This window comes from Methylobacterium isbiliense (assembly GCF_022179325.1).
GTDB classification, from domain to species: domain Bacteria; phylum Pseudomonadota; class Alphaproteobacteria; order Rhizobiales; family Beijerinckiaceae; genus Methylobacterium; species Methylobacterium isbiliense.
In genome coordinates, this window is the sequence record NZ_BPQQ01000048.1 from 1 (window position 1) to 54,895 (window position 54,895).

The 54,895-nt window shown below is 70.6% G+C and carries 54 protein-coding genes; 23 read left to right on the forward strand and 31 right to left on the reverse strand.

Going from position 1 to position 54,895, the window contains the following annotated elements; all coding sequences use genetic code 11:
* Nucleotides 1-79: 79 nt before the first annotated feature.
* Entirely contained in the window at nt 80-292 is a 213-nt protein-coding gene (locus MFF61_RS20380) for a hypothetical protein (protein WP_238237518.1), read from the reverse strand.
* A 290-nt stretch (nt 293-582) separates the two neighbouring features.
* Between MFF61_RS20380 and MFF61_RS20385 the strand changes: the two genes are divergently transcribed.
* The 5 genes from MFF61_RS20385 (at nt 583) to MFF61_RS20405 (ending at nt 6,514) form a co-directional block, all read left to right on the forward strand.
* A complete protein-coding gene (locus tag MFF61_RS20385; RefSeq protein WP_238237521.1) occupies nt 583-2,013 on the forward strand; it encodes a homospermidine synthase in 1,431 nt (476 codons plus the stop codon).
* 203 nt (nt 2,014-2,216) lie between these two features.
* On the forward strand, nt 2,217-2,783 hold the full coding sequence (locus MFF61_RS20390; RefSeq protein WP_238237522.1) for a Uma2 family endonuclease: 567 nt from the start codon (nt 2,217-2,219) through the stop codon (nt 2,781-2,783).
* Nucleotides 2,784-2,798: 15 nt separating this feature from the next.
* A complete protein-coding gene (locus MFF61_RS20395; RefSeq protein WP_238237524.1) occupies nt 2,799-3,140 on the forward strand; it encodes a hypothetical protein in 342 nt (113 codons plus the stop codon).
* Nucleotides 3,141-3,152: 12 nt separating this feature from the next.
* Nucleotides 3,153-4,544, forward strand: coding sequence for an amidase (locus MFF61_RS20400; protein ID WP_238237526.1), 1,392 nt, complete (start codon nt 3,153-3,155; stop codon nt 4,542-4,544).
* Between the two features lie 41 nt (nt 4,545-4,585).
* The gene (locus MFF61_RS20405; protein ID WP_238237528.1) at nt 4,586-6,514 is read left to right on the forward strand and encodes an SDR family NAD(P)-dependent oxidoreductase; all 1,929 of its coding nucleotides are present in this window, start codon (nt 4,586-4,588) and stop codon (nt 6,512-6,514) included.
* Here the strand turns inward: MFF61_RS20405 and MFF61_RS20410 are convergent.
* On the reverse strand, nt 6,471-7,433 hold the full coding sequence (locus MFF61_RS20410) for an alpha/beta hydrolase (protein ID WP_238237529.1): 963 nt from the start codon (nt 7,431-7,433) through the stop codon (nt 6,471-6,473). The two genes, MFF61_RS20405 and MFF61_RS20410, sit on opposite strands and share 44 nt — an antisense overlap.
* A 239-nt stretch (nt 7,434-7,672) precedes the next feature.
* On the opposite strand from MFF61_RS20410, the gene MFF61_RS20415 reads away from it, so the two are divergent.
* Together MFF61_RS20415 and MFF61_RS20420 are read left to right on the forward strand one after the other, a co-directional pair.
* Nucleotides 7,673-8,125 carry a cupin domain-containing protein gene (locus tag MFF61_RS20415; protein WP_238237534.1) on the forward strand — a complete coding sequence of 151 codons (453 nt, stop codon included), beginning with the start codon at nt 7,673-7,675 and terminating at the stop codon, nt 8,123-8,125.
* Nucleotides 8,126-8,168: 43 nt separating this feature from the next.
* On the forward strand, nt 8,169-9,020 hold the full coding sequence (locus MFF61_RS20420) for a branched-chain amino acid aminotransferase (protein ID WP_238237536.1): 852 nt from the start codon (nt 8,169-8,171) through the stop codon (nt 9,018-9,020).
* 60 nt (nt 9,021-9,080) lie between these two features.
* Here MFF61_RS20420 and MFF61_RS20425 read toward each other — a convergent pair whose 3' ends face one another.
* The gene (locus tag MFF61_RS20425; protein WP_238237539.1) at nt 9,081-10,163 is read right to left on the reverse strand and encodes an ABC transporter substrate-binding protein; all 1,083 of its coding nucleotides are present in this window, start codon (nt 10,161-10,163) and stop codon (nt 9,081-9,083) included.
* A 395-nt stretch (nt 10,164-10,558) separates the two neighbouring features.
* On the opposite strand from MFF61_RS20425, the gene MFF61_RS20430 reads away from it, so the two are divergent.
* Nucleotides 10,559-10,729, forward strand: coding sequence for a hypothetical protein (locus MFF61_RS20430; RefSeq protein WP_238237541.1), 171 nt, complete (start codon nt 10,559-10,561; stop codon nt 10,727-10,729).
* Nucleotides 10,730-10,809: 80 nt separating this feature from the next.
* Here the strand turns inward: MFF61_RS20430 and MFF61_RS20435 are convergent, their stop codons facing one another.
* Nucleotides 10,810-11,856: a DUF2332 domain-containing protein gene (locus MFF61_RS20435; protein WP_238237549.1), complete on the reverse strand. Its 1,047-nt coding sequence runs from the start codon at nt 11,854-11,856 to the stop codon at nt 10,810-10,812.
* A 177-nt stretch (nt 11,857-12,033) separates the two neighbouring features.
* Between MFF61_RS20435 and MFF61_RS20440 the strand changes: the two genes are divergently transcribed.
* Entirely contained in the window at nt 12,034-12,891 is an 858-nt protein-coding gene (locus MFF61_RS20440) for a GNAT family N-acetyltransferase (RefSeq protein ID WP_238237550.1), read from the forward strand.
* Between the two features lie 179 nt (nt 12,892-13,070).
* Nucleotides 13,071-14,447, forward strand: a complete 1,377-nt coding sequence (locus tag MFF61_RS20445; RefSeq protein ID WP_238237551.1) for an adenylate/guanylate cyclase domain-containing protein — start codon at nt 13,071-13,073, stop codon at nt 14,445-14,447.
* 27 nt (nt 14,448-14,474) lie between these two features.
* On the opposite strand, the gene MFF61_RS20450 is transcribed toward MFF61_RS20445, so the two are convergent.
* Nucleotides 14,475-14,726, reverse strand: coding sequence for a hypothetical protein (locus tag MFF61_RS20450; RefSeq protein ID WP_238237552.1), 252 nt, complete (start codon nt 14,724-14,726; stop codon nt 14,475-14,477).
* A gap of 212 nt (nt 14,727-14,938) precedes the next feature.
* On the opposite strand from MFF61_RS20450, the gene MFF61_RS20455 reads away from it, so the two are divergent.
* The gene (locus MFF61_RS20455; protein WP_238237558.1) at nt 14,939-15,715 is read left to right on the forward strand and encodes an SDR family NAD(P)-dependent oxidoreductase; all 777 of its coding nucleotides are present in this window, start codon (nt 14,939-14,941) and stop codon (nt 15,713-15,715) included.
* Nucleotides 15,716-15,751: 36 nt separating this feature from the next.
* On the opposite strand, the gene MFF61_RS20460 is transcribed toward MFF61_RS20455, so the two are convergent.
* From MFF61_RS20460 to MFF61_RS20475, 4 genes are all read right to left on the reverse strand, one after another.
* The gene (locus MFF61_RS20460; RefSeq protein ID WP_238237560.1) at nt 15,752-16,258 is read right to left on the reverse strand and encodes a PRC-barrel domain-containing protein; all 507 of its coding nucleotides are present in this window, start codon (nt 16,256-16,258) and stop codon (nt 15,752-15,754) included.
* A gap of 117 nt (nt 16,259-16,375) precedes the next feature.
* A complete protein-coding gene (locus MFF61_RS20465; RefSeq protein WP_238237567.1) occupies nt 16,376-17,380 on the reverse strand; it encodes an Hsp33 family molecular chaperone in 1,005 nt (334 codons plus the stop codon).
* Between the two features lie 207 nt (nt 17,381-17,587).
* Nucleotides 17,588-18,532 (reverse strand): ornithine carbamoyltransferase, encoded by a 945-nt coding sequence (argF, locus tag MFF61_RS20470; RefSeq protein ID WP_238237568.1) that lies wholly within the window; start codon nt 18,530-18,532, stop codon nt 17,588-17,590.
* Nucleotides 18,532-19,725, reverse strand: a complete 1,194-nt coding sequence (locus MFF61_RS20475; protein WP_238237571.1) for an aspartate aminotransferase family protein — start codon at nt 19,723-19,725, stop codon at nt 18,532-18,534. Before MFF61_RS20475 ends, argF begins: the two co-directional genes overlap by 1 nt.
* A gap of 230 nt (nt 19,726-19,955) precedes the next feature.
* Between MFF61_RS20475 and MFF61_RS20480 the strand changes: the two genes are divergently transcribed.
* Together MFF61_RS20480 and MFF61_RS20485 are read left to right on the forward strand one after the other, a co-directional pair.
* The gene (locus tag MFF61_RS20480) at nt 19,956-20,429 is read left to right on the forward strand and encodes a RidA family protein (RefSeq protein ID WP_238237573.1); all 474 of its coding nucleotides are present in this window, start codon (nt 19,956-19,958) and stop codon (nt 20,427-20,429) included.
* Nucleotides 20,426-21,196 (forward strand): glycerophosphodiester phosphodiesterase family protein, encoded by a 771-nt coding sequence (locus MFF61_RS20485; RefSeq protein ID WP_373324774.1) that lies wholly within the window; start codon nt 20,426-20,428, stop codon nt 21,194-21,196. Before MFF61_RS20480 ends, MFF61_RS20485 begins: the two co-directional genes overlap by 4 nt.
* A 49-nt stretch (nt 21,197-21,245) precedes the next feature.
* On the opposite strand, the gene MFF61_RS20490 is transcribed toward MFF61_RS20485, so the two are convergent.
* Complete coding sequence (locus MFF61_RS20490; protein WP_238237580.1) at nt 21,246-22,025, reverse strand: DUF1499 domain-containing protein; 780 nt, start codon at nt 22,023-22,025, stop codon at nt 21,246-21,248.
* Nucleotides 22,026-22,169: 144 nt separating this feature from the next.
* Complete coding sequence (locus tag MFF61_RS20495; RefSeq protein WP_238237583.1) at nt 22,170-23,798, reverse strand: long-chain-fatty-acid--CoA ligase; 1,629 nt, start codon at nt 23,796-23,798, stop codon at nt 22,170-22,172.
* A 351-nt stretch (nt 23,799-24,149) separates the two neighbouring features.
* Here MFF61_RS20495 and MFF61_RS20500 point away from each other — a divergent pair, with 351 nt between their 5' ends.
* Nucleotides 24,150-25,148: a PAS domain-containing protein gene (locus MFF61_RS20500; RefSeq protein ID WP_238237587.1), complete on the forward strand. Its 999-nt coding sequence runs from the start codon at nt 24,150-24,152 to the stop codon at nt 25,146-25,148.
* 6 nt (nt 25,149-25,154) lie between these two features.
* Here the strand turns inward: MFF61_RS20500 and MFF61_RS20505 are convergent, their stop codons facing one another.
* Both MFF61_RS20505 and MFF61_RS20510 read right to left on the reverse strand, forming a co-directional pair.
* Nucleotides 25,155-25,637 carry a DUF3429 domain-containing protein gene (locus MFF61_RS20505; RefSeq protein WP_238237590.1) on the reverse strand — a complete coding sequence of 161 codons (483 nt, stop codon included), beginning with the start codon at nt 25,635-25,637 and terminating at the stop codon, nt 25,155-25,157.
* Nucleotides 25,634-26,218 (reverse strand): TspO/MBR family protein, encoded by a 585-nt coding sequence (locus MFF61_RS20510; protein ID WP_238237593.1) that lies wholly within the window; start codon nt 26,216-26,218, stop codon nt 25,634-25,636. Before MFF61_RS20510 ends, MFF61_RS20505 begins: the two co-directional genes overlap by 4 nt.
* Nucleotides 26,219-26,626: 408 nt before the next feature.
* Between MFF61_RS20510 and MFF61_RS20515 the strand changes: the two genes are divergently transcribed.
* The gene (locus tag MFF61_RS20515) at nt 26,627-27,265 is read left to right on the forward strand and encodes a LysE family transporter (protein ID WP_238237596.1); all 639 of its coding nucleotides are present in this window, start codon (nt 26,627-26,629) and stop codon (nt 27,263-27,265) included.
* Here the strand turns inward: MFF61_RS20515 and MFF61_RS20520 are convergent.
* Entirely contained in the window at nt 27,247-28,560 is a 1,314-nt protein-coding gene (locus tag MFF61_RS20520) for a serine hydrolase domain-containing protein (RefSeq protein WP_238237597.1), read from the reverse strand. The two genes, MFF61_RS20515 and MFF61_RS20520, sit on opposite strands and share 19 nt — an antisense overlap.
* Before the next feature lie 165 nt (nt 28,561-28,725).
* On the opposite strand from MFF61_RS20520, the gene MFF61_RS20525 reads away from it, so the two are divergent.
* Nucleotides 28,726-29,835 carry an NHL repeat-containing protein gene (locus MFF61_RS20525; RefSeq protein ID WP_238237598.1) on the forward strand — a complete coding sequence of 370 codons (1,110 nt, stop codon included), beginning with the start codon at nt 28,726-28,728 and terminating at the stop codon, nt 29,833-29,835.
* Nucleotides 29,836-29,901: 66 nt separating this feature from the next.
* Here MFF61_RS20525 and MFF61_RS20530 read toward each other — a convergent pair whose 3' ends face one another.
* Nucleotides 29,902-31,023: an FUSC family protein gene (locus tag MFF61_RS20530; RefSeq protein WP_238237599.1), complete on the reverse strand. Its 1,122-nt coding sequence runs from the start codon at nt 31,021-31,023 to the stop codon at nt 29,902-29,904.
* 159 nt (nt 31,024-31,182) lie between these two features.
* Here MFF61_RS20530 and MFF61_RS20535 point away from each other — a divergent pair, with 159 nt between their 5' ends.
* Nucleotides 31,183-31,959 (forward strand): transporter substrate-binding domain-containing protein, encoded by a 777-nt coding sequence (locus tag MFF61_RS20535; RefSeq protein ID WP_238237600.1) that lies wholly within the window; start codon nt 31,183-31,185, stop codon nt 31,957-31,959.
* An 85-nt stretch (nt 31,960-32,044) separates the two neighbouring features.
* On the opposite strand, the gene MFF61_RS20540 is transcribed toward MFF61_RS20535, so the two are convergent.
* The 12 genes from MFF61_RS20540 to MFF61_RS20595 all read right to left on the reverse strand — a co-directional run bounded on the left by MFF61_RS20540 (nt 32,045) and on the right by MFF61_RS20595 (nt 44,961).
* The gene (locus MFF61_RS20540) at nt 32,045-32,371 is read right to left on the reverse strand and encodes a cytochrome C oxidase subunit IV family protein (protein ID WP_238237601.1); all 327 of its coding nucleotides are present in this window, start codon (nt 32,369-32,371) and stop codon (nt 32,045-32,047) included.
* A 9-nt stretch (nt 32,372-32,380) separates the two neighbouring features.
* Nucleotides 32,381-33,103, reverse strand: a complete 723-nt coding sequence (locus MFF61_RS20545; RefSeq protein ID WP_238237602.1) for a heme-copper oxidase subunit III family protein — start codon at nt 33,101-33,103, stop codon at nt 32,381-32,383.
* Between the two features lie 18 nt (nt 33,104-33,121).
* The gene (locus MFF61_RS20550) at nt 33,122-33,802 is read right to left on the reverse strand and encodes a cytochrome c oxidase subunit 3 family protein (RefSeq protein ID WP_238237603.1); all 681 of its coding nucleotides are present in this window, start codon (nt 33,800-33,802) and stop codon (nt 33,122-33,124) included.
* On the reverse strand, nt 33,799-35,565 hold the full coding sequence (ctaD, locus tag MFF61_RS20555; RefSeq protein ID WP_238237604.1) for a cytochrome c oxidase subunit I: 1,767 nt from the start codon (nt 35,563-35,565) through the stop codon (nt 33,799-33,801). The genes MFF61_RS20550 and ctaD overlap by 4 nt, the downstream gene beginning before the upstream one ends.
* Before the next feature lie 16 nt (nt 35,566-35,581).
* Nucleotides 35,582-36,403: a cytochrome c oxidase subunit II gene (locus MFF61_RS20560; protein ID WP_238237605.1), complete on the reverse strand. Its 822-nt coding sequence runs from the start codon at nt 36,401-36,403 to the stop codon at nt 35,582-35,584.
* A gap of 57 nt (nt 36,404-36,460) precedes the next feature.
* Nucleotides 36,461-37,252, reverse strand: a complete 792-nt coding sequence (locus tag MFF61_RS20565) for a DUF2189 domain-containing protein (RefSeq protein ID WP_238237606.1) — start codon at nt 37,250-37,252, stop codon at nt 36,461-36,463.
* A 249-nt stretch (nt 37,253-37,501) separates the two neighbouring features.
* On the reverse strand, nt 37,502-38,776 hold the full coding sequence (locus MFF61_RS20570; protein ID WP_238237608.1) for a type 2 periplasmic-binding domain-containing protein: 1,275 nt from the start codon (nt 38,774-38,776) through the stop codon (nt 37,502-37,504).
* A 31-nt stretch (nt 38,777-38,807) separates the two neighbouring features.
* Nucleotides 38,808-39,032 carry a hypothetical protein gene (locus MFF61_RS20575; protein ID WP_238237609.1) on the reverse strand — a complete coding sequence of 75 codons (225 nt, stop codon included), beginning with the start codon at nt 39,030-39,032 and terminating at the stop codon, nt 38,808-38,810.
* 27 nt (nt 39,033-39,059) lie between these two features.
* A complete protein-coding gene (locus MFF61_RS20580; protein WP_238237611.1) occupies nt 39,060-39,698 on the reverse strand; it encodes a hypothetical protein in 639 nt (212 codons plus the stop codon).
* A gap of 18 nt (nt 39,699-39,716) precedes the next feature.
* Nucleotides 39,717-40,577: a DUF2092 domain-containing protein gene (locus MFF61_RS20585; RefSeq protein ID WP_238237613.1), complete on the reverse strand. Its 861-nt coding sequence runs from the start codon at nt 40,575-40,577 to the stop codon at nt 39,717-39,719.
* 45 nt (nt 40,578-40,622) lie between these two features.
* A complete protein-coding gene (locus MFF61_RS20590) occupies nt 40,623-43,781 on the reverse strand; it encodes an efflux RND transporter permease subunit (RefSeq protein WP_238237614.1) in 3,159 nt (1,052 codons plus the stop codon).
* Between the two features lie 7 nt (nt 43,782-43,788).
* Nucleotides 43,789-44,961 (reverse strand): efflux RND transporter periplasmic adaptor subunit, encoded by a 1,173-nt coding sequence (locus MFF61_RS20595; protein WP_238237615.1) that lies wholly within the window; start codon nt 44,959-44,961, stop codon nt 43,789-43,791.
* A 289-nt stretch (nt 44,962-45,250) separates the two neighbouring features.
* Between MFF61_RS20595 and MFF61_RS20600 the strand changes: the two genes are divergently transcribed.
* Nucleotides 45,251-45,478 (forward strand): hypothetical protein, encoded by a 228-nt coding sequence (locus MFF61_RS20600; protein ID WP_238237616.1) that lies wholly within the window; start codon nt 45,251-45,253, stop codon nt 45,476-45,478.
* A gap of 170 nt (nt 45,479-45,648) precedes the next feature.
* Here MFF61_RS20600 and MFF61_RS20605 read toward each other — a convergent pair whose 3' ends face one another.
* Nucleotides 45,649-45,909, reverse strand: coding sequence for a hypothetical protein (locus MFF61_RS20605; RefSeq protein ID WP_238237617.1), 261 nt, complete (start codon nt 45,907-45,909; stop codon nt 45,649-45,651).
* Nucleotides 45,910-46,268: 359 nt separating this feature from the next.
* Entirely contained in the window at nt 46,269-47,243 is a 975-nt protein-coding gene (locus MFF61_RS20610) for an aldo/keto reductase (RefSeq protein WP_238237618.1), read from the reverse strand.
* 358 nt (nt 47,244-47,601) lie between these two features.
* On the opposite strand from MFF61_RS20610, the gene MFF61_RS20615 reads away from it, so the two are divergent.
* The 5 genes from MFF61_RS20615 (at nt 47,602) to MFF61_RS20635 (ending at nt 53,248) form a co-directional block, all read left to right on the forward strand.
* Complete coding sequence (locus MFF61_RS20615) at nt 47,602-48,798, forward strand: tyrosine-type recombinase/integrase (protein WP_238237619.1); 1,197 nt, start codon at nt 47,602-47,604, stop codon at nt 48,796-48,798.
* 7 nt (nt 48,799-48,805) lie between these two features.
* On the forward strand, nt 48,806-49,342 hold the full coding sequence (locus MFF61_RS20620) for a hypothetical protein (protein ID WP_238237620.1): 537 nt from the start codon (nt 48,806-48,808) through the stop codon (nt 49,340-49,342).
* Between the two features lie 568 nt (nt 49,343-49,910).
* Complete coding sequence (locus MFF61_RS33890) at nt 49,911-50,126, forward strand: helix-turn-helix domain-containing protein (RefSeq protein WP_283206019.1); 216 nt, start codon at nt 49,911-49,913, stop codon at nt 50,124-50,126.
* A gap of 778 nt (nt 50,127-50,904) precedes the next feature.
* Entirely contained in the window at nt 50,905-51,714 is an 810-nt protein-coding gene (locus tag MFF61_RS20630; RefSeq protein ID WP_238237621.1) for a bifunctional DNA primase/polymerase, read from the forward strand.
* A 1-nt stretch (nt 51,715) separates the two neighbouring features.
* On the forward strand, nt 51,716-53,248 hold the full coding sequence (locus MFF61_RS20635; protein ID WP_238237622.1) for a YfjI family protein: 1,533 nt from the start codon (nt 51,716-51,718) through the stop codon (nt 53,246-53,248).
* 254 nt (nt 53,249-53,502) lie between these two features.
* On the opposite strand, the gene MFF61_RS33895 is transcribed toward MFF61_RS20635, so the two are convergent.
* Nucleotides 53,503-53,772 carry an HGGxSTG domain-containing protein gene (locus MFF61_RS33895; RefSeq protein WP_283206020.1) on the reverse strand — a complete coding sequence of 90 codons (270 nt, stop codon included), beginning with the start codon at nt 53,770-53,772 and terminating at the stop codon, nt 53,503-53,505.
* Between the two features lie 10 nt (nt 53,773-53,782).
* On the reverse strand, nt 53,783-54,400 hold the full coding sequence (locus tag MFF61_RS20640) for a hypothetical protein (RefSeq protein WP_238237623.1): 618 nt from the start codon (nt 54,398-54,400) through the stop codon (nt 53,783-53,785).
* Between the last annotated feature and the right edge of the window lie 495 nt (nt 54,401-54,895).

Consider the following 54,895-nt stretch of genomic DNA (forward strand, 5'->3'; position numbering starts at 1 on the left):
CCCGCGGCGGCTTTTCTGTTGAGCAAATCGGGGCTGGCCCGGGGAGCGGGCGACACCGCCTCCGGGCGCCGGGCGTGGCTCAGCAGAAGTAGTTGCCGATCTGCCGCTCGAGGTCGTCGGTGATGCGCCCGCCGCGGGCCTCGATGAAGGCTGCGATCTGGGCGTCCCGGCGGCGCTGGCGCTCGGCATGGACGGCCTGGGCGATCCGCCCGACGAGGGCGAGGAAGCCGGGCTCGTCGCGGGAGGGCGCGGACGACAGGCTGGAGAGGGAGTGGCTGAGAACCGCGAGCATGATGATCTCCTGTGAGAACTGCGCGCGGGCGTTTCTTCCTTCGGGTGTCGGCTTCTGCGTCACCGACTGTGTTGCAATGCAATATGGAGGTTGTTGCGGCGCGCTCAAGCGCGGCGGCTGCAGCTGCGCCATGCGGCCAAGGCATGGCGGCGGCAGGTGAATCTTTGCTGATTCTTTACCTCGGCGCCGGGTTGACCCGCTGGGGCGGAGCGGCCAATCAGCCCGTCGCCGGCCCGTCACCGACATCGGCTAACGACGCGCACCCGAAACGCTACTGGAAGGCTTCCGCCATGACCGACTGGCCCGTCCACGGCCACATCAGCGGCCCCATCGTGATGATCGGCTTCGGTTCGATCGGCCGGGGCACCCTGCCCCTGATCGAGCGCCACTTCACCTACGACAAGGCCCGGTTCACCGTGATCGAGCCCTCGGACGCCCACAAGGCGCTGGCCGACCGGCACGGCCTGCGCTTCGAGCAGGTGGCGCTCACCCGCGACAATTACCGCGAGGTGCTCACCCCCCTCCTCACCGAGGGCGGCGGCCAGGGCTTTTGCGTCAACCTGTCGGTGGACACCTCCTCGCGCCACATCATGGAGCTCTGCCGCGAGATCGGGGCGCTCTACATTGACACGGTCGCCGAGCCGTGGCCGGGCTTCTACTTCGACAAGAACGCGGGTCCGGGCGACCGCACCAACTACGCGCTGCGCGAGCAGATCCTCGACGCCCGCCGCCGCAGCCCGGGCGGCACCACGGCGGTGTCCTGCTGCGGCGCCAATCCCGGCATGGTGTCGTGGTTCGTCAAGCAGGCGCTCCTCAACGTGGCGGGCGACCTCGGCCTGACCGACCCGGAGCCGACGACCCGCGAGGAGTGGGCCGCGCTGATGCGCAAGGCCGGCGTCAAGGGCATCCACATCGCCGAGCGCGACACCCAGCGCGCCAAGTCCGAGAAGCCGATGGGCGTGTTCGTGAACACGTGGTCGGTGGAGGGCTTCGTCTCCGAGGGCAACCAGCCGGCCGAGCTCGGCTGGGGCACGCACGAGACCTGGATGCCGGAGAACGCCCGCACCCATCCGGGGGATGCGCCCGCGATCTACCTGCTCCAGCCCGGCGCCGACACCCGCGTGCGCTCGTGGACGCCGACCGCCCAGGCGCAGTTCGGCTTCCTCGTCACCCATAACGAGGCGATCTCGATCGCCGACTACTACTCGGTGCGCGAGGGCGGCAAGGCGGTCTACCGGCCGACCTGCCACTACGCCTACCACCCCTGCAACGAGGCGGTGCTGTCGCTGCACGAGATGTTCGGGCAGGCCGGGCGCGTGCAGGAGAAGCACCACATCCTCGACGAGAACGAGATCGTCGACGGCATCGACGAACTCGGCGTGCTGCTCTACGGCCACGGCAAGAACGCCTACTGGTACGGCTCGCAGCTCTCCATCGAGGAGACCCGCCGCATCGCGCCCTACCAGAACGCCACCGGCCTTCAGGTGACCTCGGCGGTGCTCGCCGGCATGGTCTGGGCGCTGGAGAACCCGGAGGCCGGCATCGTCGAGGCGGACGAGGTCGATTTCCGCCGCTGCCTGGAGGTCCAGCTGCCGTATCTCGGCCCGGTGGTGGGGGTCTACACCGACTGGACGCCGCTCGCCGACCGTCCGGGGCTCTTCCCCGAGGACATCGACACCAGCGATCCCTGGCAGTTCCGCAACGTGCTGGTGCGCGTCTGAGCCGCCGCCGCATCGGTCCGGCCGCGTCGGCGGCCGGGCCGATGCGGACGCGACGACACGGGGCGGACGCGCGCGGCGCGTCCGCCGCTCACGGTGCGCGCCGTGGGCACCATGCCTCCTCTTCGTGCAGCCCGGGCGGGGCCCGGCGGACTGTCGCGCCCGCGCGCCCGGTGCTAGCATCGCGGCACCGGACAGGAGCTGCGATGACCCTCGCGCTGCGCCGCGAGCCGCGCCTGCGGTTCGCCGACTTCCTCGCCATGATCCGCGCCCGCCCGGACGACGAGCGCTGGGAACTCCTCGACGGAGAACCGGTCCTGATGGCGCCGCAGAGCGAGCGCCACCAGCAGATCGTGATGAACCTCGGCCGCAACCTCGCGGAACTCGCCGACCGGGTCGGCTGCCGCGCCCTGCCGGGGCTCGGGCTGCGCAACGAGTTCGTGGACGATGATGCGCCGTTCCCCGACATCGTGGTCCGCTGCGGCCCGCTCCTGCCGGACGGCTACGCCCGCGACCCGATCCTGGTGGCGGAAGTCCTCTCGCCCTCGACCATGCACAACGACCGCGGGCGCAAGGCCGCCTTCTACCAGTCGCTCCAGACCCTGCGCGCCTTCCTGATCGTCTACCAGGACGAGCCGCGGGTGGAGGTCTGGCAGCGGGGCAACGGACCCGACTGGAGCGTGCGGGCGCTCGGGCGCGACGACACCCTCCCCCTGCCCGACCTCGCCGGCAGCGTGCCGGTGGCCGCCCTCTACGCCGGCATCCCTCTCTGAGCCCCAGGTCCGCCCTTGCCCCACTTCGACGAGTTCTACGCCAACAAGCTGCGCGGCACCCTCGGCGTCACCGATGCCGAATCGGTGCTCGACCTGCGCGGCACCGCCCGGCCCAAGGCGGAAGCCTCGCTCACCGACATGCTGGAGCGCAGCCGCTTCGCCAAGGGCAAGACCGTGGCGGTGCGCCTCGACGGCCCGGCGCCCGGCGGCGGCGAGACGCTGTTCCAGCCGGTCGGCCGCCTGCTCCTGGAGGCCAAGCGCCGCGGCTGGGTCGACCGGCTCCAGACGCTGCCGGCCCAGGACGGGCTCGGCTTCTACGTGGCGCTCGCGGGCAAGCCGGCGCGCGAGGGCGGCTGAGAGGGACGCGCGATGACCGAGTCCCCGGCCGACCTCAGCGCCGCCGACCTCCTCTGCGCCTACGCCGAGGGGGCGCTCTCCCCCGTCGAGGTGCTCGACGCGGTGATCGCCCGGGCCGACGCGCGCGAGCCGGCCCTCCGCGCCCTCTACGCGCCGGATCCCGACGGCGCCCGGGCCGCCGCCCGCGCCTCCGAGGCGCGCTGGCGGCGCGGCGAGGCGCTGCCCCTCGACGGCGTGCCGGCCACCGTGAAGGAGAACATCGCCACGGCGGGCGTGCCGATGCCGCTCGGCACGGCGGCGCGGCGCGACGCCCCGCCGGCCGCGGCGGACGCCCCCTCGGCGGCGCGCCTGCGCGAGGCGGGCGCCGTCATCTTCGGGCGCACCACCATGCCGGATTACGGCATGCTCTCCTCGGGCCTCTCCAGCTTCCACCCGCTCGCGCGCAACCCCTGGGACCTGTCGCGGACGCCCGGCGGCTCCTCGGCGGGCGCGGGCGCCGCGGCGGCGGCGGGCTACGGCCCGCTCCATCTCGGCACCGACATCGGCGGCTCGGTGCGGCTGCCCGCCGGCTGGTGCGGCATCGTCGGGCTCAAGCCCAGCAACGGCCGGGTGCCGGTCGATCCGCCCTATTACGGGCGCTGCGCCGGGCCGATGACCCGCACGGTGACGGATGCGGCGCTCGCCATGCGCGAACTCAGCCGGCCGGATGCGCGCGACGGCACCGCCCTGCCCCCGCAGGCGATCGACTGGCTCGCCCTCGACGGCCTCGACCCGAAGGGCCTGCGGCTCGGGCTGATGCTGGAGGCGGGGGTCGGCCTGCCGCTCGATCCCGCGGTGCGCGACGTGGTGGAGGACGCGGCCCGCCGGCTCGCGGCCGCCGGCGCCGTGATCGAACCGGTGGCGCCCATCCTCACCCGCGAGATGCTCGACGGGCTCGACACGTTCTGGCGCCAGCGCGCGTGGTCGGAGATCGGCGCGCTCTCCCCGGAGCGGCAGGCTTCGGTGCTGCCCTACATCCGGGCCTGGGCCGAGACGGCGCGGTCCCTGAGCGGCGCCGCGGTCTTCGCCGGGATGAGCCAGATGGCGCGGATGCGCGACGCCGCGCTCGCCGCGACGCGGCCCTTCGACTTCCTGATCGGCCCGGTCGCCCCGGTGCCGGCCTTCCCGGCCGAGCTGCCCTCCCCGACCAACGACCCGCGGCGCCCGTTCGAGCACATCGGCTACACGGTGGCCTTCAACATGTCGGAGCAGCCGGCGGTTTCGGTCCCGGCCGGCTTCACGCCGGAGGGGCTGCCGGTCGGCCTCCAGATCGTCGGCCACCGCTTCGACGATCGCGGCGTGCTGCGCCTCGCCCGCCTCGTGGAGAAGATCCGCCCGGCCCTGGCGCCCTACCCGGTGCGTTGACACCACCGGAGCCGCGGCCGATACCCCGGGCCGGCTCCACGATGCGCAGACCCACCCTCAAGACCGCCGCGATCATCGCCCACGACCTCGTGGCGACGGCGCTCGCCGTCCTCCTCACCTTCCGGATCCGCTTCGACGGCGCGCTGCTCGACGAGCGGGTGGCGCACCTGCCGGTGCTGCTGCCGCCCTTCCTGGTCTTCGCCGGGCTGGTCTACGGCGGGTTCGGCCTCTATCGCTCGAAGTGGCGCTTCGCCTCGCTGCCGGACCTCGCCTCCATCGTGCGCGCGGTCGCGGTGCTGACGCTGGCGCTGCTCGTCATCGACTACGTGCTGGTCTCGCCGGTCCTGTTCGGCATCTACTTCTTCGGCAAGGTGGCGATCGGCCTCTACTTCGTGCTGCAGGTCTTCCTGCTCGGCGGCCCGCGCCTCGCCTTCCGCTACCTGAAGTACAGCCGCTCGCGCCAGAGCCTCGCCCGCACCGCCACCACGCCGACGCTGCTGCTCGGGCGCGGGCACGACATCGAGGTGGTGCTGCGCGCGATCGAGTCCGGCACGGTCCGCAAGCTCAGGCCCGAGGGCATCCTCTCGCCGCGCGCCGAGGAGCAGGGCCAGACCATGCGCGGCGTGCCGGTGCTCGGGGGATTCGCCGATCTCGAACAGGCGGTGGCGGATCTGGGCGCCCGCGGCGTGCCGGTGCGCCGCCTCGTCGCCACGCCGAGCGCGCTGGCGCCCGAATCCCATCCCGACGACCTGATCGCGCGCGCCCGCCGCCTCGGCCTGCCGCTCGCCCGCGTCACCACGCTGGGCGAGGGCATGCGCGACGCGGAGCTGGCGCCGCTGGAGATCGAGGACCTGCTGCTGCGCCCTACGGTCGCCATCGACCGGCCGCGGCTGGAACGCTTCCTCACCGGCCAGCGGGTCGTGGTGACGGGCGGGGGCGGCTCGATCGGCTCGGAGATCTGCGCCCGCGCGGTCGCCTTCGGCGCCTCGTCGCTGCTGGTGATCGAGAATTCGGAGCCGGCGCTGCACGGCATCCTGACGCGGCCGGCGCTCGCCGAGAGCGAGGCGGAGGTGACGGGCGTGCTGGCCGACATCCGCGACCGCGAGCGGCTCTTCGCGGTCCTGCGCGACTTCCGCCCCGACGCGGTCTTCCACGCCGCGGCCCTCAAGCAGGTGCCCTACCTCGAACGCGACTGGGCGGAGGGCATCAAGACCAACGTCTTCGGCTCGGTGAACGTGGCGGATGCGGCGCTGGCGGCGGGGGCGCGCGCGCTGGTGATGATCTCCACCGACAAGGCGATCGAGCCGGTCTCGCAGCTCGGCGTCACCAAGCGCTTCGCCGAGATGTACGCCCAGGCCCTCGACGCCGCGGGCGGCCCCGCGCGGCTCGTGGCGGTGCGCTTCGGCAACGTGCTGGGCTCGGTCGGCTCGGTGGTGCCGGTGTTCAAGGCGCAGATCGCCCGGGGCGGCCCCGTCACGGTCACGCATCCCGACATGGTGCGCTACTTCATGACCGTGCGCGAGGCCTGCGACCTCGTGCTCACCGCCGCCGCGCATGCCGACCGCGAGGGCCGCGACCCCGCGGCGGGCGACCAGCGCGCCGCCGTCTACGTGCTCAAGATGGGCCAGCCGGTGCGCATCCGCGACCTCGCCGAGCGGATGATCCGGCTGGCCGGCTTCGAGCCGGGCGAGGATATCGAGATCGCCGTCACGGGCGCCCGCCCGGGCGAGCGCCTGAACGAGATCCTGTTTGCCCGCGACGAGCCGATGGTGAACCTCGCGGGCATCGACGGCGTGATGGCGGCCAAGCCGGTCTTCGCCGACCGGGCGCAGCTGGAGCGCTGGCTCGCGCGCCTGCGCCACGCCGTGGCGACCGACGACCGCGCCGCCGCCGACGCGGTGTTCGGCGAGGCGGTGCCCGACTTCCTCAGGCGGCCGGGGGCGCCGCGGGCTCTGGCCGCGCAGGGGTAGCGGGGGCCGCATCCAGCGCCTCCCGCAGCTCCGCCCCGATCCCCCGCAGCGCCTCGCGCGCGTACGGGATCAGACCCCCCATGCCGTAGAAGTGGTGGATCATGCCCGGATGGCAGGTGTGGCGCACGGGCACGCCCTCGGCCGCGAGCCGCGCCGCGAAGGCGGCGCCGTCGTCCCGCACCATGTCGTAGGCGGCGGTGTGGATCAGGGTCGGCGGCAGGCCCGCCAGGGACGGCGCGCGCAGCGGCGAGAGGCGCGGATCGGCCGGGTCGGCGCGCCCGGCGTAATGCGCGATGTCGCGCGCGAGGGTGGCGCGGTCGAGCCCGTAGCCGGTGGCGAGGGTGCGGTGGGATTCCCCCTCGCCCGCCGCGTCGAGGACCGGGCAGAGGAGGAGCTGCGCCGCCACCGCGAGGCGCCCCCGCGCCCACAGGCACAGGCCCGCCGCGAGGTTCGCGCCCGCGGAATCACCCCCCACTGCGAGGCGCCCGGGAGCCAGCCCGAGGGCGGCCGCCTCGCCGGCGACCCAGGCGAGCGCGGCCCGCGCATCCTCCACCGCCGCCGGGAAGGGGTGCTCGGGCGCGAGCCGGTAGGTTGCCGCCACCACGGTGCAGCCGCTCGCCGCGGCGAGCGCCCGATAGATGCCGTCATGTGCGGCGAGGCCGCCCCCGACGAAGCCGCCGCCGTGAAAGTAGAGGAGGCAAGCCCCGTCCGCCCGGCCGAGCGGCCGGTAGAGCCGGGCCGGCAGCAGGCCGGCCGCTCCCGGGAGCGCCAGGGGCTCGACCGCCGCCACCGGCACCGGCGGTCCCGTGAGGCGGCCGAGCCCCTCCAGGCCCGCCCGGCGGCTCTCCAGCGTCGGCGGTCCCTCCGCCAGGATCGCGGCCATCTGGAGGTAGCGGCGGACCTGCGGGTCGAGCGGCATGGGGCGTCCGTAGCGGGAAGTCAGCAATCCGGCCCCTGAACATCCCGGACCGCGTGCTGCATCAGCCCTTAAATTGATTGCGAAAGCCTGATGAGATGCGCGCGCCTTCGGGCATCGGATTCAACTTGCGTCAACCCGTGCCTGATAGGGAGGCTGTCTTGGGAGAACCGTCCCGGTTGCCCGGATGGGCCGCTGACACGAGGACGGATCCGGTTTCGTACAGTCGAGGAGTTCCCGCCGTGTCCCTGCCGCCGATCGTCTTCTGCCCCACCGACGTCCCGCTCAAGGCGGCGCCGATCAACCCGCACTGGGTGCGGGTCGGCAACCCGGAGGCCCGCAACGTCGTGCTGTCGCGCAGTGCCGACGGCACCGCCAGCACGATCCTGTGGGACTGCTCGGCGGGCGAGTTCGTCTGGCACTACGACATCGACGAGACGATCTACTTCCTCGAAGGATCGGCGGTCATCGGCGACGCCGGCACCCCGCCGCGGCGCTTCGCGGCCGGCGACGTGCTGTTCTTGCCCAAGGGGTCGGTGGCCAACTGGCACGTGGAGAGCTACGTCAAGAAGGTGGCGTTCTGCCGCCGGGTGCAGCCGAAGGTGATCGGCCAGGCCCTGCGCGCGGCGTCCTTCGCCAAGCGGCTCCTCACCGGGCGCGGTGCGGCCGCGCCCGCGATGTCGCTCGGCGGCTGACCAGACCGGCACGGGAGGCCGGGGCGAGAGGGGCGAGACGGCGATGAGCGAGTCGACCTGGACCTTCTTCGAGGGTGCGTGGCATCCGGGCAACGTGCGGATGATGGGGCCGCGCACGCACGGCGCGTGGCTCGGCTCCACCGTGTTCGACGGGGCGCGGGCCTTCGAGGGCGTGACGCCCGACCTCGACCTCCACCTCGCCCGGGTGAACCGCTCGGCCGTGGCCCTCGGCCTCAAGGCCGTGGTCGAGGCTGCCACCTGGCGCGAGCTCGTGCACGAGGGCCTGCGCCGCTTCGCCCCCGATGCCGCCCTCTACATCCGGCCGATGTACTGGGCCGAGAGCGGCTATGCGGGCGGGGTGCGCTTCGACCCCGACTCCACCAACTGGTGCCTCTGCCTCTACGAGGCGCCGATGCCGGTGCCGGGCCGGCTCTCCATCACGCTCTCGCCCTACCGGCGGCCCACCGCCGAGACGGCGCCCGTCGAGGCCAAGGCCGGCTGCCTTTACCCCAACGGCGCGCGGGCGCTGGCCGAGGCGCAGGAGCGCGGCTTCGGCAACTGCCTCGTGCGCGACGCCCTCGGCAACATCGCCGAACTGGCCAACGCCAACGTCTTCATGGCCCGCGACGGCGTGGTCTGCACCCCGGCCCCGAACGGCACGTTCCTGGCCGGCGTCACCCGCGCGCGGGTGATCGACCTGTTGCGCCACGCGGGCGTCGCGGTGCTGGAGACAACCCTGACCTACGCGGATTTCGCGGCGGCCGACGAGATCTTCTCCGCCGGCAACTACGCGAAGGTGATGCCCGTCACCGCCATCGACGGCCGCGCCCTGGAGCCGGGGCCGTTCTACCAGCAGGCGCGCGACCTCTACTGGGCCTACGCGCACGGGCGCTGAGAGCCCCGCCGGCCGGAATCTCCCCGCCGCGTCGGCGCGGGGGCTTGCGGGACCCGGCCGCTACTCGATGATCTCGTCGGCACGCACGAGGAAGGTCGACGGAATGTCGAGCCCGAGCGCCCTGGCGGTCCTGAGGTTGAGCACGAGTTCGAACGTGGCGGGCTGCTGGACGGGCATGCCGGCCGGTTTCGCGCCCCTGAGAATCTGGCCGGCATAGACGCCGACGATCCGGAAATGCTCGGCGAAGTCCGATCCGTACGACAGAAGGCCGCCGGCGACGACGAACTCGCGGCGGAAGTACAATGTCGGGCTGGAATGCTCGTGCTCCAATCCGACCAGATGGGGAGCCTGCAGGAAAAAGTATGGATCAGGCGCGACGATGACCGCATCGATGTCCTTCCGCTTGAGGCCGGCGTAGATCTCGCCGATCTCTCGGGAGTCGCTGGCATTGAGGATGTGGACCTGTTGTCCGGTCTTTTGCGCCGCCTCCTGGATGCCGGCGGCCTCCCGAATGGTGGCGGGATTGAGAGGATTGACGAGAAGCCCGATGCGGGAGGCTTTCGGCAGAAGGTCCTGGAGCAGTTCCAGGCGCTTCGATGCGGTCTCGACGAACGAGGCGGTGATGCCGGTCAGGTTGCCGCCCGGCCGCTGAAGGCTGGCGACGAGCCCGACCTTCACCGGATCGTCCGCGGTCGTGAACACGATCGGCACCGTCGAGGTCGCGGCCTTCGCCGCCTGGGCCGCCGGCGTTCCGCCGGTGGCGACCAGAACCGACACCGGCTTGCGGACGAGATCAACCGCCAGGCTGTGCAGCAGGGTGTAGTCTCCGTTCGCCCAGCGATAATCGATGACGACGTTCCCGCCGTCGCTGAAGCCCGCCGTGGCCAAGCCCCGCTTGAACGAGCCGATCAGGCTGGCGTCCGCACCGGGCGATCGGCTGCTGAGGAAGCCGATGATCGGCAGCGCCGGCTGCTGAGCCTCGGAAGCGAGCGGACCGATCGCAACCGCACCGGCCAAGCCGGACACGAAGGATCGCCGCCTCATCCGGATCATCTGCGACCCCATGCGGTGAGTGAACGGCCCATCCGTTGCGCTCGCCGACCAGTCTACGCCAAGTCGAGCGCCACATGAGAGCGTCGGCATGCGACCGCTCATCAGGCCCGTGCCGGCTGCGGTGACCCTGACGCCTGAACGGGTCGGCCGGCCGCGGCCGGCCGCGTCGTGATCCGAAATGGCGCTGGCGGCGGGGTCCGGTACGGCCCGGGATGCCGCGTGCACTGCAGCATCTCGGGCCGCGTCCCGGCCGCGACGGCGGCTGTTCGGCCGCAAAGCTTCACCTGCGGCACGGGCGCCGGCCATGCGTGTCAGCCGCGTCTGAAGGGCCCGTTGATGCAGTATCTTGCAGGGGGCGAGCCAATCACGCACTCTCGATCCATGCGCCGATTGCATGACGGGCTTGTGGAATGTGGTATACCAAGAAGCGTGGTGCGGTGCGATATACGGCTCATCGCAATCGCACACACCACGGGATGCCCACCATGACGATCGCTCTCTTCCTCGCCGGTCTCGCTGCCGTCGCCGTCGGTCCGGCTCTCGCCCTCCTCACCGACCGCCTGGGCCTCGAGGCGTCGGCCGAGAACAACGCCGTGGCCGGCATGTTCGTGGCCCTCAACGACAACGCGCAGGTCGCGCGCCGCAACGCCGCCTGATCCCGCCCGCGCCGCATCCTCCGCCCGGTCTCGCCCCGCCCTGCTCCGCACGGGCGGGTTTTCATTGTGCGGCTTGCGCCTCACCGGGATCCCGGCAGGCCCTCCCACCGCACCCATTGGCCGTGCGGATGGGCGGTGGCGAGCCGGTGCGTCCGCCCGCCCGGCCACAGCGTGAGGCGTAAGCCGGCGGGACCGCCCTCGAACTCGTAGGCGAGCCACGCGAGCGGGGTGTCGGCCGTCGCGCGGGCTCCCGCCTCGCTCAGGAGAGCCGCCACCTGCGCCCGCCCCTGGACCGGCAGGTACTGCAGCGCGATCGAGTGCTGCACCACCCGGGCTTGGCCCGCCTGCGGCGGCGCGGCGAGGCGCTCGGCGAGCCACGCCACGGCGTCACCGCGATCGAGGGGCGGCGGATCGGCGGCGGCGAGCGCCAGGGCGGCTTCGAGCCGGGCGAGCCGGGCGCGCTGGTCGGGCCAGACATAGGCGGTCAGGCGCTCGCGATGCTGCGCGTCGGTCACGTCGAGCGGGTTGAGGTCGACGCCCCGGCGTGCGGCGATCCGCACCGACGCCTCCGGCGGCGGGGGGCCGGTCCAGTCGGGCGCGAGGTGCAGCCCCGCACCGGGCCGGCCGGCGGCCCTGCCGCCGAGCTCGTACGCGTAGGCATCGAGGACGAGGTTGAGGCCCGCGCTCGCCCCGATCTCCCACAGCACGATCGGCTTCGATCCGGTCATCGCCGCCACCGCCATCAACCCCGGCATCAGCACACCCGAGCGCGCGACCTCATTGGTCTGCGGCGCCGAATCGAGCCAGGGATCGAGGTCGGCGGCCGTCGCGAAGGCGCGCGCGAGCGCCTCCCACAGGGCCGCCGGGTCGGGCGCGGCCGGCGGGTAGAGGGCGGCGAGGTCGGGCAGCCGGCCGCGGCGCACGAGGGCGTGCAGGCCGCCCGCGAGGCGCAGCGGCAGGGCGTCCGCCTCCGGATCGCCGGGCCAGCCGAGGATCCGGCGCCCGAGCGCCGTGTCCCCGGTCAGCCGCGCGGCGACGAGGCGCAGCAGCATGGCCGTGAAGGGCGAGCCGAGCCGCTCGCAATGGCCCGCCTGTACCGCGAAGGAGTGCCGAACCCGCTCCGTCATCGCCTCGCTCCGGTTCTGCGCCGACGGCCGCGCGTCGCGCGGTCGGGGCCGTCCGGCGCTTCCCTTCTAGCCATCGTCCGGCGTCCAAGGCCACGGCGTCCAAGGCCACCGCGTCCTTGCCTCGCGCGATCACCGGCTTATCCTCCGGCCGGATCGAAGGAGACGGAGAGGTCGCCCATGCCATCCGGTGCCTCCGCCGAGCTGACGGTCCGCGTCATGACGGACCGTGACCTGCACCTCGCGATCGGGTGGGCCGCGGCGGAGGGCTGGAACCCCGGCCTCAGCGATGCGGCCTGCTTCCAGGCCAGCGACCCGGCGGGTTTCCTGGTCGGCTGCCTCGGCGGCGAGCCGGTCGCCTCGATCTCGGTGGTGCGCTATGCCGCCAGCTTCGGGTTCCTCGGCTTCTACATCGTGCGGCCGGATCGGCGCGGCCGCGGGTTCGGCCGCCGTCTCTGGCAGGCCGGCCTGGACCACCTGACGGGGTGCGTGGTCGGCCTCGACGGCGTCGTGGCCCAGCAGGACAATTACGCCCGATCCGGGTTCGTGCCGGCCCATCGCAATGTGCGCTACGGGGGAAGCCCGCAGGTCGAGGCCCCCGCCGACCCGCGTCTGACGGCGGTGGGCCCAGACCTCCTCGACGCCGTTCTGGCCTATGACCGGCCGTTCTTTCCCGCGCCGCGCGAGGCCTTCCTGCGCTGCTGGCTCCAACCCGATGCGCGTGCCGCCCTCGCCTACGTCGAGGACGGGGCCGTGAAGGGCTACGGCGTCATCCGGGCCTGCCGGACCGGCCACAAGATCGGTCCGCTCTTCGCCGACGGCGCGCGCGAGGCCGGCGCGCTGTTCCGGGCGCTCGCCGCCAGGGCCGGCGGCGCGCCCGTCTTCCTCGACGTGCCCGAGCCGAATGCGTCCGCTGTGCGGATGGCCTCGTCCTACGGTCTCTCGCCGGTGTTCGAGACGGCGCGGATGTATCGCGGCGGGCGGCCCGACCTGCCCCTCGCGGCGATCTACGGGATCACCAGCTTCGAGCTGGGCTAGAGCAAGAACAAATCGCGTTGCACTCCTTCTTCAGGTCTTCGCTTTTGACGGATTGTCTGCGACGAACCGGCATCCGCTTCGTCGGAAAATTTTCTCGTGCTCCTGGCCGCGCCGGTGCGGCCATGCTGTAATCCGGCAGCGGCGTGCCCTGTGCCGGGCCGAGGAAGGAGGAGGCCGTCGTGCGGGACGTTCTGCGCGCGAAGGGTCCGCCCCGGGACGCACAGCCCTTCATCAGCATCCCGGCCCGCCCGCTGGAGGGCGACCTCGTCGCCTCGCTCATGCGCCGCCATGAGGTCGCGGCGGAGCGGCTGATCGGGTGGCTGCGCGTGGCGATCGGGCTCGGCGTCTTCGTGACGGTGATCGTGGCCGATCGCGTCCTGCACCGGCTGACGGGCGTGTCGCTCGACCTGTTCGAGCGCAATGCCTGGATCGCGTCTCTCGGATTCCTGGCCGTCGGCGCCGCCAGCATCGCGGTGGCGGAGCCGCAGCGCTGGCGGCACGGCTTCGCCTACCTCTTCATGGTGCTGGATGTCGGGCTCGTGCTCGTCATCGCGTGGCTCGCCCTCGTCGAGCGCGGACTGCCCGGCAATGCCCTGCCTTCGGCCCCGATCGTCTGGGCGGCGCCCCTCGTGCTCGCGGTCGGCGCCCTGCGCTACGACGTCGTGGTTCAGCTCACGGCGATCGCCCTGCTGGCGCTCGGCCTCGTCGGCATCGCCATCGGCCTCGACCATCGCCTGGTCCTGGATCCCGCCGCCGCGGAAGGAGGGCCGTGGCGCCAGCTCTTCTCGATGCCGATCAACGTGCTGCGGCTGGAGATGGTCCTCCTGGCCGGGGCGGCCACGGCCTTCGGCATCGTCCGCTCGCGCCGCCTGCTGGCCTCCGCGGTCAAGGATGCGGTCGGGCGCGCCAGCCTCGCGCGGTTTCTCCCGGCCGAGATCGCCCCCCGGGTGGCGTCGGGCGACGCCGCGCTGCGCCGCGGGCGCCGCCAGCGGGCCGTCATCGTCTTCGTCGACATCCGCGACTCGACCGGCATGGCCGAGGGCATGGATCCCGAGCGCCTGTCGCAGTTCTTCACCGCCTTCCGCACCCGGATCCTCGCCTGCGTGCGCCGGCACCGCGGCTTCGTCGACAAGTTCATCGGCGACGGCGCGCTGGTCCTGTTCGGCGTGCCGGACGAGGGCGGCGACGATGCCGCCCGCGCGCTCGCCTTCGCGCACGATCTCGTCGGCATCGTCGAGGCCTGGAACGCCACGCGCGAACTGCCGCAGGCCGTGCGGATCGGGGTCGGCATCCATGCCGGCGAGGTGTTCTGCGGCATCGTCGGCGACGACGAGCGGATGGAGTTCACGGTGCTGGGCGATGCGGTGAACGTCGCCTCGCGGCTCGAACAGGCGACGAAGCGCTACGGCGGGATGATCCTGGCCTCCGGGGCGGCGGTCGAGGGCTCGTCGGACCGTGCCGCGTGGCGGCTGGTCGGCCGGGAGCCCCTGGCCGGGCGCAAGGAGCCCATCGCCATCTTCGCCCCGGCGGTCGACGCGGCGCCCGCCGAAGGATGACTGAGCCCTCGCAGCCCGGAGAGGGCCTCACTCCGCCGAGGGCTCCGGCCCGGCCGGACCGGCTTTCGACCGGGCCGGCACCAGCATCCAGACGGACGGGCGCCCGTCGCGCTGACGGCGCGCATTCGCCTGCCGCTCGTCCAGCAGCGTCCGGGCCGCCGCCGGATCGGCCTCGCTCGCGGGTGGGGTCGTCTCGGCGGCTGGCGCGGAACCGGCGGCGATCCCCATGATCGCCAGCACCACCGCGGCGAGGATGGTGCGATGGGGTGATGGGGGCATGCGCTTCTCCGCTCTCTCGCTCTCGGAAGCCCTGGTCGCGGCCTCGCTCCTGTGATGCGCGACGGGAGCGGATCCTTGGGTGCCGTGCCGCACGGCCTCGCGCACGCTCCCGGGTCCGCGATCGGTGGACGGCGGCGGACCGGGGGTGTGGAGTGGCCGGAGCGGCCGGGTTAGCCTCGCCCGGAGTTTGTCCGGTTTCTCGGGATTCGCCCATGCTCCGCGTCGGCCCGCCCTCTCTCTCCCTCGACGGTCTCACCGTCCTGGTGATCGGCGGATCGAGCGGCATCGGCGAGGCGGCCGCCCACGGCTTCGCCCGGGCCGGCGCGCGCGTCGCCATCGCGGCGCGGCGGCAGGCCAAGCTCGATGCGGCGCTGGAGCGGTTGCGCCCCGTCTGTCCCGAGGCCCGGGCCTATGCGGCGGACGTGACGGAGCCGGGCGCCGTGGCGGCGCTCGCCGACCGCGTCCTGGCGGATCTCGGGCCCCTCGATGTGCTGATGACCTGCCAGGGCATGACGATCATCAAGCCGGCGCTCGATTTCTCGCCCGACGAGTTCGCGCAGGTGATCGCCACGAACCTCACCAGCGTCTTCCACGCCTGCCAGGCCTTCGGCCGGGCGATGGTGGCGCGCGGCAGCGGCGCCATCATCACGGTCGCCTCGCTCGCCGCGCATCGCGGCTGGCCGAGCGCCTGCCCGTACGCGGTGGCCAAGCACGGCGTGGTCGGGCTCACCACCTCGCTCGCCGCCGAATGGGCCGCCCACGGCGTGCGGGTCAACGCGATCTCGCCCGGTTTCTTCATGACGGAGCTCAACCGCGAGACGATGCCCCAGGCGCGCAAGGACGCGGCGCTCGCCCGCAGCCCCGCCGGCCGCTTCGGCGACCTGCAGGAGCTGGTCGGCGCCGCGCTCTACCTCGCGTCCCCGGCGGCGAGCTTCACCACCGGGGCCGTGCTGGCCGTGGACGGCGGCTACCTCGCGGGCGGCATCTGACGGTCCGCCCTCACCCGCGGCGGCCCGCCCTCCCGGTCACGGTTTGGCCGTGCTGCCGGTCCGGTCGGGCTGCGGCTGGCCGAGATAGATGTATTCGGGTGCGGCGCGCAGCTGGTCCCGGTCGGTCTGGATCACCGCCTTGACGGTCTTGTCGTCGACCCGCGTGATCGTCACCGCCTCGCGGGCGATCGAGACGTACTTGGTGCCGATGCCGAGGAAGCCGCCGACGCCAACCACGTAGGATTTCACGCTGAACTGCGGATCGAGCACGAGGTCGGCCACCGTGCCGATGGTCTCGTTGGCGCCGTTCTGGATCGAGAGCCCGATGAGCTTGGAGGTCACCATCTCGTCGGGCTGCTGGGCCACGAAGGTCGGCCGCAGGCTGTTGTCGAGGGTCGCGGGGGCGGCGGGAACCGGCGCCGGCGCGGCGGTCTCCTGGCTCGGGTTCATCTGGCTCGGGTTCGTCTGACCCGGATTCGTCTGGGCGTGAGCCGAGAGGGCGCCCGCCACGACGAACGCGGCGGCGAGGGAGAAGCGGGGCATCGAGGGCTCCGGAGTGAACGGAAGCGCCGCCGTCCGGCGGCGATCGCCCTAACAAGGAGCGATCTTCCCCAAAGTTCCTCCCGGTTTCCCGGAAGCGACGGCCCGTCGGCGCGCGCCTCAGTGGCGCGCGCCGCCCGCCAGTTCCGCCTCCACCTCCGCCGGGTCGAGGTCGTAGTGGCGCGAGCAGAACTCGCAGGTGATGCCGATCCGGCCGTCCTCGCCCACCATGTGGCGGCGGTCGTCGTCGGAGAAGCGGCGGATCATGCCCATCACCCGCTCGCGCGAGCAGCGGCAGGCCTCGTGCACCCCCTGCCCCTCGAACACCCGCACGCCGCGCTCGTGGAAGAGCCGGTAGAGCAGGCGCTCGCTCGACACGGTGGGATCGACGAGCTCGTGGTCCTCGGTGGTGGCGACGAGCGACTTCGCCTCCAGCCACGCATCGTCCTCCGCCACCTGGCCCTCGTCGAGCCGCGCATGCCCCTCCGGGATGTCGCCCGGGGGCAGGTCGGCGAGCCGGGCGCGCTCGGGCGACTGGGGCAGGAACTGCACCAGGAGGCCGCCGGCCCGCCAGCGGCGCTCGCCCTCCTCCAGCTGCTCGGCCACCGCGAGGCGCACCTTGGTGGGGATCTGCTCGGACTGGCGGAAATACTGGTGGGCCGCCTCCTCGAAGCCCTGGCCGTCCAGGGCGACGACGCCCTGGTAGCGGCTCTGGGCCGGGCCCTGGTCGATGGTCATGGCGAGGTGGCCCTGGCCGAGGAGGTCGGCGGTGCCGGGGCTGCGTAGGCCGGCGACGCGCGCGGCATCGAAGCGGGCGGTGGCGCGCAGGCGGTCGGGCGCCTCGAAATCCACCACCACCATGTCGACCGGGCCGTCGGTCTTGGTCTGGAGCTGGAAGCGGCCCTCGAACTTGAGCGAGGCCCCGAGCAGCACGGTGAGCGCCGCCGCCTCGCCGAGCGCGCGGGCGACCGGCTCGGGATAGCCGTGGCGGCGCAGGATCAGGTCGAGGGCGGGGCCGAGCCGCACGACGCGCCCGCGGACGTCGAGGGCCTCGACCGCGAAGGGCAGGACGACGTCGTCGCGGCCATCCGCGGACAGGTCGAAGGAGATGGTCTCGGGGCTCATGTCCTCTCCGGGGCCGGGGGACGCGGCGGTCCCGGCCGGCTCTCTCGAGCGGGAATCATGGTCTCCCGGCGGCGCGGCTCCCGAGCCCTCGCGGGTCTGAGCCCGCAGGGCCGATCCTGCCGAGCCGGATGAACGGTCGCGAGCGAGGGAACCGCCGCGTCGAGAGACCGGCGTGCCTTCCCGATATGGGGAGGGCGCGCCGGCTTTTCACGCCTCCACGGCGCCGAGGCACCACGCCAGGATGCCCTTCTGGGCATGCAGGCGGTTCTCGGCCTCGTCGAACACCACCGATTGCGGCCCGTCGATCACCTCGGCGGTGACCTCCTCGCCGCGATGGGCGGGCAGGCAGTGCAGGAAGATTGCGTCCTTGGCCGCCGCCGCCATCAGCTTGGCGTTCACCTGGTAGGGCATCAGCAGGTTGTGGCGGTGGGTCTCGTCCTCGTCGCCCATCGAGACCCAGCAATCGGTGACGACCGCGTCGGCGCCAGCCACCGCCTCGAACGGGTCGGTGGTGACGTGCACGTCCGCGCCCTCCGCCCTAGCCCAGGCGACGAGGTCCGGCCGCGCCCCGAGCTGCGGCGGGGCCGCGACGTTGAGGCGGAAGCCGAAGCGCGCGGCCGCATGCGCCCAGGAGGCCAGCACGTTGTTGGCGTCGCCCGACCACGCCACCGTGCGGCCCTTGATCGGGCCGCGATGCTCCTCGAAGGTCAGCACGTCGGCCATGATCTGGCAGGGATGCGAGAGCTTGGTGAGCCCGTTGATCACCGGGACCTCGGCGTGCCGGGCGAGTTCGAGCATCATCCCGTGGTCGAGGATGCGGATCATGATCGCGTCGACGTAGCGCGAGAGCACCCGGGCGGTGTCCGCGACGGTCTCGCCGCGCCCGAGCTGCATCTCCTTGCCGGTCAGCATCAGCGTCTCGCCGCCGAGTTCGCGCATGGCGACGTCGAAGGAGACGCGGGTGCGCGTGGAGGGGCGGTCGAACACCATCGCGAGCATCCGCCCGGCGAGCGGGCGGCTCGGCGGCGGCTCGCCCTTGCGGCGGTGGCGCTTCATCTCCGCGCAGGCGTCCAGCACCGTGCGCAGCTGCCCGCCCGAGAGGTCGGTGAGGTCGAGGAAGTGCCGGGGACCGGTCTTGAGGGGGGCGTTCATCACTCGGCGGCTCCCCGGGCGGCGGTCTCGAAGGTGGCGGCGGCGGCCTCCAGCCGCTTCACCGCCTCACCCACCTCGGCCTCGCCGACGATGAGCGGCGGCAGAAGCCGCACCACGTTGTCGCCCGCCGGAATCACGATCAGGTGCGCGTCCCGGGCGGCGGCGGCGAACTCGGTGTTGGGCACCTCCAGGCGCAGGCCCATCATCAGGCCCTCGCCGCGGATCTCGCCGATCACGCCCGGATGCCGGTCCTTGAGGGCCGCGAGGCGCTGCTTGAGCAGGAGGCCGGTCTCCCGCACCCGCTCGAGGAAGCCCGGCGCCAGCACGACGTCGAGCACGGCGTTGCCCACCGCCATCGCCAGCGGGTTGCCGCCGAAGGTGGTGCCGTGGCTGCCCGCGGTCATGCCGCGCGCGGCCTCGGCGGTGGCGAGGCAGACGCCGAGCGGGAAGCCGCCGCCGATGCCCTTGGCGGCCGACAGGATGTCGGGGGTGATGCCCGACCACTCGTAGGCGAAGAGCTTGCCGGTGCGCCCGACGCCGCTCTGGACCTCGTCGAGGATCAGGAGCAGGCCGTGCTCGTCGGCGACCCGCCGCAGGGTGCGCAGCCACTCGGGCGCCACCACCCGCACGCCGCCCTCGCCCTGGATCGGCTCGATCATCAGGGCGGCGGTCTCGGGGGTGATCGCGGCCTTGAGCGCGTCGAGGTCGCCGTAGGGCACCTGATCGAAGCCGTCGACCTTCGGGCCGAAGCCGTCGATGTACTTCTGCTGCCCGCCCGCCGCGATGGTGGCGAGCGTCCGGCCGTGGAAGGCGCCCTCGAAGGTGATGACGCGGAACCGCTCCGGGTGGCCGCCCGCCGCGTGGTACTTGCGCGCCATCTTGATGGCGGCCTCGTTCGCCTCCGCGCCGGAATTGGCGAAGAACGCCACGTCCGCGAAGGTGGCGTCCACGAGGCGCCGCCCGAAGCGCTCGCCCTCCGGGATCTCGAACAGGTTCGAGACGTGCCAGACCTTCTGCGCCTGCTCGGTAAGCGCCGCGACGAGGTGCGGATGGGCGTGGCCCAGCCCGTTGACGGCGATGCCGGCGCCGAAATCGAGGTAGCGCGACCCGTCTCGGGCAACCAGCCACGCGCCCTCCCCGCGTTCGAACGACACCTTGGCCCTGGCGTAGGTCGGCAAGAGGGCGGACGTCACGATCCCGTCTCCGTCGCGGCCGCCCGAGAGGGCGGCCAAAAAGAAAGCGCCGCCTCTAAGGGGCGGCACGCGCGCGAATACTATGGAAGGCCGCCGGCCTGTCAACGTTCGGGGCCGCCGGCAGGGGATGGGCGGGCGCGCCGGGCGCCTCCTCGCTTGCCTGTGGCGGGGTTGCCATGCCGGCCCGGCTTGGGCCACACCCGGGCACGCAACCGCACAGGAGACCGCGCATGAGCGCCACGCTCGACCGCCTCAGGGAACTCGGCCACGTCCTGCCGCCGGCCGCCAGCCCGGTCGCGAACTACGTGCCGTTCAAGCGGGCCGGCAACCTCGTGGTGGTCTCCGGCCAGCTCTGCTTCGGGCCGGACGGGCAGCTCGACGAGCGCCACAAGGGCAAGGTCGGCGGCACGGTCACCCCGGAGGTCGCGGCCGAGGCGGCCCGCTACTGCGCCCTCAACGTGCTGGCCCAGCTCGGCGCCGCGGTCGGCAACCTCGACGACGCGGTGGTGAGCTGCATCCGGCTCGGCGGCTTCATCAACACCGCGCCCGGCTTCTCGGCCGTGGCCGGGATCATGAACGGCGCCTCCGACCTGATGGTGGCGGTGCTGGGCGAGCGCGGCCGCCACGCCCGCTCGACGGTGGGCGTCGCCGAACTGCCGCTCGACGCGGTGGTGGAGGTCGAGGGCATGTTCGAGGTGCGATGAGCCCCGCGATGGATGCCCCCAACGCCCCCGGCTGGCTCACCGCCCGCCCGATCGCCCATCGCGGCCTGCACGACCGCGCGGCCGGCCTGCCCGAGAACACGATCGGGGCGGCCGAGGCGGCGATCGCCCGCGGCTACGCGATCGAGTGCGACGTCCAGCTCAGCGCCGACGGCGAGGCGATGGTCTTCCACGACGAGGGCCTGGGGCGGCTCACCGGCGAGAGCGGCCGCGTGCGCGAGCGCAGGGCGGACGACCTTCGGCGGCTCGCGGTAGCGGGCTCGCCCGAGCGGGTGCCCACCCTGCCCGAATTCCTGAGCGTCATCGCCGGGCGCACGCCCCTCGTCGTCGAGGTGAAGTCGCGCCACGACGGCGACCTCGCGCTGGCGCGCCGGACCGCTGCCGTCGTGGCGGCGTATGCCGGCCCGGTGGCGCTCAAGTCCTTCGATCCGGCGATCGTCGCGGCGCTCGCCGACCTCGCGCCGGGCCTGCCCCGCGGCATCGTCGCCGAGAGCCGCCAGGACGACCCCGCCTATGCGGGCCTGACCTCCGAGGCGCGGCACGCGCTCGCCCATCTGCTCCACTTCGCCGAGAGCCGGCCCGACTTCCTGTCCTGGCGCGTGGACGACCTGCCGAACGCCGCGACCTACCTCGCCCGCCTGCTCGGGCGGCGCCCGGTGATGACCTGGACGGTGCGCACGCCCGATCAGGCGGAGCGGGCGCGGCGGCACGCGGACCAGATGGTGTTCGAGGGGTTCCGGCCGGATTGACCGGCGCCGGGGCAGGGATCCCCGCAGATCCGGTGTGACGCCGGCTCCGTCACTTCACCGCGAGCGCGAGGTTCGACAGCTCCTCGAGGTAGGACCGGACGTGGTCGGCGTTCTGGCCGAAGTCGCGGTCGCCGTAGCGGGAGGCGGCGCGCACGTCGATGCGGGCGCCGTCCGCCCGCGGCCGGATGCGGACGGTGATGTCGTAGGGCAGGCCGAGCAGGCGCGAGCGCACCACCGCCTCGATGCGCCCGTTGCCGATCCGGCCGCCGGGCTTCTGCGCCTCGATCACCTGCCAGCGGCGGTTCTGGGCGGCCTTGAGGGCGAGCCCGAAGGCCTCGTCGGCGCCGAGGTCGAGGGTGAGCGGCGCGACCTGCGGGTAGGATTCCCGCTGCAGCGCCCGGTCGGCCGGGCTCACCTCCGGCGGCAGGCGCCCGCCCCGCGCGGCGTCCGCGGCCCGCGAGCGCGAGAAGGCCGGCGGGTTGTCGATGTCGGTCGACACGTCGGTGAGCTTCGGCAGCAGCGCGCCGCGCGCCGCCATGTAGCCCGGATAGGCCAGGACGAGCGCCGCCACGAGGAGGCCGCCGACCGCGGTGCGCAGGCCCCGCGCGCCCTCCTGCCAGATCCGCACGAAGGCCCCGGCCGCGAGCAGCACCGCCAGCACCGCCACCGCGACGCCGGCGGCGAGCGTCACCAGCGCCGGCCCGGTCTCGGCGCGGGGGTCGCGCACCAGCAGGAGCGCGAGGCCCACCGCCGCCACCGAGAACCACGCCAGGCGCAGGGACCACGGGGCCGCCCGGGTGACGGGCTCTTCGGCGATCAGGCGGCGCATCGGTCCTGCTGCATTCTCCCCTGCCCCCGCGCGGCCGCGCGGGAGACGGACCCGGACGCCTTAACCCACCCGGGCGTTCGGGGGTAGCCGGCCGCCGCGCGGGTCCGCGGTCTGCGGGAGGCGTGGGTGACGCGCTGGCGCGCCTCACGCCGCCCCGGGCAGCCGGTAGTCCCGGAAGCGCTCGCGCAGGGCGGTCTTCTGGATCTTGCCGGTGGCCGTGTGCGGGATCTCCGTCACCAGCACCACGTCGTCCGGCATCCACCACTTGGCGATGCGCGGGCGCATGAACTCGAGGATGTCGGCCTTGTCGGGCGTGCGCCCGGCCTTGGGCACCACCACGAGGAGCGGGCGCTCGTCCCATTTCGGGTGCGCGATGCCGATCACCGCCGCCTCGGCCACGTCGGGATGGCCGATGGCGAGGTTCTCCAGCTCGATCGAGGAGATCCACTCGCCGCCCGACTTGATCACGTCCTTGGAGCGGTCCGTCACCGTCATGTAGCCGTTCGGGTCGATGGTCGCGATGTCGCCGGTGTCGAAGAAGCCCCGCGCGTCGAGGATGCGGCTGTCGTCCTGGAAATAGGCCTTGGCCACCGCCGGCCCCGCCACCTTGAGGCGCCCGAAGGTCTCCCCGTCCCAGGGCAGGTCGCGGTCGGCATCGTCGGTGAGGCGGAACTCGACCCCGAAGGGCGGGAAGCCCTGCTTCATCTTGAGGTCGAGGCGGGCCTCGCCTTCGAGCCCCGCGACCTCGGGCTTGAGCGAGCAGAAGGAGCCGATCGGGCTCATCTCGGTCATGCCCCAGGCATGCGCGACGGTGACGCCGTAATCGCGCTCGAAGCGCTCGGTCATCGCCCGTGGGCAGGCCGAGCCGCCGATGATGACGCGCTTGAGCGTGGAGAGGCGCGAGCCCGTGGCGTCGAGGTGCTGGAGCAGGCCGAGCCAGACGGTGGGCACCGCCGCCGTCACCGTCACGCCGGTCGTCTCCAGGATGTCGTACACCGAGGCGCCGTCGAGCTTGGCGCCCGGCAGCACCAGGGTCGCCCCGGCCATCGGCGCCAGGAAGGCGAAGGACCAGCTGTTGGCGTGGAACAGCGGCACCACCGGCATCGCCACGTCCCGGCTCGCCAGCCCGATATAGTCCGGGCTGTTGTTGGCCATCGCGTGCAGCACGTTCGAGCGGTGCGAGTAGAGCACGCCCTTCGGGTTGCCGGTGGTGCCCGAGGTGTAGCAGAGCCCGGCGGCGGTGTTCTCGTCGAACGAGGCCCAGGCGAAGTCGGCATCGGCCTCCGCCAGGTACTCCTCGTAGGCCACCGCGTTGCGCAGCGAGGTCTGCGGCATGTGGGCGGCGTCGGTGAGGATGACGTAGCGCTCGATCGACGGCAGCTTGTCCGCCAGCCGCTCCATGAGCGGCACGAAGCTCAGGTCGAGGAGCAGGATGCGGTCCTCGGCGTGCCTGATGATGTAGGCGATCTGCTCCTCGAACAGCCGCGGGTTGACCGTGTGGTAGATCGCGCCGAGGCCGGTGATGCCGTACCACGCTTCGAGGTGGCGCCACGTGTTCCAGGCGAGCGTCGCCACGCGATCGCCGAGCCGGATGCCGTCCCGCTCCAGCCGCTTGGCGAGGCGCAGGGCCCGCGTGCGGATCTCCGCATAGGTGGTCCGGTGCATCGGCCCCTCGACCGAGCGGGAGATCACCGGGCGGCCCGGATGCTGGATGCCGGCATAGTCGATGACACGATGGATGAGGAGGGGCCAGTCCTGCATCAGGCCGAGCATGGCGTTTCGTCCTTCCCTGTCGCGGCGCGCCGCCGCGCGCTCGCGGTTCTGTCTCGGGCTCCCGCCCGAGATTCTGTCTCGGGCTCAGGCCCGGGGCGTCCGTCGACCTTAGCCCACAGCACCTTCGGACCGGAAGGGACCGGCCGGAAGACCCGGGCACTCCGAGCGCCCGCGCCCGCGTGTGGTTGCTGACGCAACGAAACCAGAGCGGGAACGGCGCCGGCCAGCCTATTGTCAGGTATTTGCGTCGATCATGACCTTGGGTTATAGATCGCGAAGGTTCGACGCAGCGCTGCGAACGCCGCCGTTCTTTGCATCACCTGACGAGCGGGTGAAAGGGCATCGATCGGGATGCAGGGGAAGTTGGCGGCGCAGTTCGACATTCTGCAGATCATCGAAGGATTTGGTCTGGCCGGGTACTGGACGTGGGAGTTCGGGGCGGACCGCCAGATCTGGTCGCCGGGCCTGCGCAACCTCCTGGGCCTGCCCGAGCCGGACGGCGCGCCCGATTACGACCGGTTTTTGCGGCTCGTGCATCCGGAGGATCGCGACCGGCTCGATGCGCCCGTCCGGGTTCGCGCCGGCACGCTCGGTCAGCACCGGTTCCGCATCATCCGCCCGGACGGCACGCTCCGGATCGTCGAATCCCGCGGCGAGGTGCTGCACCACAGCGACGGGCGTCCGCGCGGGGCGGTCGGCGTGGTGCTCGACGTGACGGACCGCGAGCATGCCCTGCGGGCCGTCCGCTTCCATGCCGCCCGCGAGCACGCGCTGGCCGTCTCGGGTGGCGTCTTCGGCTTCGCGGTGCTGCACGGCGAGGTGATGGATCTGCCGGCGTGGCGGGCGCTCACCGGGTTGACCCGTGCCACGATCGACCAGGGCTGGGCGCGCCCCGGCGAGCGGGAGGCGACCGCCACCCTCCCGCCGCCGGTCGCCGCCGCCATCGCGGCGCGCCGGCCCTACCACTACAGCTTCACCGTGCGGCTGCCGGCCGGCGAGACCGCCCGGTTCTACGAGTACGGCGCGCCCGTCTCCGGGGAGGAAAGGAGCGGCGGATGGGCGGGGATGCTTGTGCGCCGCCCCGCCGCGGACGGGGGTGAGCACGGGATGGAACCGGAGAGCCTCATCGGCGGACGGGAGATCCGCGCGGCGCGCGCCCTCCTCGCCTGGACGCTCACGGATCTCGCCGAGGCGAGCGGCCTCTCGCTCTCCACGGTCCGCCGCATGGAGGAGGAGAGCGACGCCGCCTCGCTGCGCAGCCGCCGGGCGGCGCTCACCGCGCTGCGGGGCGCCGGCGTGGTCTTCACCCTCCTGGACGGGAGCGCGGTGGCCGTCGCGCTGGCCCGGTAAGGCCGGTCAGGCGGCGAGTGCGAGCGCGAGAAGCGCCCCGAGGCCCGCCAGCGCGAGCGGGATCTGCAGCGGGCGCAGCCGGGCGAAGTGCCGGGGCGCCTCGCCCTCGCGCGCCGCGACGGGATCGAGGATCACGAGGGCGCCGTAGCCCGCGAGCAGGAGCGCCGTCGCGAGGGCGGGCCGGCCGAGGACGAGCGCCGCCACGGCTGCGACCCCGAGGCCGAACAGGCCCATCATGGTGAGCATCTGCGCCGCGGTCGGCCCGCCGACGGTGCGGAAGCTGAGGCCCCGCCGCACCCCCGCCAGGAAGGTGAGGATGGCGCAGGCCCAGGCGAGGGTGAGCGTCGCGACGAGCCCGCGCGTCTCGCCCGCCGCCGCCCAGGCCAGGGCGGCGCCCCCCACGATGGGCAGCATCGGACCGAAGCCGAAGATCAGGCTGAGCCACGGAATCCGGGGCGAGGCGTCCTGCGGGACCGGCCGCGGCCTCATCGCAGATCTCCCGGCCGCTCGCCGGCGGGCGGCTCCCGCCCGTCGCGGTCGGGGTTGCGGCGGCGCAGATCCTCGGTGAGGGCGTCGCCGAAGGCCGACCACAGGGTGAGCGGCACCCCGCTCGCCGCCGCGAGCCCGTCCACCGACGCCGCGCGGGCCACGAAGGCCGCCCCGGCCGCCGTCACCAGCGCTCCCTCGGCGGTGGCGCCCGTGAGGCTGCGCTCGCCGAAGAACACCTTGTTGTAGGCCGTGACGAGCCCGAGGGTGAGCGCCGCGAGCGCCACGGCCTGGTCCCGCTCCGGCGAGCGCGGGCGGCGCAGCAGCCGGTAGGCGCCCCCCGCCATCACGCCGAGCAGCACCGGCCAGCCCCCCGCGAAGACCGGGTCCGGCGGCTTCCACGACGGCACGTCCAGGCTGCGGTACCAGCGGTGGATCTCGGGATGGGTCGGATCGGGGCTGTAGCGCCGGCTGATCATCCCGCTGAGCGCGAGCGCGCCGCCCACCGCGATGAGCGCCGCGCCGGGCGAGAGCGCCCCGTCCCGCGGCGGAGGCGAAGGGCGGCTCTGGTGGCGGGTGGGCATCGCCGGGCTCCGGGCTGCGCGGCGGCCCTCGGCCGCCCTGCCCTCCAACGCGACGGCGCTCCGGCTGTTCGAGCGCGGCCGTTCGCTGCGGCCATCGGGCGCCGCGTCGATCCCGACCGGCGACGGCAGGCTTCTCTGACGGCGGCGGCCAGGATCATCGTCAGTGACGAGACAGCCTTTCGCCGCGAGCCGGCGGCCGATCCGATCTCCCCGCCATCCGCGGCAGGATTTCATCCCGGCCGAGAGATCTGCCGACCGCATCTTTTCCTGCCGTGTGCGGCAGAACACATGCTGGCGCGGCCGACAGCTTGGCAGATCGACCCCTCATCCGACTGAATGACGCGCCGCCGCGGCGGGTCTGCTTCAGATCGCGTCGCCCGCGACGATCCGCGGGGCGGAGGCCCGCGGATGCCCGACGCCGACGTTCTGACCTCGCTGCTGCTGCCGCTGGCCGTGTCCTACGCCCTGGTCCTGGCGGTGCCGGGACCGAACCTCCTCGTGGTCCTGCGCGCCGGGCTCGGGCCGAGCACCCGCGGCGCGCTGCCGGCCGCGTTCGGGATCGCCTGCGGGGCCACCCTCGCCTCCGCGCTCGCGGCTTCCTGCACGGCGCTGCTGCCGTCCGGGCGCGTGATCGAATGTCTGGGCGGCACCGTCTTCGCCGTCCTGATGGCGAGGGCCGGCCTGCGGATGCTCACCGGCGAGGCGCTGCGGGCGGTCGAGCCGGCCCGCCTCGCGCCGGGCCGTCGGGCGGCGAGCTTCCTGCTGGGGCTGGGCGCCGCGGCCTCGAACCCGGTCACGTTCTCGTTCTTCGCCGGATTCTTCCTCGCCCATGCGCGCACGCCCGCGGCGCTCGGGCTTGCCTGCCTCGTCGTCTTCGCGATGGCGGCGGCGTGGTTCTCGGCCATCGGCCTCCTGGTCTCGCGGCCGGCCTGCCGCCGCCTCGCCGCGGCGGGCGGCGGCTGGGTGCGCTACGGCATCGCCGCCGCCCTCCTGACCTGCGCGGGCCTCGCGCTCTGGCGCGCGGCCGCTCAGTCGGCGATCGCCTGATACACCAGGCCGCGCACCAGCCGCCGGTAGTAGGGACGGCTCGGGCCGGGGGCCTGGGTCATCAGGATGCCGACGAGCTGCTCCTTCGGGTCGACCCAGAAGTAGGTGCCGGCATAGCCCGCCCAGGTGTACTCGCCCGCCGAGCCGTGCACGCCCGCCAGCCCCTGCTCGCGCCGCACCGCGAAGCCGAGGCCGAAGGTGTAGCCCTGCACCCCGAGCAGCTGCTCGCCCGGCTGCACCGTCTGGCGGATCGCGGGCGGGAGATGGTCGGCGGTCATGAGCGCGACGGTGGTGCGGCTCAACAGCCGGGTGCCGTCGATCTCGCCGCCGTTGAGCAGCATCTGGCAGAAGCGCAGGTAGTCGGCGGCCGTGGTGACGGCGCCCGCCCCGCCCGAATCGTTCTTCGGCGGCGCCGAGACGTCGATGACCCGGTTCGGGTTGCCGGTCGCCGGATCGGTGGGGAAGGCCTGGGCGAGGCGGCCCATCTTCTCGGCCGGCAGCGAGAAGCCGGTGTCGCTCATGCCGAGCGGGCGAAACAGCCGCGCGTCGAGGAAGGCCGAGAGGCGCTGGCCCGAGACCTTCTCGATCACCCGGCCGAGCACGTCGGTGGCGAGGCTGTACTCCCAGGTGGTGCCGGGCTGGTGGGCGAGCGGCGCGCCCGCGATGCGCTTGGTGAAGGCCTCGGGATCGAGCTCGATCGCCGCGTAATCCGCCCCCGGCGTGTAGAGGCCGGCCTGCGCGTAGGCCCCCTTCACCGGGGCGTTGCCGGTGATCTCCCCGTAGGCGAGGCCGGCGGTGTGGCGCAGCAGGTCCTGGATGGTCGGCGCCCGGTCGGCCGGCACGGTGCCGAAGCTCGCCTGCCCCATCCCGTCCGCCTTCGGCACGCTGACCTGCAGCGTCCTGAACTCCGGCAGGTACTTGGCCACCGGGTCGGTGAGCTGGATCCTGCCCTCCTCCACCAGCATCATCGCGCCGACCGAGGTCATGGCCTTGGTCATCGAATAGGCGCGGAAGATCGCGTCGGTGGTCATCGGCTTGCCCGCGGCCTTGTCCTGCGCGCCGAAGGCCTGCGCGTAGACGAGCCGGCCGCGGCGGGCCACCATCACCACGGCGCCGGGAATGCGGCCCTCGCGGATCTCGGCCTCGAAGGCGGGCGCGATGCGGGCGAGGCGCTCGGAGGAGAGGCCGGCCTCCTCGGGCTTGGCCCGCTGCATCACCTCCGCGCCGGCCGGGACCGCCAGGGCCCACAGCAGAGCGACCGCGCCGATGGCGGCGCGCCGGGTCTGTCCTCTCATCCGTCTCCTCCCTTGCCGTCTCGTCGCGGCGGCGAGAACTGTAGAAGCCGCCGGGCGCGAGTAAAGGGCGGAGCGCTTTATCAGTGCACGGACCGACATCGGCGTACTGGATTTCGGCGTGAAGCGGCGCATAGTGGTCGCAACGACAGGATCGGGGAGGAGACGATGCGGCTGCTGGCCGTTCTGTTCGCACTCGCGTGCGGGTTCCAGGCGCGCGCGGGCGAGGCGCCGACGTTCCGGGTTGATCCCTACTGGCCCAAACCCCTGCCGAACGACTGGATCATGGGGCAGGCCGCGGGCGTCTCCGTGGATGCGCAGGACCGGATCTGGGTGGTGCAGCGCCCGCGCACCCTCACGGACGACGAGAAGGCCGCGAGCCTCACCCCGCCCCGCTCGAAATGCTGCCGCCCGGCGCCCCCCGTCCTCGTCTTCGACCAGGAGGGCAACCTCGTGAAGGCCTGGGGCGGCCCCGGGGCCGGCTACGACTGGCCGGCGAACGAGCACGGCATCCACGTCGACCACAAGGGCTTCGTCTGGCTCGCCGGCAACGGCGAGACCGACGGCCAGATCCTGAAGTTCGACCAGGACGGCAAGTTCATCCTGCAGATCGGCAAGTCCGGCCCCCAGACGAACAGCGCCGACACGAGCCGGCTCGGCAAGCCCGCCCACGTGCAGGTCGATCCGGCGACGAACGAACTCTACGTGGCGGACGGCTACTTCAACCACCGGGTGATCGTGTTCGACGCCGAGACCGGCGCCTACAAGCGTCACTGGGGCGCCTACGGCAAGCCGCCCACCGACGAGGCGCTCGGGCCCTTCGATCCCGCCGCCCCGCCCGCGCAGCAGTTCCGCAACCCGGTGCATTGCGTGCAGGTGGCGCGCGACGGGCTGGTCTACGTCTGCGACCGCACCAACAACCGGGTGCAGGTCTTCCGCACCGACGGCAGCTTCGTGAAGGAGTACTTCGTCGAGCGGGAGACCCGGGCGAACGGCTCGGTCTGGGAACTCGCCCTGTGGCCCGACGACGCCCAGAGCTTCCTCATCAACGCGGACGGCGCCAACAACGAGGTGCGCACCCTCGACCGCGACACCGGCGCGGTCCTCGGCCGCTTCGGCCGCAACGGCCGGCAGGCGGGCGACTTCCACTGGGTGCACAACCTCGCCATCGACCGGAAGGGCAACGTGTTCACCACCGAGGTCGACACCGGCAAGCGGGCGCAGAAGTTCCTGCTCCAGGGCGAGATGGTGCTGCGCAAGCGCACGACCACGCCGTGAGCCGACAGCGACGGCCCGGAATGCGGGCGTCCCGGGCCGTCGATCGGTATCCCTTGTTCGTCAGGCTCACCCGGTCGCCACGCCCTCGGCGGCGCGCGCGGCGAGGTCGTCGAGGTTGCGCCGCAGCTGGTCGAGGCTGAAGGCGATCCAGAAGATCTGCCCGACCCCGTCGATCGAGAGATCGCGCGTGAGATGGCGCCGCCGCCGCTCGTCGATGGCGGCCCGGTAGGCGGCGATCGCGTCGGCGAGCGCCGGATCCTCCGCCGGCGGGTGGCCGCGCGCGTCGAGCGCGGCGGCGATCGCGCGCAGGCGCAGGGCGGCGGCCTGGGCGGCCGACAGCCAGGGCCCGGCGAGGTCCGGGCCGAGATCGACCTCCCGCGTGGCGCGGCGCAGCACCACGGCGTCGTGGCGCAGGCGCAGCAGCGTGCGCGCGAGCGGGCCGGGATCGGCCTCCGCGGCGAGCCGGCTGCGGCGCTCGCGGGCGGCCTCGGCCACCAGCACCTCCAGCCGGTCGAGGCTGCGGCGCGTGGCGAGCGGCAGCTCGGCCGCGTCGATCGCCGCGTCGTCGAGCCGGCCGAGCGCGTCGAACTGGTCGGCCAGCAGGCGGGCGGTGCGGGCCGCCTGCCCGCGCGCCGCCCGGGTGGCGCGGGCGGGCGCGACGAGGAGCGAGGCGGCGAGCCCGATGGCGCAGCCGAGCCCGACCTCCAGGATGCGGTCGAGCGCGAAGACGAGGGGGCCGAGCGTCGCGCCGGTGGTGCTCAGGAGCACGATCACGGCGGTGATCGGCGCCACCCGGAACCCCGCCGAATGGGCGGCCGCCACCGCGAGCGGCGCCACCGCCACCACCAGGGCGACGGCGCTCGACACGCTGCCCTGGTGGGGCAGCGCCAGCGCCACCGCGCCCCCGTAGACCGCGCCCAGCACCGAGCCGAGGAAGCGGTCGAAGGCGGCCTTGAGCGAGCCGCCGAGACTGCCCTGCGTGACGATCAGCGCCGACACCACCGCCCAGAAGGCCTGCGGCAGGCCCAGCGCCTCGGCGAACACGTAGGTGGCGAGGCTCGCCACCGTCATGCGTGCGGCCTGGGTCAGGATCGCGCGGCGGGCCGTCAGCCGGATCTGCAGCCGAGTCTGCAGCCGAGTCTGCAGCCATGTGCGCAGGCGCTGGGCGAAGGGGAAGCGGGTGGTCATCGGGTCCGTGTCGCGGGCCTCCCCACGGGCGACGAACCGGCGCGCGAGTCAACCGTGGGGCGGCCGGCCGCGGCCCTGGCGGTTCGTGGCGAACGGGCCGATAGAGGACGCGGCGCCGCGGGTCGGCGAATCGGCGCGCCGGGGACGGGAGGACGAGCGATGGGGATGGGACCGGTCCGGATCGGCGCGCTGGCGCTCGGCTGCCTTGCGGCGGCACAGACGGGGGTGAGCGCTCGCCCGCTCGCGGCCATCCGGGAATCCGGGACGCTGCGGGTCGGGCTCACTGGCGATTACGCCCCCTACGCGATCCGGCGCGGCGAGGGCGCGATGACGGGCGCCGACGTCAAGATGGCGCACGACCTCGCCCGCAGCCTCGGCGTCGCGCTCGAGATCGTGCCGACCACCTGGAAGAGCCTGCGCGACGATCTCCTGGCCGACCGCTACGACATCGCGATGGGCGGGGTGAGCGTCACGCCGGACCGGGCCGCCGTTGCCGATTTCTCGCTGCCGGTGACACAGGACGGCAAGCGTCCCATCGTGCGCTGCGCCGACGCGCAGCGCTTCGTGTCGCTCGACGCCATCAACCGGCCGGAGGTGCGCGTGGTGGTCAATCCGGGCGGCACCAACGAGCGCTTCGCCACCGCGCATGTCCGCGGCGCGGCGGTGCGGGTGCATCCGGACAACCGCACGATCTTCGAGGAGGTGGCGGAGGGCCGCGCCGACCTGATGATCACGGACGGGGCCGAGGTGGATTACCAGTCCCGCCGCCACAAGGGCGTGCTCTGCCCCGCCGCCGTGCCCAGCCCCTTCGACAGGGCCGACAAGGCCTACTGGATGACCCGCGATCCCGCGCTGAAGGCCGCGGTGGACGGCTGGCTGCAGCCGGTGCTGACCTCGGGCGCCTACGCCAAGGCTTTGGCGGCGGCCGCGGAGTAGCCGGGACCCGCGGCCGGCGCGAGGTGGCCATCGGGAGCGGCCCGCGCTTCGGCCGACGTCCTCTCTCGGGACGGCGCGGCGCCCCTCACCCGCCCCCCAGCAGGGTGCTCCGGGTCAGCAGCGTGTAGGCCGCCTCCGCGCTCATGATCGCGACGAAGACCAGGAGGGCCGCGGGCGGCACCAGGATGGCGTAGATCAGCGCCAGCCGCTCCCAGGCCATGTGCATGAACACCGCCACGATCAGTCCCGCCTTCACCACCATGAACAGCAGGATCAGGAACCAGCGCAGGATCCCCTGCAGGTGGAAGTAATCCACGAGGTAGGAACAGGCGCTGAGCACGAACAGCCAGAACCAGACCACGAGATAGAGCCGGATCGAGTGCCCGGACGAGTGGGATGCGCTCGCCGCCATGTCGGGCTCCTACCAGAGATAGAACAGCGCGAAGATGAAGACCCAGACGAGATCGACGAAGTGCCAGTAGAGGCCGGCGATCTCGACGTTCTCGTAGCGTCCGGGCTGGCTGGTGAAGAAGCCGCGGCGCCCGGTGTCGTAGTCGCCCCGCCAGACCTTGCGGGCCACGACCAGCAGGATGAGGACCCCGATGGTGACGTGGGTGCCGTGGAAGCCGGTAATCATGAAGAAGGCCGCGCCGAACTGCTCGGCGCCCCAGGGGTTCTCCCAGGGCCGTACGCCCTCGTGGATCAGCTTGGTCCACTCGAAGGCCTGCATGCCCACGAAGGTGGTGCCGAGCAGCGCGGTGAGGAGCATCAGCAGCGCGGTCGCCCGGCGCCGGCGCCGGTAGCCGCAGGCCACCGCCATCGCCATCGTGCCGCTGCTGGAGATCAGCACGAAGGTCATGATGGCGATGAGGATCAGCGGGAGGGTCGTGCCGCCGATCTCGAGCGCGAAGACCTCGCTCGGGTTCGGCCACGGCACGGTGGTGGACATCCGCACCGTCATGTAGCCGATCAGGAAGCAGCCGAACACGAAGGTGTCGCTGAGCAGGAAGATCCACATCATCGCCTTGCGCCAGGAGGCGCCCGGGAAGGTCTGGCGGTCCGCCGCCCAGTCGGAGGACAGGCGCCGCCACTGGGTCGCCCGCGCCTCGGGCCGGATGGCGGAGCGGAGGGCGGTGTCGGTCATGGGTCTCCTCGCGGGGGTTCAGGCGGGGCGGCAGAGGGTGTCGATGAGGCCCGACCACGGCGTGCGGAACAGGAGGCCGAACAGCACGAGCCAGATCGCCAGCAGCACGTCCCAGTAGAGGACGCAGAGCGCGAGGCGCGGGTCCGGGTCCGGCCCGGCCCGGAACGCCCGGGCCGTGACCGCGCCGAGGCCGGCCAGGCCGCCGCCGAGGTGCAGGGCGTGGAGCCCGGTGATCAGGATGAAGAAGGCGCCCGCGGCGTCCGGGCTCGCGAGGCCGGATGCCAGGAGGTCGCGCCACGCGAGCCCCTGCCCGGCGAGGAAGCCGAGGGTCGCGGCCGCGGCGATCAGGAGGGCGGCCCGCAGGGCGGTCCGCTCGCCGTGGCGCGCGGCGGCGCCCGCGAGGTGCAGCGCGAGGCTCGCCAGCACGAGGAGGCCGGTGGTGAGCCAGACGAGGCGCGGATCCGGCAGGGCGCGGGTGCCCGCCGGCACCCGCATGGCGTAGGCGGCGGTGAGGAGCGCGAACAGAAGCCCCACCGCCGCGAGGAAGACCGCGAGGCCGAGCCGGGCCGGGGGCCCGGCCGGCGGGAGCGCGACGGCCGGTCCCGCTTCCAGCCAGGGCTTGGCGGCGAGGCGCTGGCGCAGGAGCCAGCGGCCCGCGAGCAGCCCCAGCCCGGCGAGGTAGAGGAGGACGAGGCTCATGCGGGCGCCCCCGCCCGCGTCAGCCCGGGCTGGTTCTGGGGCACGAAATCCCGATCCGCGCCCGGCACGCTGTAATCGTAGGGCCAGCGGTAGACGACCGGCAGGCTCGCGCCCCAGTTGCCGTGCGCGGGCGGGGTCTCGGGCGTCTGCCATTCGAGGGTGGTGGCGCGCCACGGGTTCGGGCCGGCCGGCGCCCCGTGCCGCAGGCTGTGCACGAGGTTGACCAGGAAGGCGATCTGCGCCGCACCCACCACGAAGGCCACCACGCTGATGAAGGCGTTCAGGCCCGATACCGAGGCCGGCACGAAGCTCAGGCCCTCGATCTCGAAGTAGCGCCGCGGCACCCCGAGCAGGCCGAGATAGTGCATCGGGAAGAAGATCAGGTAGGCGCCCAGGAACGTGACCCAGAAGTGCAGCTTGCCGAGGCGCTCGTCGAGCATCCGCCCGGTGACCTTCGGGTACCAGTGATAGATGCCGCCGAAGATCACCAGGATCGGGGCGACGCCCATGACCATGTGGAAGTGGGCGACCACGAACATCGTGTCGGAGAGCGGCACGTCGACCACGACGTTGCCGAGAAACAGGCCGGTGAGCCCGCCGTTCAGGAAGGTGACGATGAAGCCGATGGCGAACAGCATCGGCACCGTGAGGTGGATGTCGCCGCGCCAGAGCGTCAGCACCCAGTTGTAGACCTTGATGGCGGTCGGGATCGCGATGATCAGGGTCGTGGTGGCGAAGAAGAACCCGAAATACGGGTTCATGCCGCTGACGTACATGTGGTGTGCCCAGACCACGAAGCTGAGCGCGCCGATCGCCACGATGGCCCAGACCATCATGCGGTAGCCGAAGATGTTCTTGCGCGCGTGGGTGCTGATGAGGTCGGAGACGATGCCGAAGGCGGGCAGCGCGACGATGTAGACCTCCGGGTGGCCGAAGAACCAGAACAGGTGCTGGAACAGGATCGGGCTGCCGCCGCCGTGGCGCAGGCGCTGGCCGGCCTCGATGATCGCCGGCATGAAGAAGCTGGTGCCGATCAGGCGGTCGAGCAGCATCATCAGGGCGCCGACGAACAGCGCCGGGAAGGCGAGCAGCGCCAGGACCGTCGCGGTGAAGATGCCCCAGATGGTGAGCGGCATGCGCATCAGCGTCATGCCGGGCGCGCGCGCCTGCAGTACCGTGACGACGTAGTTCACGCCGCCCATGGTGAAGCCGATGATGAACAGGATCAGCGAGACGAGCATCAGGACGATGCCCCAGTCCCGCCCCGGCGTGCCCGCCAGGATCGCCTGCGGCGGATAGAGGGTCCAGCCCGCCCCGGTCGGGCCGCCCGGCACGAAGAAGCTCGCCACCAGGACCAGCACGGCCAGCAGGTAGATCCAGTAGCTCAGCATGTTGACATAGGGAAACACCATGTCCCGGGCGCCGAGCATCAGCGGGATCAGGTAGTTGCCGAAGCCGCCGAGAAACAAGGCGGTGAGCAGGTAGACCACCATGATCATGCCGTGCATGGTGATGTACTGGTAGTACTCGCTCGGGCCGATGAAAGAGACGAGGCCCGGAAAGCCGAGCTGGAGCCGGATCAGCCAGGACAGCACCAGGGCGACGAGGCCGATCGCCAGCGCGGTCGAGGAATACTGGATCGCGATGATCTTGGCGTCCTGGCTGAAGACGTAGCGGGTGATCCAGCTTCGCGGATGGTAGAGTTCGCCCTCCTCGATCGCCCCCGGCAGGCGGTCCGCGGTCCCGAGATGTGCGTCAGCCATCGCACGCGCCCTCCCCTCAAGGCTCTGCCGAGACGTGCCGGCGCGGCCCCGCGGCGCCGGCGAACTGCGCGAAGGTCTTCTGCCGGTCGAGCCACGACCGGTAGGCGGGCTCGGGATCGACGACGACGCGCCCGCGCATGGCGTAGTGATTGACGCCGCAGACCTCGTTGCAGAGGGCCTCGAAGGTCCCGGTGCGGGTCGGCGTGAACCAGACATACGTGACCATGCCGGGGATCATGTCCATCTTGGCCCGGAATTCCGGCACGTAGAAGTTGTGCACCACGTCGAGGGAGCGCATCAGCACCTTCACGGGGCGGCCGAGCGGCAGGTGCAGGTCGTCGCCGTCGATGACGACGTCGTCGCGGGCGGCCGCGTCCTGCGGGTCGAGCCCGAGCGGGTTGTCGTCGGCGACGTGGCGGATGTCGGCGGCGCCGAGCCGGCCGTCCGCGCCGGGCAGGCGGAAGCTCCAGCGCCATTGCTGGGCGACGATCTCGACCTCGCGGGCGTCGGCCGGCACGCGGACGAACTGGCCCCAGACGATGAGCCCCGGCGCCAGCATGGCGGCGACGCCGAGGGCCGTCACGGCGGTGAGCCAGCCTTCCAGCCGGCGGCTCTCGGGCTCGTAGGCGGCCTGCTGCCCGGGACGGTGGCGGAAGCGGTAGACGCAATAGGCGACGAACAGCACGATTCCCGTGAAGACGATCCCGGTGATCCAGAAGGTGATGACGAGCGTGGTGTCGATGGTGCCCCAGTTGGAGGCGATCGGGGTCCACCACCAGGGGCTCAGCAGGTGGAACGCCACCGAGCCGAGGGCGATCAGGACGAGGATCAGCGCCATGCCGCCACCTCCTTGGCGCCCCGGTCTCCGGGCGGGCGCTCCCCGTCAGCGGATCGATCAGGGCGCCACGGCGCGCCGGTAGAGGTGCCAGGTCGCGTGGCCGAGGATCGGCAGGACGAGGGCGAGGCCGACGAAGACCGGCAGCATGCCGAGGACGAGGAGGCCCGCCACGATCAGCCCCCAGGTGATCATGGTGCGCGGGTTCTCGCGCAGGAGCGCGGCCGAGGTCTCGACCGCCGTGCCGGCATCCGCGCCGCGATCGATGATCAGCGGGAAGGAGATCGCGCTGACGGCGAGCGCCACGAGCGAGAAGGCGGCGCCCACGAGGTTGCCGATGACGATCAGCGCCCAGCCCCGCGGGGTCGTCAGCACCTCGCGCAGGAAGCCCAGCACCGAGACGGGCGTCTCGCTGCCGTAGAGCGCCCAGTACAATCCCATCGCGGCGACGAGCCACGCGAGGAAGATCAGCATGAGCAGGAAGCCGACCGCCGCGATCGACCCGGACGCCTGCAGCCGCAGCGGCGCCCAGGCCCGCCCCCAGGACGCGTCGAGGCCCTGCTCGCGCCGCCGGCTCAGCTCGTAGAGGCCGATGGCCGCGAAGGGGCCGATCAGCGCGAAGCCGGAGGCCAGCGGGAAGAGCAGCGGGATCAGGTTGTACTCGAAGGTGACGGTCGCGATCACGATGCCGGCGATCGGGTAGATGGCGATCAGGAACAGCACGTGCGTCGGCATGGCCATGAAGTCGTCGAGGCCCCGGCGCAACGCCTCGGTGAGATCCCGCGGGCCGATCCGGCGCAGGGCCGGGGGCGCCATCGCACGATGCGGGGAAACGGCACGGACGGTCGCCATCGCGAAACCCTCCTCAAGGGAGACAGGCTGCGACGGGCACGCGAGCATAGACCCGCAGCAAAGCCCGTCGCTGAGCTGTCGAGCGCGGCTGATCTGAACTATAGCTGATCGCGCGCGGCCTGTCTTCGGCAATCTGAGGCGGCTGCGACAACGCTCGCGCCCGCACGGGATGCTTGCCGAGGGCATCGTAATGTTTGACGCTGCGGAACGAGACGCCGCCTTTCCATTGGTCAAGCCGGCGTCGGGCGGCTAGCCCCGCCCCAGCGCGTCGCGCCGTTCGCGGATCGCCGCGCGGGCGTGGTCGATCGCCTGCCCGAGGAGCGGGGATCCGGGGCCGGTCTGCGCCTGCTTGGCCAGCGCCGCGCTCACGATCCCGCGCAGGTCGCGCGCCAAGCCGTCGAGCCTGGCCGCCTCGGCCGCCTCGGCCTCGTCTGCGATCGCCAGGAGCTGGCGGACGAGGAGGCGCTCGCGTGCGGCGCGGCGGCGGTGCCCGTGGCTGACGGCGAGCGCCAGGCCCGACCCGACGAGGCTCAGCACGATACCGCCGAGATAGAGGTAGTTCTGCGAAGTGTCGAAGAAGCTCTGGTCGCCGTTGGTGAGGTAGGTGGCCACGCCCGGGTGGACGGGCAGGAGCGGGCTCCTGTCGTCGAGGTCCGGCGCCTCGATCTGGCCGGCGAACGGAATCGAGGCGGTGAGCAGGGGCCGGGCCGTGAAGACCGAGCGCGCGACCGCGGCCGCCACGATGTCGAGCATGCCGCGCGAGGCCACGAGCCGGTAGGTGACCGCGAGGCCGTCGACGCTCTCGGCCGGCACGTCGGGCCGGCCCCGGAAGGCGCCGACCGGCACCTCGCTCGGCTCCAGACCCGGATGGCGCCGGTGGATCGCCTCCGCCTCGGGGAGCGCGAGCAGCGTCGGGGTGCCCCGGGTCGCCCGCGCCACGGCGGCCACCGCATCCACCGCCGCCCCCGGCCCCACCGGCCCGACCGCGAACACCGCCGCCGCCCGGTGCTCCCGCACGGCCGCCACCAGGGCCTCGGGCTCGGCGAAGATCCGCTCCACCTGGGCGGCCGGCACGCCCCCGTCGTCGAGGAGCGCGTCGAGGAGGCGGGCATCGTCCGCCTGGACCGGTCCGGCGGGGATCGCCACCCGCCGTCCGGCCAGATGGCCGAGCGCGGTGACCGGGCTGTGGGGCGGCAGCACCAGGGCGATCACGTCCCGGCGCAGGATCGCCACCGTCATGCCGTTCGTCGGCGGCGGCAGGTCGCTGCGGATCACCGCGAGGTCGACCCGCCCCTCCTCCAGCGCCGCCGCGCTCGCCCGCAGCCCGGCCTCCTCGACGGGCACGATGCGCACGCGCGGGTGCAGCCGGGCATTCGCCTGCACGAAGGCGGAGACGAGGCGCTGGATCGCGCTGCCGGGCGGGCCGGTGGCGACGCGCAGCTCCGCGCGAGTCAGCCCGGCGTAGAACGCCGCCGCGGCGAGGCCGGCGAGCGCGAGGAGGCCCGCCGTCGCCCGCAGGATCACGGTCGCGGCCGGGCCGCGCGGCGCGCGCGTCTCAACGGCGCCGGTAGACCGTGGTGCGCCGCGGCCCGACATAGCCCCCGCGCCGCACCACGACGCGCCGCGGCCCGTAGACGCCCCGGCGCACCGCGACGGAGCCGCCCGGCCCGACGCAGCCCGCCCGGTAGACGCCCCGGGCGCAGACCACGGCGTCGGCGGGGCTCGGCGTGAGGGTGAGGAGGCCGGCGGTGAGGCCGAGCAGGATCAGGACGGGCTTCATGGGTCGTCTCCCTTCGCGCGGACTCGGTCACGGGTGGGCGAGGAGGCGCAGGCAGGTGCCGGCCTTCTCGGCGGCGGGCCGCGCCTCCGCCTCGGGGATGCGGCCGGTCTCGACCAGCGAGCGGGTCTCCGCCACGACGGTGTCGCGCAGGGTCTCCAGGCTCTTCATGTTCCGGAGCGCCGCATCGTAGATCATCTTCGACTCCGCCGGCAGGCCGGCGGCGCAGTGCGTCGAGGCGCTGTTCGCCTGGGCGACCTGCGTGCGTCCTGCGGGCGCGGTTGCGGCGGAGGGGCCGGCCGCGGCGGATCCCCCTCCGGACGGTGTTTCGGCGGATGGGCCCGCGGCGGGTTTGGCCGCCGCGGTGGCGCGCTTCGCGGGTGTAGCCTCGGCGGGTGTAGCCTCGGCGGGTGTGGCCTCGGCGGGTGTGGCCTCGGCGGCGGGCGCCGCCGCGACCGCCACCGCCCCGCCCGCGGCCCCCGCCGCGGCGGCCGCGATCGGCGCGCAGCGCCAGCAGCGCGCCAGGATCGCCTCGCGGGCCGCGAGCGGGGCGCGAAAGCCCCCCACCGTCACGCCGCGCCAGCCGCGCGCCACCCAGAACGCCTCGGCGGGCACCGCCGTCCCCAGTCCGATCGCGGCCGCCAGCAGGCCCGCACGCATCCGTCCCATCGCGTCCTCCCCGTGTGCTCAGAGGTCAGGCTTGGTGAAGGGCACCGGCGCGGCGCCCGCCGCGTCGGCCGCCGTGAAGGCGCTGTCGTCGAGCGGCGCGTCGAGGCGCCAGTCGCCGAGGGTCACGCCGCTGCGGGGCCGGCCCGGCGCCGCGGTCTCGGTGACCCAGAGCTGGCGCGGCAGCCGGTCCTGCGCGCCGATCCAGATCTGCCCCTGCGCATCCGGGGCCGCGAAGGCGACGACGTTGGTCTCGACCCCGCCGACCAGGGTCGAACGGCCGACCACGAAGGCCTGGATCAGGCCGTTCGTGAAGGTGCCGGCCTCGGCCAGCAGCATGTCGGCGAAGGCGAGGCTCTGCCCGGCGGCGGCCGCCTCGGCCTTGAGCACCGCGTCGAGGCCCGCCGGCGCCGGCGCGGTCGCCACCGTGCGGGTGCGGGGCCAGTAGAGCGTCATGGTGCGCCCGTCGCTGACGAACTCGGTCGGCGGCCCGTCGCCAGCCGTCTCGACCCGCAGCCGGTCCGGGCGGCGCAGGGTCACGCGGCTCTGCACGGTGTAGAGAACCGACTGGCCCTCCGCGTTCGGCACGTCGTGCAGGGCGCTCGCCGTGAAGCTCATGGTCCTGGCGCCGGCGAGCGCCGTGCCGGCGCCCTTCAGGAGCGCCAGCGCCTCCGGTTCGAGGGCCGGGGTGCCCTGCGCGGCGGCCGGGCCGCCCAGCAGCAGGAGGCCGGCGAGGCAGGCCCGCACCGCCGGCCCAGGGCGGCGCGGCACCGGCGCGAACCGCCGCAGCGGCCAGATCCGCCGCAGCGGCCAGATCCGCCGCAGCGGCCAGATCCGCCGCAGCGGCCAGATCCGCCGCAGCGGCCAAGCGCGTGAGATCATCGCGGCTCCTCCCGTCCCGTTGCGCGCCGGCCCGCGCCGGCGCCGTCAGCCTTCCGCCGGCAGCGCCGGGGCCCTGTCGTCGCGCAGGGCGCGCCCGCGCTCCGAGCGGCGCTGGAGCACCACGAAGAGCGGCGGCACGAACAGCACCGCCACGAAGGTCGAGGCCAGCATGCCGCTGCACACCGTGATGCCGATGGAGCGCCGGGCCGCCGCCCCCGCCCCGGTGGCGAAGACGAGTGGCAGGACGCCCAGGATGAAGGCGAGCGAGGTCATCAGGATCGGCCGCAGGCGCAGCCGGGCCGCCGCGAGCGCCGCCTCCTCGATGGGCAGGCCGCGCCCGAGCCGCAGCTCGCGCGCGAAGGCGACCACCAGGATGGCGTTCTTGGCCGCCAGCGCGATCAGCAGCACGAGGCCGATCTGCGTGTAGATGTTGTTGGCGGCCCCCGCGAGGGTCAGTGCCGCCACGGTGCCGAGGAGCGCGAGCGGCACCGCCAGGATCACCGCGAGCGGCGCCGTCCAGCTCTCGTACTGCCCCGCCAGCACGAGGTAGACGAGGAGGAGCGCGAGGCCGAACACCCAGTAGGCCTGGTTCCCGAGCTGCGCCTCCTGGTAGGCGATGCCCGACCAGTCGAAGCGGGTGCCCGGCGGCAGGGTGGTCCGGGCGAGATCCGCCATCAGGGCCAGGGCCTCGCCGGAGCTGGTGCCGGGCGCCGCCGCGCCGTTGATCGCCGCCGAGGGCGCGAGGTTGAACAGGGGCACGAGCGCCGGGCCGAGGGCGGGCGTGAGCGTGGCGAGCACGCCGACCGGCACCGCACCGCCGCTCGCGTTGCGCACGGTGAGGGTCTCGACGGTCTCGGGCGTCAGCCGGAACGGCGCGTCGGCCTGCACGAAGATCGGGAAGGTGTGGCCGAAGCGGGTGATCTGGCCCGCATAGGTCGAGCCGACATAGGTCTGGATGGTCTGGAGCGCGTCGCCGGGATTCACGCCGAGCGTCTCGGCCTTGCGCCGGTCGAGATCGACCCGCAGGTGCGGCGCCCCGGCCCGGAACGGCGTCATGACCCGCACGAGGCCCGGCTCGGCGGCGGCCTGCGCCACCAGGGCGTCGGCGACCCGCTGCAGCGCCGCGGTGTCGACGCGGCCGTCGGCGAGCTGCACCTGCATCTGGAAGCCGCCCGTGAGGCCCAGGCCCTGGATCGGCGGCGGCGGCACCACGGTGGAGCGCGCCTCCGGCAGGGCGGAGAGGCGCGCCTGCAGCCCGTCGTAGATCGCGCGCAGGTCCTCCCCCGCCCCGCGCTCGCTCCAGTCCTTCAGGATCACGTAGGCGACGCCCGCATTGGCGAGCGAGGCGTTGTTGTCGAGGAGCGAGACGCCCCCGATCGCGACCACCCGGTCGACGCCCGGCACCGCCCTGGCGGCCACGGTCAGCCGGTCCATCGCCCGGGCGGTGCGCTCCAGCGAGGCGCCGTCGGGCAGCTGGACCGCCACCATCAGGTAGCCCTGGTCCTCGGTGGGGATGAAGGCGGTGGGCAGGCGCGCGAGGCCGTAGGCGCCGACGGCCACGAGCGCGAGCGCCGCCGCCGCGGCAACCCCGGCATGGCGCACCAGCCGGGCGGTCACCCCGAGATAGGTGGATTCCAGCCGGCCGTAGACGGTGTCGAAGCGGCGCCGGAACGCGGCTTCGCGCGCGCCCGGCGCGGCGGTCCGCGGCCGCAGCCAGCGCGCGCACTGGGTGGGCTTCAGCGTCACCGCATTGATCGCGCTGAGGAGCGCGGTCGCGGCGATCACGAGCGCGAATTGCCGGTAGAGCTGGCCGACAATGCCCGGCAGGAGCGAGGCCGGCAGGAAGACGCAGAGCAGCACCAGCGTGATGGCGAGGATCGGCAGCATCAGCTCGCCCATCGCCGTGACGGCCGCCTCCTTCGGCGAGAGGCCCGCCGCGACGTGGTGCGCCGAGGCCTCCACCACCATGATCGCATCGTCGACCACGATGCCGATGGCGAGCACCAGCCCGAACAGGGTGAGGAGGTTGATGCTGAAGCCCAGCAGCGCGAGGCCCGCGAAGGCCCCGATGAGGGTGACCGGCACGGTGGTGGCCGGCACCAGGGTGGCGCGCCAGTCCCCGAGGAAGACCAGGATGACGAGGAGGACGAGCACGGCCGCCTCGGCCAGCGTGACCCAGACCTCGCGGATCGAGGCCCGGACGAAGCGGGTGGTGTCGAACGGGATGCTCGCCGCCACGCCGTCGGGGAAGTCGGCCGAGAGGCGCGTCATCGCGGCGCGCACCGCCGCGGCCACCGACAGCGCGTTGGCCTCGGGCAGCTGAAAGATCGCGATGCCGGCCGCGGGGGCGCCGTCGAGGGTCAGGAACTGGCCGTAGGCCTGCGCGCCGAGTTCGACCCGCCCCACGTCCCGGAGGCGGGTGATGCCGCCGCCGGGCTCGGTCCTGACCGCGAGCTCCTCGAACTCGGCGGCGTCCGCCAAGCGGCCCCGGAGGTCGAGGGTGATCTGGAAGGCTTGGTGCCTGGGGGCCGGCGGGGCGCCGACCTGTCCGGCCGCCACCGACTGGCTCTGCTGCTGGATCGCCGTCACCACGTCGCCCGGCATCAGCCCGCGCGCCCGCATGGCGTCGGCATCGAGCCAGATCCGCATCCCGTACTGGCCGATGCCGAACACCGAGGCGTCGGCGACGCCCGGGATGCGGGCCAGCGTGTCCTTCAGGCTGATCGCCGCGTAGTTGCTGAGGAAGAGCCCGTCGCGGGAGCGGTCCGGCGAGGTGAGCGTGACGATCTGCAGGATCGCCGTGCTCTTCTTCCGGCTCGTCACCCCCTGCGCCTGCACCGCCTGGGGCAGCACCGCCAGGGCGGCCGAGAGCCGGTTCTGCACCTGGACCTGCGCCTGATCGAGGTCGGTGCCCACCGCGAAGGTGACGACGAGCGCGTAGGAGCCGTCATTGGCCGAGGTCGACTGCATATAGAGCATGTTCTCGACGCCGTTGACCTGCTGCTCGATCGGCAGGGCCACGGTCTCGACCACCGTCCTGGCATCCGCGCCGGGAAAGCGCGCGGTGACCTGTACGGTGGGCGGCGTGATCGGCGGGTACTGGGCGACGGGCAGGAACAGGATCGCCACGAGGCCGACCACGCAGACGAGGAGCGCCAGCACGTTGGCGAGGACCGGGCGCTCGACGAAGGTGGCGACGCGCATCGCCCCCTCACTCGGTGCGGGCCGCGGCGGCCGGCGCGGGGATCGCGCCCGGCGAGACCGCCACGGTCCGGCCCGGCACGGCGAAGAGCACGCCGTCCGTCACGACCCGGTCGCCGGGCGTGAGGCCGTCCGCGATCACCTGCAGGCCGCCGCGGGCCGGCCCGAGGATGACGCGCCGCAGCGCCACGGTGCCGGCCTCGTCGACCACCAGCAGGGTCGGGCCGGCCTGGTCGGCCCCGAGCGCGGCGGCGGGCACCCACAGGGCCGGCTTCGGCGGCCCCAGCGGGATGCGCACCCGCACGAATAGTCCCGGGGCGAGCCGCCGGCCGGGATTGTCGAGGACGGCGCGGGCCTGGAGCGTGCCGGTGGCGGTGTCGAGCCCGGTATCCACGAAATCGAGGTGGCCGCGATGCGGCAGGTCGGGCTCGTCGGAGAGGCCGGCCTGGACCGGCACGCTGCGCAGCGCCTCGCGGGAGAGCCCGTGCTCGCGCAGGGCCGCCTGGAGGCGGCGCAGGTCGCGCTCGTTGATGCTGACGGTGGCGTAGAGCTGGTCGATCTGCGACAGCGTGCCGAGCTTGGTGGGCTGGCCCGCCCCCACGAGATTGCCCGCATCGACGAGGCGCCGGCCCATCCGGCCGGCGAAGGGCGCCTCCACCCGCGTGTAGGACAGGTTGATCTGCGCGGTCTTCAGGTTCGCCTGCGCGGCTGCGACCGCACCGCGCCCGGTGTCGCGGGCGGCGAGCGCGGTGTCGAGGCTCGTCTGCGTCGCCACGTACTGCTTGCGCAACGCGTCCTGGCGCGCGAATTCCGCCTCGGCGCTCTTGAGGGCGGCCTGCTGCTGGTCGAGGGTCGCCTGCGCCAGGTCGACCTGGGCGACGTAGGGCTCGTCCTCGATCCGGAACAGCACCTGCCCCCTCGGCACGTCGGCGCCGTCGGTGAAGCCCACCTCGCGCAGGAAGCCCGGCACGCGGGCGACGAGGTCGACCGTGGCGGTGGCGGCGGTCTGGCCGGTGAGCAGGATGCTCTCCTGCAGCGGCGCGACCAGGGGCGCGGCCGCGGTCACGCGCGGCGGCGGCGCGACGGGTGCGGGCGCGTCGCAGGCCGCGACGGTGAGCAGTCCGGCCGTCAGCACGGCCGAAGGCCCGAACCCCGGACGCCCGCGCAAGGCACGAATCTGCACGCACACCTCCGTCGTCGAGAGGACTGCGCACTGCAAGCAAATCCAGGCTAATCTTTGCGGAAGACTGTGTCAATCAAACGCCAAGGTGAGGATGTTTGAAGACGATATCGATCTCAATTCTAACAAATGTTAGATGAGGAGGCGTGGTCCGCGGCCTGGATGCGGATGCGCGCGGAGCGGCCGGCCGATGCCCCGTCGTCGAGGCGAACGGCGGGATGCGCGGTCCGGGCTGCGGACCGGCGACATTCGGGTCTACCATGGCGGGAACGAGCCGTGAGGGAAGCCCGCAATGACCGCGCCTCTGTCCTTCGAAGCGAACGCGGAGGCACGCATCAGTGCCCTCGAATGCGTCGTGACCGCGTTCCTGCGCGAACTGGCGAAGCGCGATCCCGATCTGCGGGAGGCGGTGCTCGCGGAGGTGCGCCGCGCCCTGGAGGCGGTGCCGGCGCCGACGCCCAAGACCGAGGCCGAGCAGACGAAGGTGCTCTCGCTGGCGGAGATCATCCTGGCGCCCTGAGGCGCGACAGGTCCGCGATGCGCGCAGCGTGCGCCTCGCGATCGGCCGCGCGGGCCCCGGCGCTGTGCGGGCCGGCCGGGCAAGGCGCGTCCGGAGCGGCCGCGGCCCCGCCGGAGCCGAGATCGCCTGCGCGCCGGCCAGGCAGTGGCCGGCGCAGGATTGCTGCGCGCCTAGTCGGAGCCGGTGTCCTTGGCCCTCAGATTGTCGGCAATGACTTTGATGATCGAGGCGGCCTTCGCAATGGCATCCTGCTTCATCTCGCCAAACGTAATTCCATCCTCGTGCGCAACATCGACGACGAGCGTTACCAGATTGGCCGGAGCGCCCTCATCATTCTCGACGGTAAACACGACCTCTGCGCGACGGTAAATGTCAGATTTTTGATTGTTCTGAATATTTGTGATGTCTATCGATGTGAGATAATGCGACACGCCGTCCTCCCTGCCTCAGCCTTTGTGTTTGGCTCGTGGCGGATCCTGATAGCGTGCCTCGCTCAGCCTGCCTAGTCCGATGGGGTTAGTTCATGAATTGGCACGACGCGCGCTGTGCCGGGACGGACGGGCACGATGCTTCGCTCTTGGATCGGAGATGGACAGGAGAGGGTCGGCGCCGTGATGCGGGGGATGCGCCTCGCGCGCGACAAGCGGCCCGGACGGCGCCCGCGGGCTCTCAGCCGGCCGATGAGCCTTGCACGCCGCCGAGGCGACAGCCGCAAGGCCGCACGAATGCCGCCTCGGCGCCGCCCTGCGGAGGGCCGTTCCCGGTCGTCGCGACCCGGTCCCGGCCGGCCTCACCCCGGGGTCGGGGCATCGGCCGGGATCAGCTGCGCCTGCCGCAGCTCGTCCCAGACGGCCGACGGAACCGTGGCGGCCATCAGGCGCGCGTTCTCCCTCACCTTCTCGGCCCGCTTGGCGCCCGGGATGATCGCCGCGACCACCGGATGCGCGGCACAGAACTGGAGCGCGGCGGAGCGCATGTCGGCGCCGTGGCGTTCGCACACGGCGGCGATGCGGTCGCGCTTGGCGATCATGTCGGGCGGGGCCTCCTGGTACTCGAAGGTGCGGCCCCCGGCGAGCAGACCGGAATTGTACGGTCCGCCGACCACGACGTGGACGCCGCGCGCGCCGCACATCGGAAACAGGCGCTCCAGGGCCGGCTGGTTGAGCAGGCTGTAGCGTCCGGCGAGCAGGAAGACGTCGGGGTCGGCGCGTTCGAGCGCGCGGATGCAGGGCTCGGTCAGGTTGACGCCGAGACCCCACCCCCTGATCACGCCCTGCTCCCGCAGCGCGGTGAGCGCGCGGAAGGCGCCCGCCCGCGCCACCTCGAACTGCTCCTCCCAGGCGTCGCCGAGGTGATCGGCGGCGAGGTCGTGCACGAAGGCGATGTCGATCTGCGCCAGGCCGAGCCGCTGGCAGCTGTCCTCGATGGAGCGCATCGTGGCGTCGTAGGAGTAGTCGGGCTCGACCCGGAACGGCAGGCCCTCCACGAAGGGCGGGTTCTCGGGGCGCGTGCGGTCGGGCCGGAGCAGCCGGCCGACCTTGGTCGAGAGGACGAAGGCGTCGCGCGGGGCGCGGCGCAGCACGCCACCGAACCGGTGCTCCGACAGGCCGCTGCCGTAATGGGGCGCGGTGTCGAAGTAGCGTACGCCGGTCTCCCAGGCGGCGGAGAGCGCGGCGGCGGCCGTCTCCTCGTCGACGACGTCGAACATGTTGCCGAGCGGTGCGCCACCGAAGCCGAGGGGGCCGGGCGGGGAGAAGCGGGCCATCGGGATCGTCCTCACGATTCGGGAGAGACCGCGCTCACCGGTCGCGGCCGCGCTGGTCCCGGGCCGGGCGCACGATCGGGCTCGGCCATGGGAGGAACCCGCAACGCCGGATCCGGTTCAGGGCCGCCGCGGCGCCGTGGGGACATGTCACCGTTCAGGTATTCGCCGGCTGCCAGCGGACGGATGACTGGCGGAGAGAGAGTCCGTCGTACTCCCGTTCGCTGCAGTCCGCCGGCGTTCATAAGCGTACTGAAATCCCAGGGTCTTTCAGGCTATCTGTCTTCCCACGTTCGCAGCCGTCCGCCACAATCCGGCATCGCTGTTGGGGCCTATGTTGGGGCCAAGCCGGATCACCGTTATGGCACGAACCACCAATCGCCTTTCCGCGCGCACCGCCGCAACCCTCACCAAGCCCGGCCGCCACGCAGACGGCGATGGCCTATATCTTTCCATCTCGCCCGATGGCTCCCGCCGCCGGTGGGTGTTCCTCTTCCGCTGGCGTGAGGCCGGGGAGACCGGCGCCGGCAAGCTGCGCGAAATGGGTCTGGGCAGTGCGTCCAGCGTCAGCCTTGCCCGCGCCCGCGAGCTCGCCACGGCTGCGCGTGTGCATCTCGCGGCCGGCCGCAATCCGCTCACGGCGAGGATCGCCGAGCCCGAGATTCGAACGCCCACGTTCGCCGAGATGGCGGACGAGGTGCTCGCATCGATCGAAACTGGATGGCGCAACCCGAAGCACCGCGAGCAGTGGCGCATGACACTCACCCGCTACTGTGAGCCGATCCGTCCTCTCCGCGTCGATGCGATCACGACCGAGCACGTGCTGTCCGTCCTCAAGCCACTCTGGACCAAAGTGCCCGAGACCGCATCGCGCTTGAGAGGGCGGATCGAGAAGGTGCTCGACGCAGCGCGAGTCAAGGGACATCGGACGGCGGAGAACCCGGCGCGTTGGCGCGGTCACCTGGATCATCTTTTGCCCAAGCGCCAGAAGCTGACGCGTGGCCACCACAAAGCCCTGCCCTATGAGAAGGTCCCGGACCTGATGACGCGCTTGCGTCGGAGCGGGTCGATTAGCGCTCTCTGTCTAGAGTTCACGATCCTAACCGCTGCGCGCAGCGGCGAAGCGATGGGCGCGCGCTGGAGTGAATTCGACCTGGAGCGCGGGATCTGGACGGTACCAAGGGAGAGGATGAAGGCTGGGCGAGAACACCGAGTGCCACTCTCGACGCGCGCACAAGAGATTGTGGCCGGCTTGGCTGTGGCACGGACTGGCGACCTCGTGTTTCCCGGAGCGAAGGCTGACCGACCGCTTTCAAGCATGGCATTGGAGATGGTGCTGCGTCGGATGAAAGTGGACGCAACCGTGCATGGCTTTCGTTCCTCATTCCGAGACTGGGCCGCCGAGATGACAAGCACACCACGGGAAATTGCTGAGGCTGCGTTAGCGCACACATTGGAGAACAAGGTAGAGGCCGCTTACCGACGAACTGATTTATTTATGAAACGGGCGAGATTAATGGAAGATTGGTCGTCATACATGTACAACACTTCCTTTTGAGGAAATCATGCGATCCGATAAAAATTCAGTAGCTGACGAATCTGCAACGCGTGTGAAGGCTGATTCATGGAGTGCGCTCGAACTAGACAAGCCGCGATCAGAAGTGATCGCGGATTTTTGTGCAAGACTGGACAGCGTATTTGCGAAGTACGGATGTGATCCCGACGAAGCTGGTTGGCGAGAGCTCGCGATACAGCTCTTGCTTCGATATGAGCCAGCGTTTCGTTTAAAAGCTTCTGACAAGAAAACAAATCCGAATATCAACGAGTTTATGCTGATATCCAGACTGTTACGTCAAGGTAAAACAGCAAGACAGGCAGCTAAAATTGCTGCAAAGAGAGCCGGCAAGAATGCTACAACACTCGAGATTAGATATTCAGAAGCTAAGAACAAGCCGCAGAGAGCATTGAACAAAGGACAATTGCTGGCGGCGTTAGAAGAAGCTGCCGACGAGCTGCAGAATTTGGAGCGGACATCTACTAATTATAAAAAGCAAATCGCCCAAAGCATGCGCTTAAAGCCCAGAGAGAGCCCATTTTCGTGACTTATACTTAGGCACGCTGGCCAAGTGTGAGCCGCGCGAGTCTGCCATGTGTTCAGATTCCTCGCATGATGCTTAACGACGTCACTCGGGCAGGCTAGTTCGCGATGCTCAGCGATTGCGCTTGCCCCACAAACACATACAGCACGACAACTTTCTTCTACTCCCGCCGGTGGTCTTCGCTTCCGGAGGTCGCCTCGAGGCAGATCTCCGCTACCCATCGGCTGAAAGCAAGCAGCAGTGCTATGCAGGAACGAGTGCTGGGGGTGCTCTCCGATTAGGCCGGCCCGCCTGTGAAACTCATGCATCCGGCAGCGATTAAGGGGCGACGCTCACGCCTATGCCTGCTCAAACTAGCAGGTGAGTTCGCCTATATCGTCCTTACTCTAGCGCCACTTCAGGCGTGACCACGGTTTGCCGACCTGTGACACAATAAGGTTGAATCGGCCTCGGATTATACAACTTTAGTTGCATGAATAATTTACAAAACGCGAAATTGAGCTGTAAGCGGGATTTCACCAAACACGTTCCTGGGACGCGAATGTATCCGTATGCGTCCAGGAGCGATCTAATGAGAGCACAACCGCATCTTCCTTGCGACCGACTAGCGTACAGCATAGCTGACTTCTCACGGATCTCAGGCATAGGAAAATCGTCTGTTTACGAGATGATCAATGCTGGCAGATTGACGGCTCGTAAGATCGGATCTCGGACGTTGATCTTACATTCCGATGCAGAAACATTCCTCGCTGGTCTGCCAGATTCAAGACGCAGCGAAAGAACGTAACACGGTCTGCGATTGATTTCGGAACGAAAATTGGAATGTTCACACGCTATAGAGCATAACGCAGCAGCCGTGATCTACGCGCCTAACTATGGTGACGACTTTACAACTAAGCTGGCGACCGATCTTGTATCTTAAACTACATGGACGACTTCGCGCAAGAATACAGTTGCGCAGGAATAATTTTGACGTCGCAAGCAATCTGAACAGGAAAAAGCCTATGAAATCTGCTTCAGATTACCCGATTTCGCCGCCAGAACTGGAGGCCATTATCGATGGCGACCGTAGGTTCTTCGAAAGACACGTTAATCGCGCTTATCGTGTCCGGTACCTGGGCAGGGCCGAAATGCAGGCATTCTCACGTGCGGGTCGGCCAATGCCAGCCCCCCAACCCGGAATGAGATGGGTATGTGCGGTGCGCCAGATCGAACCTGGAATCCGATTTCGAGTCGCTTTCCAACTCAGCTCCAGCATATGTCTAGACATGACAGAGACTGATTGCAAGTTTTATTCGAGATAGCGCAAGATAAGACAACACGTAAGCTGATTGACTATTTAATAAAAATTAGTAATAGTAAATTGTGAGTCTGCTACAAGGACATCATTTGATCTTCACTGAGAATGGATTTATTTATAGTTAGCCATATGTAGCAAATCTAAACTTACAATTTGCAGTAATCAGGCTTGCTCTGCGCTCACGCACACGCAGCTCATACAGTGTTGAACAAGGATCTTCTCTATGAGACTACCTAGCACGAACGGCGCTCTCGCAGCCGAGTACATGCGTTACGGGATTAAAATTTTTCCATGTCGCGAGTGTGATACACAAGCAGGAAAGGCAAAAAGCCCTTATACACGCAACGGCTACAAAGATGCTGGTGCAGAGTTGCACCTCTTGTCGTTCTGGTCGTGTGCGTATCCGAATGCGATCTACGGCATTCCATGCGCAGAAAACAACATTTTTGTTCTTGATGCCGACAGGCATGGTGCCGGCGACGGGGTGCAATCACTCCTAAGCATATTCGCGCATTATTCCTTCGATTGGCGTACGGTGCCTGTTATCAAAACACCCAGAGATGGTTTGCATGTCATATTTTCTCGCCAAAGTAGTCTGAGGCGGACGAGAAACAAGCTAACATCAGTAATAGATGTGCGAGATAATGGTTACATAATTGCGCCCGGTTCCATTCTTCCAGATGGAAGAGTGTATCAATTGCTGCATGGGACTGTTGGTCAGCTGGCTTGCGCTATCGCTAATCGCAATTTGCTGCCTGTTCCAAGGTGGCTGATTGAGCTAGTTGCTCGGCCCGAGCCAGCGGAACAGTGTTCGCGCATCCCACTACGCCCCCAAGGCGTGAGGCGGAGTTTAGATGGTTTGATCTCTAAGATTTTAAATTCCGCCGTCGGGAATCGCAACTCCATTTTGCACTGGGCTGCGTGCCGCGGAGGCGAACTGGTCGTCCAGCAAATGATCACCGCATATGAAGTAGAGAATCGCCTTATTCAAGCGGGTCGACAAGTTGGCCTTGACGATCGCGAAGTGAAAAACACCGTTGCGAGCGGCATGCGCAAAGGTATGCAGGGGCATTGAAATGAAGGAAGTCTCCCTATCCGCATCAGTCAGCAATACTGAGAACCTGGTCTGGGCGACACCCGCCAACCAGCCTCAGCTGAGTTCTGAGGGTTATGAGGGCGCGCCATCAGGCATGGCAGCGGCTTCAGGGACCACCGTCCCGATCGCATCCCCCATACCCCTTGTTCAGTTCGATTGGGCCGAACCAATCCCGTTGCCGACTGGGTTAGCGCCGGTGATGCCGTTTGATCATAATAATCTGCCTGATGGTATTGCGCCATGGGTCATGGATATTGCGGACAGAATGCAGTGTCCTCCGGATTTTCCTGCTGTGGCAGCTATCGTCGCGCTTGGTTCCGTATTAGGTCGGCAAATTGCAATTCGCCCCAAAACCAAAGATGCCTGGAAGGAAATGCCTAATTTGTGGGGTATGGTTGTTGGTCGTCCGGGCATGATGAAAACTCCGGCGATGAGGGAGGCATTACGCCCTCTTAAGCGTCTTGAGGTAAATGCTCGCGAAAACTTCCAGAATAATCTGGAGAAATACGTAGCGGAACTGCACATACATAAAATACGCAGAGGTGCTGCGGATGATCAGGCAAAGAAAGTATTCAAAAACAACCTGTCGGCAATATTTGACTACAACGTCCCACCTGAGCCTAAAGAGCCTAAACCAAAACGGTTTATCGTGAGCGATGCGACCTATGAGGCACTGGGTGCTATTCTCGTTGATAACCCGAACGGCGTCTTGGCATTCAGGGACGAGCTCGTCGCATTGCTGCGAACCTTGGACAGAGAGGAATACGCTGCTGCGCGTGGATTATACCTCACAGCTTGGAGCGGCAATGAAGGGTACCAGTTTGACCGGATCGGTCGTGGTCACCTTCAAATCGATGCTGTCTGCATTTCAATGCTTGGATCTACACAGCCGGGAAAATTAGCGACGTATATTGGGCGCGCGATGAATGGCGGAGATGGAGATGATGGCCTGATACAGAGATTCGGCGTTCTAGTATGGCCGGATCAAACGGGCGAGTGGTGCAATGTAGACCGATTACCTGATTCAGCAGCCTTAAATTGCGCCAATAAATGGTTCGAGTTTTTATCTAAACCGGATTGGAACACTGTTCAGCCATGCTTTGATAGTTTCGACAATGGACGGTATCTGGGTTTTGATGCCGAAGCTGCGGAGATATTCATTGAATGGTTAGATGTCCTCGAAAAACGACTACGTTCAGATACGCTGCACGTGGCGATGGAAAGTCACTTGGCGAAATACCGGAAGCTGGTGCCAGCGCTTGCTCTGATCAACAGGATGGCTAGCAGTTCACAAGGATCAGTCAAGGCAGTTGACCTGAGAAAGGCTATTCGGCTCGCAACGTATCTTGAGTCTCACGCGCATAGAGCATATGGCGCAGGGTTGCGAAATGATGCGGTGGTTGCTGCGGCGATACTTGGTCGCATTCGCAAAGGTGAGTTGCTGAATGATTTTACGCTTCGCGACGTTCACCAGCGCGACTGGTCAAACCTCACTGACCGTGAGCAAATATGATTGGGCTTGGAATTGTTAGTGGACCACAAATGGTTAAATGCCACGGAAATCAGCACGGGCGGTCGGCCGAAAACGGTTTATGGTATCAACCCGCGTGGTTTGAAATAGCGGCTTCGGCCAGTCTTCGAGCCACGAAAACCCCTAGGTACCTTGCCTTCAAAACCTTCAGAAGCTGACCCAGCCGTTCCGGCGGTCTGTAGCAGCAGCGACTCTCATCGAGCAAACGGACGGAGCCGACCTGCCGCCGCGGTCGGCTACCGTGCTCCTTTGAGTGATTCTCGCGACAGCTCTAGAACGAGACGACACTCACGCCGAAGTTGTGCGGCCTCTGCTGTCCAGAGGCCGTGCTTGAAGGATCCATTGGACTGCCCCTTCGGCGCACCACTCCCCTTAGCCCCGCCATGCATTCGGCACCTCGCTTTTCCGCTCACCGCAGGTGACATGCACGGGCTGCCGCTTCTCGTTTTCGCGCCGCACCTCGGCGCCGATCGGAATGGTTTGGGCTGCTTCTCCACTGAGTGCATGAGGTTGGCTTCACGTTCTGACACTCCCCCCTCCCCTCCTGTCTGAGTTCACGTTGCCGACGATGGCCTGCCCACCAGCATGGACATGTACGTGCTCCACCCGCACCGTCTGCTCGCCGCCGCGTTTCAGCTTCGCAAGCGCCTCGATCTGAGCGGTGTACGTGCGGAGCAGCTTGGTCGCGAGATTGCCGTACACCTCGGTCGTTTTCGGGTCGGCGCCGCTGGCTGCCACGCGAAGCATCCTCATCGCTGCTTCATGTGTCGCCGCCATCTGAATGCCGAGCTGTGCCTCAGCCTCATTCCGAGCCCCAATGCTTGCGACCACAGCCAGACCAGCATTGAGGGCCTCGACGGCTGACCGCGTGGGATCCGCCGTTGCGGTAAGCAGCTGATTGATGCCGAGCTGCGCGAAATCGTCGGACGTGGTGGCAAAGGCGTCGAGCACCATCCCCATCAGGCCGTGGGTGTCGTTGTGCTCGGCCTCGAAGCGAGCCGGGGTGCCAGCAGGCTGAGCTTTGATCGTCGGGCGCCTGGGCCTTTGCCTGTGCCGCGCCTTCGCGTGCTCGATAGCTGCAGCTTCAGCCGCTGATGGCGACCGGGCAATCGTCTGTACAGGCGAGTGCGTCATCGGAGAACCTGGAACGCGAGGCGAGATGTGAGCCGCCACTCAACACATAATCGCAGTCATTGAAGCAGTAGTCAATTCGTATTCTGGCAGGTTCCAGCATTGGTACTGAAAATTTTTCCGCGCTGATACGCTTTTTGTCATAAAACTCGGCGTTAATGCGCGAATGTATATTGCTGATACCTGCTGCTATTGATTGCAAGCTTTGCACTTTATGTTGTGCATGACGGGTGATTGGCACTTCGGCAATGCGCCATGAGCTGACATCAGGTGCCTGCCCGAAAGCAGACGCGTCTAGCTAAGGTCGCCTAACCGCTTCCGAGCGGACCCGACGTGGAGGGCAAAAGGCGCGGTTCAGGCCCGCCGGAGTGCTCAAGGAAGCTCTGAACTGGCACTGACCGGGGCGTTGCGGGGCGGAGCCCCGCAGAAGGGCGCGCCGAGACTTCGGCTCGGCGGCAGGGGAAGGCTTTCCCCTCCCGGTCTGCTCACTCCTGGCAA

Excerpts from the sequence above, each read along its gene's own strand:
- MFF61_RS20585 (WP_238237613.1), bottom strand. The coding sequence starts at position 40,577 with ATGATCTCACGCGCTTGGCCGCTGCGGCGGATCTGGCCGCTGCGGCGG.
- MFF61_RS20400 (WP_238237526.1), top strand. The coding sequence starts at position 3,153 with ATGACCGAGTCCCCGGCCGACCTCAGCGCCGCCGACCTCCTCTGCGCC.
- MFF61_RS20430 (WP_238237541.1), top strand. The coding sequence starts at position 10,559 with ATGACGATCGCTCTCTTCCTCGCCGGTCTCGCTGCCGTCGCCGTCGGT.
- MFF61_RS20615 (WP_238237619.1), top strand. The coding sequence starts at position 47,602 with ATGGCACGAACCACCAATCGCCTTTCCGCGCGCACCGCCGCAACCCTC.
- MFF61_RS20640 (WP_238237623.1), bottom strand. The coding sequence starts at position 54,400 with ATGACGCACTCGCCTGTACAGACGATTGCCCGGTCGCCATCAGCGGCT.
- MFF61_RS20525 (WP_238237598.1), top strand. The coding sequence starts at position 28,726 with ATGCGGCTGCTGGCCGTTCTGTTCGCACTCGCGTGCGGGTTCCAGGCG.
- MFF61_RS20635 (WP_238237622.1), top strand. The coding sequence starts at position 51,716 with ATGAAGGAAGTCTCCCTATCCGCATCAGTCAGCAATACTGAGAACCTG.
- MFF61_RS20485 (WP_373324774.1), top strand. The coding sequence starts at position 20,426 with ATGAGCCCCGCGATGGATGCCCCCAACGCCCCCGGCTGGCTCACCGCC.
- MFF61_RS20480 (WP_238237573.1), top strand. The coding sequence starts at position 19,956 with ATGAGCGCCACGCTCGACCGCCTCAGGGAACTCGGCCACGTCCTGCCG.
- MFF61_RS20500 (WP_238237587.1), top strand. The coding sequence starts at position 24,150 with ATGCAGGGGAAGTTGGCGGCGCAGTTCGACATTCTGCAGATCATCGAA.
- MFF61_RS20520 (WP_238237597.1), bottom strand. The coding sequence starts at position 28,560 with ATGAGAGGACAGACCCGGCGCGCCGCCATCGGCGCGGTCGCTCTGCTG.
- MFF61_RS20505 (WP_238237590.1), bottom strand. The coding sequence starts at position 25,637 with ATGAGGCCGCGGCCGGTCCCGCAGGACGCCTCGCCCCGGATTCCGTGG.
- MFF61_RS20455 (WP_238237558.1), top strand. The coding sequence starts at position 14,939 with ATGCTCCGCGTCGGCCCGCCCTCTCTCTCCCTCGACGGTCTCACCGTC.
- MFF61_RS20630 (WP_238237621.1), top strand. The coding sequence starts at position 50,905 with ATGCGTTACGGGATTAAAATTTTTCCATGTCGCGAGTGTGATACACAA.
- ctaD (WP_238237604.1), bottom strand. The coding sequence starts at position 35,565 with ATGGCTGACGCACATCTCGGGACCGCGGACCGCCTGCCGGGGGCGATC.
- MFF61_RS20540 (WP_238237601.1), bottom strand. The coding sequence starts at position 32,371 with ATGGCGGCGAGCGCATCCCACTCGTCCGGGCACTCGATCCGGCTCTAT.
- MFF61_RS20610 (WP_238237618.1), bottom strand. The coding sequence starts at position 47,243 with ATGGCCCGCTTCTCCCCGCCCGGCCCCCTCGGCTTCGGTGGCGCACCG.
- MFF61_RS20590 (WP_238237614.1), bottom strand. The coding sequence starts at position 43,781 with ATGCGCGTCGCCACCTTCGTCGAGCGCCCGGTCCTCGCCAACGTGCTG.
- MFF61_RS20530 (WP_238237599.1), bottom strand. The coding sequence starts at position 31,023 with ATGACCACCCGCTTCCCCTTCGCCCAGCGCCTGCGCACATGGCTGCAG.
- MFF61_RS20465 (WP_238237567.1), bottom strand. The coding sequence starts at position 17,380 with ATGAGCCCCGAGACCATCTCCTTCGACCTGTCCGCGGATGGCCGCGAC.
- MFF61_RS20575 (WP_238237609.1), bottom strand. The coding sequence starts at position 39,032 with ATGAAGCCCGTCCTGATCCTGCTCGGCCTCACCGCCGGCCTCCTCACC.
- MFF61_RS20600 (WP_238237616.1), top strand. The coding sequence starts at position 45,251 with ATGACCGCGCCTCTGTCCTTCGAAGCGAACGCGGAGGCACGCATCAGT.
- MFF61_RS20390 (WP_238237522.1), top strand. The coding sequence starts at position 2,217 with ATGACCCTCGCGCTGCGCCGCGAGCCGCGCCTGCGGTTCGCCGACTTC.
- MFF61_RS20440 (WP_238237550.1), top strand. The coding sequence starts at position 12,034 with ATGCCATCCGGTGCCTCCGCCGAGCTGACGGTCCGCGTCATGACGGAC.
- MFF61_RS20495 (WP_238237583.1), bottom strand. The coding sequence starts at position 23,798 with ATGCTCGGCCTGATGCAGGACTGGCCCCTCCTCATCCATCGTGTCATC.
- MFF61_RS33895 (WP_283206020.1), bottom strand. The coding sequence starts at position 53,772 with ATGCACTCAGTGGAGAAGCAGCCCAAACCATTCCGATCGGCGCCGAGG.
- MFF61_RS20545 (WP_238237602.1), bottom strand. The coding sequence starts at position 33,103 with ATGACCGACACCGCCCTCCGCTCCGCCATCCGGCCCGAGGCGCGGGCG.
- MFF61_RS20405 (WP_238237528.1), top strand. The coding sequence starts at position 4,586 with ATGCGCAGACCCACCCTCAAGACCGCCGCGATCATCGCCCACGACCTC.
- MFF61_RS20385 (WP_238237521.1), top strand. The coding sequence starts at position 583 with ATGACCGACTGGCCCGTCCACGGCCACATCAGCGGCCCCATCGTGATG.
- MFF61_RS20490 (WP_238237580.1), bottom strand. The coding sequence starts at position 22,025 with ATGCGCCGCCTGATCGCCGAAGAGCCCGTCACCCGGGCGGCCCCGTGG.
- MFF61_RS20460 (WP_238237560.1), bottom strand. The coding sequence starts at position 16,258 with ATGCCCCGCTTCTCCCTCGCCGCCGCGTTCGTCGTGGCGGGCGCCCTC.
- MFF61_RS20410 (WP_238237529.1), bottom strand. The coding sequence starts at position 7,433 with ATGCCGCTCGACCCGCAGGTCCGCCGCTACCTCCAGATGGCCGCGATC.
- MFF61_RS20420 (WP_238237536.1), top strand. The coding sequence starts at position 8,169 with ATGAGCGAGTCGACCTGGACCTTCTTCGAGGGTGCGTGGCATCCGGGC.
- MFF61_RS20435 (WP_238237549.1), bottom strand. The coding sequence starts at position 11,856 with ATGACGGAGCGGGTTCGGCACTCCTTCGCGGTACAGGCGGGCCATTGC.
- MFF61_RS20450 (WP_238237552.1), bottom strand. The coding sequence starts at position 14,726 with ATGCCCCCATCACCCCATCGCACCATCCTCGCCGCGGTGGTGCTGGCG.
- MFF61_RS20620 (WP_238237620.1), top strand. The coding sequence starts at position 48,806 with ATGCGATCCGATAAAAATTCAGTAGCTGACGAATCTGCAACGCGTGTG.
- MFF61_RS20515 (WP_238237596.1), top strand. The coding sequence starts at position 26,627 with ATGCCCGACGCCGACGTTCTGACCTCGCTGCTGCTGCCGCTGGCCGTG.
- MFF61_RS20550 (WP_238237603.1), bottom strand. The coding sequence starts at position 33,802 with ATGAGCCTCGTCCTCCTCTACCTCGCCGGGCTGGGGCTGCTCGCGGGC.
- MFF61_RS33890 (WP_283206019.1), top strand. The coding sequence starts at position 49,911 with ATGAGAGCACAACCGCATCTTCCTTGCGACCGACTAGCGTACAGCATA.
- MFF61_RS20565 (WP_238237606.1), bottom strand. The coding sequence starts at position 37,252 with ATGGCGACCGTCCGTGCCGTTTCCCCGCATCGTGCGATGGCGCCCCCG.
- MFF61_RS20560 (WP_238237605.1), bottom strand. The coding sequence starts at position 36,403 with ATGGCGCTGATCCTCGTCCTGATCGCCCTCGGCTCGGTGGCGTTCCAC.
- MFF61_RS20425 (WP_238237539.1), bottom strand. The coding sequence starts at position 10,163 with ATGCCGACGCTCTCATGTGGCGCTCGACTTGGCGTAGACTGGTCGGCG.
- MFF61_RS20580 (WP_238237611.1), bottom strand. The coding sequence starts at position 39,698 with ATGGGACGGATGCGTGCGGGCCTGCTGGCGGCCGCGATCGGACTGGGG.
- MFF61_RS20535 (WP_238237600.1), top strand. The coding sequence starts at position 31,183 with ATGGGGATGGGACCGGTCCGGATCGGCGCGCTGGCGCTCGGCTGCCTT.
- MFF61_RS20510 (WP_238237593.1), bottom strand. The coding sequence starts at position 26,218 with ATGCCCACCCGCCACCAGAGCCGCCCTTCGCCTCCGCCGCGGGACGGG.
- argF (WP_238237568.1), bottom strand. The coding sequence starts at position 18,532 with ATGAACGCCCCCCTCAAGACCGGTCCCCGGCACTTCCTCGACCTCACC.
- MFF61_RS20380 (WP_238237518.1), bottom strand. The coding sequence starts at position 292 with ATGCTCGCGGTTCTCAGCCACTCCCTCTCCAGCCTGTCGTCCGCGCCC.